Origin of the sequence: Aestuariivirga sp., from assembly GCF_047602625.1 — a bacterium.
Taxonomy (GTDB): domain Bacteria; phylum Pseudomonadota; class Alphaproteobacteria; order Rhizobiales; family Aestuariivirgaceae; genus Aestuariivirga.
Genome location: NZ_JASGGV010000002.1, coordinates 947,654 through 1,004,080, shown reverse-complemented (window position 1 = coordinate 1,004,080; position 56,427 = coordinate 947,654). Strand labels below are relative to the sequence as shown.

The 56,427-nt window shown below is 61.0% G+C and carries 54 protein-coding genes, 1 pseudogene and 1 riboswitch (2 of these 56 only partly in view); of the genes and pseudogenes, 46 read left to right on the top strand and 9 right to left on the bottom strand.

Going from position 1 to position 56,427, the window contains the following annotated elements:
• The 5 genes in view from kdpB to QM694_RS09860 are tightly spaced (at most 51 nt apart) and all read left to right on the top strand, a layout consistent with a single transcriptional unit that may run on beyond the window.
• Positions 1-1,186, top strand: partial view of a potassium-transporting ATPase subunit KdpB gene (gene kdpB, locus QM694_RS09880; protein WP_415006768.1) — the 3' portion only. 869 nt of this gene lie to the left of the window's left edge; the window shows 1,186 of its 2,055 coding nt (coding positions 870-2,055); the start codon falls outside the window, past its left edge; the stop codon is at positions 1,184-1,186.
• Positions 1,187-1,198: 12 nt separating this feature from the next.
• The gene (gene kdpC, locus QM694_RS09875; RefSeq protein ID WP_415006767.1) at positions 1,199-1,777 is read left to right on the top strand and encodes a potassium-transporting ATPase subunit KdpC; all 579 of its coding nucleotides are present in this window, start codon (positions 1,199-1,201) and stop codon (positions 1,775-1,777) included.
• Entirely contained in the window at positions 1,770-3,290 is a 1,521-nt protein-coding gene (locus QM694_RS09870; protein WP_415006766.1) for a DUF4118 domain-containing protein, read from the top strand. Before kdpC ends, QM694_RS09870 begins: the two co-directional genes overlap by 8 nt.
• 51 nt (positions 3,291-3,341) lie before the next feature.
• The gene (locus QM694_RS09865) at positions 3,342-4,424 is read left to right on the top strand and encodes an ATP-binding protein (protein ID WP_415006765.1); all 1,083 of its coding nucleotides are present in this window, start codon (positions 3,342-3,344) and stop codon (positions 4,422-4,424) included.
• Positions 4,421-5,098, top strand: coding sequence for a response regulator (locus QM694_RS09860; RefSeq protein ID WP_415006764.1), 678 nt, complete (start codon positions 4,421-4,423; stop codon positions 5,096-5,098). Before QM694_RS09865 ends, QM694_RS09860 begins: the two co-directional genes overlap by 4 nt.
• Before the next feature lie 373 nt (positions 5,099-5,471).
• Here the strand turns inward: QM694_RS09860 and terL are convergent, their stop codons facing one another.
• Positions 5,472-5,807, bottom strand: coding sequence for a phage terminase large subunit (terL, locus tag QM694_RS09855; protein ID WP_415006763.1), 336 nt, complete (start codon positions 5,805-5,807; stop codon positions 5,472-5,474).
• 56 nt (positions 5,808-5,863) lie between these two features.
• Positions 5,864-5,923, top strand: a riboswitch (Fluoride riboswitch).
• A gap of 125 nt (positions 5,924-6,048) precedes the next feature.
• On the opposite strand from terL, the gene QM694_RS09850 reads away from it, so the two are divergent.
• Positions 6,049-6,246 (top strand): hypothetical protein, encoded by a 198-nt coding sequence (locus QM694_RS09850; RefSeq protein WP_415006762.1) that lies wholly within the window; start codon positions 6,049-6,051, stop codon positions 6,244-6,246.
• 31 nt (positions 6,247-6,277) lie between these two features.
• Here the strand turns inward: QM694_RS09850 and QM694_RS09845 are convergent, their stop codons facing one another.
• The gene (locus QM694_RS09845) at positions 6,278-7,282 is read right to left on the bottom strand and encodes a hypothetical protein (RefSeq protein WP_415006761.1); all 1,005 of its coding nucleotides are present in this window, start codon (positions 7,280-7,282) and stop codon (positions 6,278-6,280) included.
• A gap of 24 nt (positions 7,283-7,306) precedes the next feature.
• On the opposite strand from QM694_RS09845, the gene QM694_RS09840 reads away from it, so the two are divergent.
• Both QM694_RS09840 and QM694_RS09835 read left to right on the top strand, forming a co-directional pair.
• Complete coding sequence (locus QM694_RS09840; protein WP_415006760.1) at positions 7,307-8,146, top strand: alpha/beta fold hydrolase; 840 nt, start codon at positions 7,307-7,309, stop codon at positions 8,144-8,146.
• A gap of 9 nt (positions 8,147-8,155) precedes the next feature.
• A complete protein-coding gene (locus QM694_RS09835) occupies positions 8,156-9,445 on the top strand; it encodes a cytochrome P450 (RefSeq protein ID WP_415006759.1) in 1,290 nt (429 codons plus the stop codon).
• A 114-nt stretch (positions 9,446-9,559) separates the two neighbouring features.
• Here QM694_RS09835 and QM694_RS09830 read toward each other — a convergent pair whose 3' ends face one another.
• Together QM694_RS09830 and QM694_RS09825 are read right to left on the bottom strand one after the other, a co-directional pair.
• Positions 9,560-9,997 carry a hypothetical protein gene (locus tag QM694_RS09830; protein WP_415006758.1) on the bottom strand — a complete coding sequence of 146 codons (438 nt, stop codon included), beginning with the start codon at positions 9,995-9,997 and terminating at the stop codon, positions 9,560-9,562.
• Positions 9,994-10,698 carry a hypothetical protein gene (locus QM694_RS09825; protein ID WP_415006757.1) on the bottom strand — a complete coding sequence of 235 codons (705 nt, stop codon included), beginning with the start codon at positions 10,696-10,698 and terminating at the stop codon, positions 9,994-9,996. The genes QM694_RS09830 and QM694_RS09825 overlap by 4 nt, the downstream gene beginning before the upstream one ends.
• Before the next feature lie 65 nt (positions 10,699-10,763).
• On the opposite strand from QM694_RS09825, the gene QM694_RS09820 reads away from it, so the two are divergent.
• The 13 genes and pseudogenes from QM694_RS09820 to QM694_RS09760 all read left to right on the top strand — a co-directional run bounded on the left by QM694_RS09820 (position 10,764) and on the right by QM694_RS09760 (position 23,448).
• Positions 10,764-11,966, top strand: coding sequence for a nucleotide disphospho-sugar-binding domain-containing protein (locus QM694_RS09820; protein WP_415006756.1), 1,203 nt, complete (start codon positions 10,764-10,766; stop codon positions 11,964-11,966).
• 12 nt (positions 11,967-11,978) lie between these two features.
• Entirely contained in the window at positions 11,979-13,229 is a 1,251-nt protein-coding gene (locus tag QM694_RS09815; protein ID WP_415006755.1) for a nucleotide sugar dehydrogenase, read from the top strand.
• 251 nt (positions 13,230-13,480) lie between these two features.
• Positions 13,481-14,356 carry a glycosyltransferase gene (locus tag QM694_RS09810; RefSeq protein WP_415006754.1) on the top strand — a complete coding sequence of 292 codons (876 nt, stop codon included), beginning with the start codon at positions 13,481-13,483 and terminating at the stop codon, positions 14,354-14,356.
• Positions 14,308-14,664: a YhjD/YihY/BrkB family envelope integrity protein gene (locus QM694_RS09805; protein ID WP_415008603.1), complete on the top strand. Its 357-nt coding sequence runs from the start codon at positions 14,308-14,310 to the stop codon at positions 14,662-14,664. Before QM694_RS09810 ends, QM694_RS09805 begins: the two co-directional genes overlap by 49 nt.
• A 420-nt stretch (positions 14,665-15,084) precedes the next feature.
• Positions 15,085-15,798 (top strand): GntR family transcriptional regulator, encoded by a 714-nt coding sequence (locus QM694_RS09800; protein WP_415006753.1) that lies wholly within the window; start codon positions 15,085-15,087, stop codon positions 15,796-15,798.
• Positions 15,795-16,850 carry an extracellular solute-binding protein gene (locus QM694_RS09795; protein WP_415006752.1) on the top strand — a complete coding sequence of 352 codons (1,056 nt, stop codon included), beginning with the start codon at positions 15,795-15,797 and terminating at the stop codon, positions 16,848-16,850. Before QM694_RS09800 ends, QM694_RS09795 begins: the two co-directional genes overlap by 4 nt.
• Before the next feature lie 71 nt (positions 16,851-16,921).
• Positions 16,922-18,136, top strand: a complete 1,215-nt coding sequence (locus QM694_RS09790) for a mandelate racemase/muconate lactonizing enzyme family protein (protein ID WP_415006751.1) — start codon at positions 16,922-16,924, stop codon at positions 18,134-18,136.
• A gap of 3 nt (positions 18,137-18,139) precedes the next feature.
• A complete protein-coding gene (locus tag QM694_RS09785; RefSeq protein ID WP_415006750.1) occupies positions 18,140-19,201 on the top strand; it encodes an ABC transporter ATP-binding protein in 1,062 nt (353 codons plus the stop codon).
• A complete protein-coding gene (locus QM694_RS09780) occupies positions 19,198-20,040 on the top strand; it encodes an ABC transporter permease (RefSeq protein ID WP_415006749.1) in 843 nt (280 codons plus the stop codon). Before QM694_RS09785 ends, QM694_RS09780 begins: the two co-directional genes overlap by 4 nt.
• Positions 20,040-20,840 (top strand): ABC transporter permease, encoded by an 801-nt coding sequence (locus QM694_RS09775; protein ID WP_415006748.1) that lies wholly within the window; start codon positions 20,040-20,042, stop codon positions 20,838-20,840. The genes QM694_RS09780 and QM694_RS09775 overlap by 1 nt, the downstream gene beginning before the upstream one ends.
• Positions 20,837-21,613 carry an SDR family NAD(P)-dependent oxidoreductase gene (locus tag QM694_RS09770; protein ID WP_415006747.1) on the top strand — a complete coding sequence of 259 codons (777 nt, stop codon included), beginning with the start codon at positions 20,837-20,839 and terminating at the stop codon, positions 21,611-21,613. The genes QM694_RS09775 and QM694_RS09770 overlap by 4 nt, the downstream gene beginning before the upstream one ends.
• A 186-nt stretch (positions 21,614-21,799) precedes the next feature.
• Positions 21,800-22,623 (top strand): annotated as a pseudogene (locus tag QM694_RS09765) (GMC family oxidoreductase N-terminal domain-containing protein); the annotation flags it as partial.
• Between the two features lie 249 nt (positions 22,624-22,872).
• On the top strand, positions 22,873-23,448 hold the full coding sequence (locus QM694_RS09760; RefSeq protein WP_415008602.1) for a GMC oxidoreductase: 576 nt from the start codon (positions 22,873-22,875) through the stop codon (positions 23,446-23,448).
• Here QM694_RS09760 and QM694_RS09755 read toward each other — a convergent pair whose 3' ends face one another.
• A complete protein-coding gene (locus tag QM694_RS09755) occupies positions 23,449-24,081 on the bottom strand; it encodes a helix-turn-helix domain-containing protein (RefSeq protein ID WP_415006746.1) in 633 nt (210 codons plus the stop codon).
• A gap of 150 nt (positions 24,082-24,231) precedes the next feature.
• Here QM694_RS09755 and QM694_RS09750 point away from each other — a divergent pair, with 150 nt between their 5' ends.
• From QM694_RS09750 to QM694_RS09735, 4 genes are all read left to right on the top strand, one after another.
• Positions 24,232-25,755: an aldehyde dehydrogenase family protein gene (locus QM694_RS09750; RefSeq protein WP_415006745.1), complete on the top strand. Its 1,524-nt coding sequence runs from the start codon at positions 24,232-24,234 to the stop codon at positions 25,753-25,755.
• 248 nt (positions 25,756-26,003) lie between these two features.
• Positions 26,004-27,065, top strand: a complete 1,062-nt coding sequence (locus QM694_RS09745; RefSeq protein WP_415006744.1) for an ABC transporter ATP-binding protein — start codon at positions 26,004-26,006, stop codon at positions 27,063-27,065.
• Positions 27,062-27,928 carry an ABC transporter permease gene (locus tag QM694_RS09740; protein WP_415006743.1) on the top strand — a complete coding sequence of 289 codons (867 nt, stop codon included), beginning with the start codon at positions 27,062-27,064 and terminating at the stop codon, positions 27,926-27,928. The genes QM694_RS09745 and QM694_RS09740 overlap by 4 nt, the downstream gene beginning before the upstream one ends.
• Entirely contained in the window at positions 27,921-28,772 is an 852-nt protein-coding gene (locus QM694_RS09735; RefSeq protein ID WP_415006742.1) for an ABC transporter permease, read from the top strand. The genes QM694_RS09740 and QM694_RS09735 overlap by 8 nt, the downstream gene beginning before the upstream one ends.
• 6 nt (positions 28,773-28,778) lie before the next feature.
• Here QM694_RS09735 and QM694_RS09730 read toward each other — a convergent pair whose 3' ends face one another.
• Positions 28,779-29,393, bottom strand: coding sequence for a helix-turn-helix domain-containing protein (locus tag QM694_RS09730; protein WP_415006741.1), 615 nt, complete (start codon positions 29,391-29,393; stop codon positions 28,779-28,781).
• A 143-nt stretch (positions 29,394-29,536) separates the two neighbouring features.
• Between QM694_RS09730 and QM694_RS09725 the strand changes: the two genes are divergently transcribed.
• From QM694_RS09725 to QM694_RS09690, 8 genes are all read left to right on the top strand, one after another.
• A complete protein-coding gene (locus QM694_RS09725; protein ID WP_415006740.1) occupies positions 29,537-30,403 on the top strand; it encodes a helix-turn-helix domain-containing protein in 867 nt (288 codons plus the stop codon).
• Positions 30,404-30,511: 108 nt separating this feature from the next.
• Positions 30,512-31,909 (top strand): acyl-CoA dehydrogenase family protein, encoded by a 1,398-nt coding sequence (locus QM694_RS09720; RefSeq protein WP_415006739.1) that lies wholly within the window; start codon positions 30,512-30,514, stop codon positions 31,907-31,909.
• 8 nt (positions 31,910-31,917) lie between these two features.
• The gene (locus QM694_RS09715; protein WP_415006738.1) at positions 31,918-32,439 is read left to right on the top strand and encodes a flavin reductase family protein; all 522 of its coding nucleotides are present in this window, start codon (positions 31,918-31,920) and stop codon (positions 32,437-32,439) included.
• Entirely contained in the window at positions 32,436-32,960 is a 525-nt protein-coding gene (locus tag QM694_RS09710; protein ID WP_415006737.1) for a 2,4'-dihydroxyacetophenone dioxygenase family protein, read from the top strand. The genes QM694_RS09715 and QM694_RS09710 overlap by 4 nt, the downstream gene beginning before the upstream one ends.
• 24 nt (positions 32,961-32,984) lie before the next feature.
• Positions 32,985-35,471, top strand: a complete 2,487-nt coding sequence (locus tag QM694_RS09705) for a GcvT family protein (protein ID WP_415006736.1) — start codon at positions 32,985-32,987, stop codon at positions 35,469-35,471.
• A 41-nt stretch (positions 35,472-35,512) separates the two neighbouring features.
• The gene (locus QM694_RS09700; protein ID WP_415006735.1) at positions 35,513-36,625 is read left to right on the top strand and encodes an ABC transporter substrate-binding protein; all 1,113 of its coding nucleotides are present in this window, start codon (positions 35,513-35,515) and stop codon (positions 36,623-36,625) included.
• A 129-nt stretch (positions 36,626-36,754) separates the two neighbouring features.
• Positions 36,755-39,115 carry a glycoside hydrolase family 3 N-terminal domain-containing protein gene (locus QM694_RS09695; RefSeq protein WP_415006734.1) on the top strand — a complete coding sequence of 787 codons (2,361 nt, stop codon included), beginning with the start codon at positions 36,755-36,757 and terminating at the stop codon, positions 39,113-39,115.
• A gap of 35 nt (positions 39,116-39,150) precedes the next feature.
• Complete coding sequence (locus tag QM694_RS09690) at positions 39,151-40,383, top strand: glucoamylase family protein (protein ID WP_415006733.1); 1,233 nt, start codon at positions 39,151-39,153, stop codon at positions 40,381-40,383.
• On the opposite strand, the gene QM694_RS09685 is transcribed toward QM694_RS09690, so the two are convergent.
• Both QM694_RS09685 and QM694_RS09680 read right to left on the bottom strand, forming a co-directional pair.
• Positions 40,290-42,062: an ABC transporter ATP-binding protein/permease gene (locus tag QM694_RS09685; RefSeq protein ID WP_415006732.1), complete on the bottom strand. Its 1,773-nt coding sequence runs from the start codon at positions 42,060-42,062 to the stop codon at positions 40,290-40,292. The genes QM694_RS09690 and QM694_RS09685 overlap by 94 nt on opposite strands.
• Positions 42,063-42,244: 182 nt before the next feature.
• Positions 42,245-42,958, bottom strand: a complete 714-nt coding sequence (locus QM694_RS09680; protein ID WP_415006731.1) for a FadR/GntR family transcriptional regulator — start codon at positions 42,956-42,958, stop codon at positions 42,245-42,247.
• 155 nt (positions 42,959-43,113) lie between these two features.
• Between QM694_RS09680 and QM694_RS09675 the strand changes: the two genes are divergently transcribed.
• The 9 genes from QM694_RS09675 to QM694_RS09635 all read left to right on the top strand — a co-directional run bounded on the left by QM694_RS09675 (position 43,114) and on the right by QM694_RS09635 (position 52,424).
• Positions 43,114-44,118: a sugar ABC transporter substrate-binding protein gene (locus tag QM694_RS09675; RefSeq protein WP_415006730.1), complete on the top strand. Its 1,005-nt coding sequence runs from the start codon at positions 43,114-43,116 to the stop codon at positions 44,116-44,118.
• Positions 44,119-44,193: 75 nt separating this feature from the next.
• The gene (locus QM694_RS09670) at positions 44,194-45,219 is read left to right on the top strand and encodes an ABC transporter permease (protein WP_415006729.1); all 1,026 of its coding nucleotides are present in this window, start codon (positions 44,194-44,196) and stop codon (positions 45,217-45,219) included.
• Positions 45,219-46,784 (top strand): sugar ABC transporter ATP-binding protein, encoded by a 1,566-nt coding sequence (locus QM694_RS09665; protein ID WP_415006728.1) that lies wholly within the window; start codon positions 45,219-45,221, stop codon positions 46,782-46,784. The genes QM694_RS09670 and QM694_RS09665 overlap by 1 nt, the downstream gene beginning before the upstream one ends.
• Complete coding sequence (locus QM694_RS09660; RefSeq protein WP_415006727.1) at positions 46,781-47,761, top strand: ABC transporter permease; 981 nt, start codon at positions 46,781-46,783, stop codon at positions 47,759-47,761. Before QM694_RS09665 ends, QM694_RS09660 begins: the two co-directional genes overlap by 4 nt.
• 13 nt (positions 47,762-47,774) lie before the next feature.
• Positions 47,775-48,542, top strand: a complete 768-nt coding sequence (locus tag QM694_RS09655) for an SDR family NAD(P)-dependent oxidoreductase (protein ID WP_415006726.1) — start codon at positions 47,775-47,777, stop codon at positions 48,540-48,542.
• A gap of 18 nt (positions 48,543-48,560) precedes the next feature.
• A complete protein-coding gene (locus QM694_RS09650; protein ID WP_415006725.1) occupies positions 48,561-49,604 on the top strand; it encodes a Gfo/Idh/MocA family protein in 1,044 nt (347 codons plus the stop codon).
• A gap of 28 nt (positions 49,605-49,632) precedes the next feature.
• The gene (locus QM694_RS09645) at positions 49,633-50,328 is read left to right on the top strand and encodes an RraA family protein (protein WP_415006724.1); all 696 of its coding nucleotides are present in this window, start codon (positions 49,633-49,635) and stop codon (positions 50,326-50,328) included.
• Positions 50,328-51,356, top strand: coding sequence for a Gfo/Idh/MocA family protein (locus QM694_RS09640; RefSeq protein WP_415006723.1), 1,029 nt, complete (start codon positions 50,328-50,330; stop codon positions 51,354-51,356). Before QM694_RS09645 ends, QM694_RS09640 begins: the two co-directional genes overlap by 1 nt.
• A 24-nt stretch (positions 51,357-51,380) precedes the next feature.
• Positions 51,381-52,424 carry an NAD(P)-dependent oxidoreductase gene (locus tag QM694_RS09635; protein WP_415006722.1) on the top strand — a complete coding sequence of 348 codons (1,044 nt, stop codon included), beginning with the start codon at positions 51,381-51,383 and terminating at the stop codon, positions 52,422-52,424.
• On the opposite strand, the gene QM694_RS09630 is transcribed toward QM694_RS09635, so the two are convergent.
• Positions 52,419-53,081, bottom strand: coding sequence for a TetR/AcrR family transcriptional regulator (locus QM694_RS09630; RefSeq protein ID WP_415006721.1), 663 nt, complete (start codon positions 53,079-53,081; stop codon positions 52,419-52,421). The genes QM694_RS09635 and QM694_RS09630 overlap by 6 nt on opposite strands.
• 109 nt (positions 53,082-53,190) lie before the next feature.
• On the opposite strand from QM694_RS09630, the gene QM694_RS09625 reads away from it, so the two are divergent.
• The 4 genes from QM694_RS09625 to QM694_RS09610 form a co-directional block, all read left to right on the top strand.
• Entirely contained in the window at positions 53,191-53,694 is a 504-nt protein-coding gene (locus QM694_RS09625; RefSeq protein WP_415006720.1) for a biotin/lipoyl-binding protein, read from the top strand.
• On the top strand, positions 53,582-54,394 hold the full coding sequence (locus QM694_RS09620) for an HlyD family secretion protein (RefSeq protein WP_415006719.1): 813 nt from the start codon (positions 53,582-53,584) through the stop codon (positions 54,392-54,394). The genes QM694_RS09625 and QM694_RS09620 overlap by 113 nt, the downstream gene beginning before the upstream one ends.
• 8 nt (positions 54,395-54,402) lie before the next feature.
• Positions 54,403-55,965 carry a DHA2 family efflux MFS transporter permease subunit gene (locus QM694_RS09615; protein ID WP_415006718.1) on the top strand — a complete coding sequence of 521 codons (1,563 nt, stop codon included), beginning with the start codon at positions 54,403-54,405 and terminating at the stop codon, positions 55,963-55,965.
• 67 nt (positions 55,966-56,032) lie between these two features.
• Positions 56,033-56,427, top strand: the 5' portion of a protein-coding gene (locus QM694_RS09610; RefSeq protein ID WP_415006717.1) for a Crp/Fnr family transcriptional regulator. Its footprint extends 370 nt past the window's final position; the window shows 395 of its 765 coding nt (coding positions 1-395); the start codon lies at positions 56,033-56,035; its stop codon lies beyond the right edge, outside the window.

The following is a 56,427-nucleotide window of genomic DNA, read 5'->3' as shown; positions in this document are numbered from 1 at the left end:
CGCCACATCGGGCCGTGCCGTGGAGGCTGCGGGCGATGTCGATACGCTTTTGCTCGACAAGACGGGCACGATCACCTTCGGCAACCGGCTGGCGAGCGCGCTGTTTCCGGTTGCGGGTGTTTCGGACAAGGAGCTTGCGGAAGCATCGCTCCTGTCATCTCTTGCGGATGAGACACCGGAAGGGCGTTCCATCGTGGCGCTGTGCAAGACGCAGTTTGGCATGAAGGAGCCGGATGGCTCGGCTGCCGCAATGACTGCCGTTCCGTTTTCCGCCATGACCCGCATTTCGGGCGTCGATATCGGCAGTCGCAAACTCCGGAAGGGCGCGATTGACGCGATCATGCGCAACACCGGGCTTGGCAAGGGCGATGCGCCCCAGGCCTTCCGCGATGCTGTCGAGCGCATCTCGCGCACCGGCGGCACGCCGCTTGGCGTATCGGACGGCAACCGGCTTCTGGGCGTGATCCATCTCAAGGATGTGGTGAAGCCCGATATCAAGCAGCGTTTCGCGACGCTGCGCGCCATAGGCATTCGCACGGTGATGGTGACCGGCGACAATCCGGTCACCGCCGCCGCCATCGCGTCGGAAGCGGGCGTTGATGATTTCATCGCCGAGGCAACCCCAGAAGACAAGCTGGGTTATATCCGCAAGGAGCAGAAGGAAGGCCATATGGTGGCGATGTGCGGGGATGGCACCAACGATGCCCCAGCTCTTGCCCAGGCCGATGTAGGCGTGGCCATGCAGTCCGGCACCCAGGCGGCGCGCGAGGCGGGTAATATGGTCGATCTCGAATCCAATCCCACCAAGCTCATCGAGATCGTGGAGATCGGCAAGCAGCTGCTGATGACGCGCGGCTCGCTGACCACCTTTTCCATCGCCAATGATGTGGCGAAGTATTTCGCCATCATCCCGGCGCTGTTCGTGGTGACGTATCCGGAACTCGGCGCGCTCAACCTGATGGGGTTGTCATCGCCGCAAAGCGCAATTCTCTCGGCGGTGATCTTTAACGCGCTAATCATCATCGCGCTCATTCCGCTCGCCCTTAAGGGCGTCGCCTACCGGCCCGTGGGCGCCTCGGCACTTCTGCGCCGCAACCTGCTGATCTATGGGCTTGGCGGCCTGATCGTTCCATTCATCGGCATCAAGGCGGTCGATCTGATCGTCGCCGCCCTGCATCTGGCTTGAGGAGAGTTTCCCATGCTTTCGCATCTGCGCCCCGCCGTCAGCATGCTGGCGATCATGACCGTGCTGACCGGCCTTGCCTATCCTCTGGCCATGATCGGTGCCGCCCAGATCATTTCGCCCGCGACTGCGAATGGCAGCATTGTCGAAGCCGATGGACAGGCCATCGGGTCAAGTCTCATCGGACAGGCCTGGACATCCGATAAATACTTCCATGGCCGTCCTTCGGCGGCCGGAAATGGCTATGACGCCCTGGCCTCGAGTGGCTCCAACCTGGGTGCAACATCCCAGAAATTGAAAGACCGCATGTCCGCCGATATTGCCGCGCTACGCCCCTTGTTTGGAACGGCCAATATTCCCGCTGACGCGATTACGGCGTCCGGTAGCGGGCTTGATCCTCATATTTCGCCCGCTTTCGCCTTGGCCCAGGTTTCGCGGGTGGCGACGGCGCGTGGGCTGCCGGAGGGCAATGTCAAATCGCTGGTTGAGGCGGCGGTTGAGCGCCCAGCAGCGGGGTTGCTCGGCGAGCCCCGCGTCAATGTTCTGTTGCTCAATATCGCTCTGGATCGGATAAACTCACCCGGCAATGGCTGAAACCGGCGACAGGCGCCCCTCTCCCGATGCGCTCCTTGATCTCGCAGCGCGGGAGCATCGGGGACGGCTCAAGATTTTTCTCGGCGCCTCGCCGGGCGTGGGCAAAACCTATGCGATGCTGGCTGGCGCTCACCGTTTGAAGGGCGAAGGCAGGGATGTGGTGGTCGGCATTGCCGAAACCCATGGCCGTTCGGAAACCAACGCGTTGTTGAAAGGGCTTGAGGCGCTTCCCCGGCGCTCTGTTTCCTACCGGGGTCATCAGCTTGAGGAATTCGATCTCGATGCAGCCCTGAAGCGCAAACCGGGGCTCATTGTTGTCGATGAACTGGCGCACAGCAATCCTGCTGATGCACGGCATCCCAAGCGGTATCAGGATGTCGAGGAACTGCTCGATGCGGGTATCGATGTATGGACCGCGCTCAATATCCAACATGTTGAGAGCCTGTCAGATGTCGTGTCATCCATTACCGGCATCGCGGTGCGGGAGGTGGTGCCGGATACGGTGCTGGAAAATGCCGATGACGTCGTGCTGGTGGATATCACCCCTGACGAATTGATACAGCGCCTGAAGGACGGCAAAATCTATCTGCCTGCGACGGCGCAACGCGCTGCGGACAATTTTCTTCAAGCCGGGAATCTCACGGCGTTGCGGGAGCTGGCGCTACGGCGCACGGCACAGCGGGTGGATGACGATATGGTGGATTACCTCCGCCAGCGCGCCATCGAAGGGCCATGGCCCACCGCTGAGCGCATCATGGTGTGCGTCGGTTCTGATGTTCTCACCGAGAAGGTGGTGCGGGCGGCGGCACGTCTTGCCAATGGACTGAACGCATCCTGGCTTGCTGTTCACCTCGCGCGTTCTGCCGAAGCTGCTGGCGATCCAGATGGCCTTAAGCGCATTGACGATAGCCTCGCCCTCGCCGCGCGTCTTGGCGCGCAAGTTCTGCGCCAGACAGCTTTTGATATTGCCGGTGAGGCGCTTCGCATCGCCCAGCGGGAGAACATTACGCAAATCGTGGTGGGCCGCTCCAAGCCGGGGTGGCTTAAGACCGCGCTCGGCCGCTCGCTGCCGGACGCCCTGTTGCGGCGATCAAGGGGACTCGCGATTCTCGTCATTTCCGACGAGACGGCATCAGTGCTTGTGCCTTGGCGGTGGCCGAAAATATACCGGCCTGGCTTGATCGCCGCGCTGGTGTCAGTGGCCACCGCCATTCCGGTGGCCGTCGGCATTAACCAGCTGCTGCCGCTGCCCAATCTTTCGATGGTCTTTCTTACGGCCGTGCTGTTTTGCGCCGTGCGGTTCGGCACGTGGAGCGCTGCCATCGCGTCGATCTTTTCTTTTCTCGCATACAATTTCTTTTTCATTCCGCCTCGTTATACCCTGACCATTGCCAGCCCGCAGGAACTCCTGTCGCTCTTTGTCTTTCTCCTTGTGGCGATTTTTACTGGGAGCCTGGCTGGCCGGGTGCGCGGCCAATCGCTCGCAGCACTTGCGCGCGTGAAACAGATTTAGTCGCTTCTCGATTTTTCCAGCAAGCTTTCTGCCACCATCAAGTCCGACGATGTGTTGTGGGTTGTCGCAACGCAGGCGGCTTCGGCTGTGGAAGGACAGTCGATTGTCCTCATGATGCGTGGCGCGGGCGATTTGCAAATCCTCGCGGCGATGCCGCCGGAGGACGATCTTGGCACGGCCGATTGGGCTGCGGCGCGCTGGGCCGTGGATCACGGTGAGGCTGCGGGCTGGAATACTGGCACGATGCCAGGCGCCCGCTTCCTCTATCTTCCCCTGCGCACGCCGCATGCAGTGATCGGCTGCATCGGCATTCGCCCCGGAACAGGCAAATTTAGTGACGAAACGCGCCGCGTTCTTGACGGGCTTGTTGGCCAAGCCTCAGTGGCGCTTGAGCGCACAAAACTCGTTTCAGAGGCAGCGGATGCCAAAACCACGGCTGAAGCAGAAAAGCTGCGCGTGACCTTACTCTCTTCGATTTCGCATGATTTCCGTACGCCGCTGGCGTCGATTGTCGGTTCGATTTCCGCGTTGCGCAGCCTCGGAACGAAGATGCCTGCGGAAGACCGGGAAGACCTTCTGGCTAATATCGAAGAAGAAGCGCAGCACCTCTCACGCTTCGTCACCAATCTTCTCGACATGACAAAACTTGAAGGCGGCGCTGTGCAGCCTCGCTATGATGCTGTTGATGTCACCGAAGTGACCGCTGCTGTGGTCAGGCGCGCGAAAGCCATCTGGCCACACCGGCTTTTCAACACACGATGGGACAGTGGCGGTGTGTCCATGCAAGGGGATGCCAGCCTGCTTGACCAGCTTCTGTTCAATCTCATCGAAAACGCCTGCAAGTATACGCCAGCCGATATGCCGGTTGACGTGAATGTCTCGCGGAACCTTGACCGCATCATCCTGACCGTTGAGGATCAGGGACCGGGCATTCCGCCGCAGGAGCTGGAACGCGTGTTTGAAAAATTCCACCGGGTTGCGCCAGGTGACGGCAGGCCGTCTGGAACGGGGCTTGGCCTCGCGATTTGTAAGGCGATTGCCGGGGCCTTGGGCGGAACCGTTCACGCGGAAAGCCCTGCAGCCGATGGCCATGGCACGCGCTTTGTGGTGAATCTTCCGGCAGAACGCCGATGAAGCAGCGCATTCTGGTTGTTGACGACGAGCCGCAGATCATTCGGTTTCTCCGGCCCGCGCTGGCGGCAGCCGGATATGATGTCATCACAGCGTCTACCGCTGCGGAGGCGAGGCATCTCGCGGCAACTCAGGCACCCGAAGTGATCCTGCTCGACCTTGGCCTGCCTGATCTTGACGGGAAGGATGTGATCCGTGATCTCAGAAGCTGGTCGCAAACGCCAATCCTCGTCCTCTCCGCCCGCGACCGTGAAGCAGAAAAGATCGAGGCGCTCGACCTGGGGGCCGACGACTATATCAACAAGCCGTTCGGTGTGGGAGAGCTTCTGGCGCGTATCCGTGCAAGCTTGCGGCACGGGAAGGGAGAACCGGCTCCAAAAATTCTTCAGAATGGCGCACTCGTTCTTGACCGCGAGCGCCATAGTGTGACCATGGCCGGAAAACCAGTGCATCTCACGCCGAAGGAGTTTGAGGTTCTGTCCCTTCTTATGCGCAACGCCGGAAAGGTGCTCACTCACCGCAACATTCTCAACACCGTCTGGGGTCCGGCGCACGGCGAGGATGTGCAATATCTTCGCGTTCTTATCGGCCAGTTGCGCCAGAAGATGGAAGCTGATCCGACAGAGCCTGTGTTTATTTTAACAGAACCGGGAATTGGATACAGGTTTTTAGATTGAGACCAATGATCTGATGGTTTTCTGGGCTATCTAAGTTTAGGAAAAACACTGATGTCGCCACCAGGCGGCACCGGCATCTGGAGATACTGGGCGGCGAAGAGCTCCGGGCCAAGAATGAGTTTCTGCTTGGCCAGGACATCCCGGCTCCGGTGGGTGAGAGTGCCGACCTTCCGCACACGCCAGAAACTTGTGCAGCAGCACACCGAAGTGGTAAACACGCTTCTGTCACATTTTTACGAAATTCGACCACGCGGCGCCCAAGGGCATTGGTTATGGTATTGCGGGTATTCCGCACTGATGCCGCTGGCCGGCCGACTACCGGCAGGATCGGCACGCTTCGTGGCACCGGGTCTGTTAGCTCCAATGGCGACGCCTACGTTTGTTCTGGCGGGTTACGATATTGATTGAGAATGTGCTCCTTGAGGGAAGGTCTGTAGGCGGAAATGTTGCCTTTTGGCTTGCGGGTCAACATTGACTGGCTGCGCGGAAGTTTCTGCCAGTTCACGAACTGCACCATACTGTCGACCTGGTCATCGTGGCGTCCTGCCGGAAAATGCCGGCACTCGTGCGCGAACGCGTCGAGCCAGGGAGCGGTTTTGGGGAGCGGGAATTTGCCGGTTTCAAGCTCGGCGGTAGCGGCCTCCGCACGTATGGCCTTGTCGAGCCTGGCAATGATCTTGACGATCTTGCCGCGGTAGCCGTCGGTCACTGCGCCATGATTGCCCGTTTGGGCGGTTGCGGCAGGCCTCGGCAAGGGATAGGTTTAAGGCTGATGGGTATGGAGTGCCCCGAAACCGCCGCAAGGCCGATGACTCCAACCGCGCGGAGATGGCCGCGGTAGGAGTCGCGATTCAAAATTCCCGATTCCCTTCCACGGGGCAGGGAGGGTTTATACACGCGCCGGGGAGTTTGCCAAAGCCCAGCCCTACAGGAAACAGCAATTCGCGACTTTGGATGAATTGCATGCCGCAGTTCCCACCAGCAAGCCAGGCATCTATCTCAAGCCCATCTATGCGGTGCGGGCGCCGCTGGCCGACTTCGACTATACGGAAGCATCCGACGAGGTAACGGCGTTTTTCAAGGAGCTGCTGTCGCGGTCGGCACAATGGGTACTCGAGCTTTGCGCCCGTCATCGCCGCCATCACTGATGGGGAAGCTCCTTGAACGCCAGCTTGTCCTCTATGAAGCCGCCAAAAGCTGAGATATCAGCGCTTCCGCAGCGGCCTTCCATGCGCCGAACTGTGCGATTCGTTTTTCCCGCGTGAGACCCACCTTGCGGGCCAGTTCGCCCCGTGGAGAGGAGAAATGCCAGACCTTTCCGCCTCCGTTGATCTCGAGGGCATAAAGTTTCTGCGTCACAAGGTCTTCAAGAATATCGACCCCCTGCAGCGGGATAGTGGGATAGGCAGAGGCAATTTGTGTGGCGAATTCCAGGATGCGCGGATCGGCGGTGAGTTCCCTGAGTTCCGAAACGCCGAACTTTTTCTTCAGATCAGGGTGCTTGGTTTCGACGATCGCGCTTTCAATCACAGAATCATCGGATGACAGCGGCGGCCTCACGATGGGGCAGCGGAACTTCATGGAATAAAGCGGCCTGCCGAACAGCATAAGAACCCGCCAGTGCGCCGGCGTATCCCCCGTATCAATGAATGACTGCACTAGCATGGGCCCTTCGACACCGGTCAGCGCATGAACGGCGGCCGGAGAAGAGAGGCTGCCAAGCCTCCGTGTACGGATGAGCTTCAGCCCGAGACCTGTGCTGGTCTGCGACAGCGGCAGGGGCTTGAGCACCACGAACTCTCCCCATTTTTCTTCATCATAGCGAGCACCCGGCTCAAACCGGGCAGTCTCAGGTGTCGGGATTTCAAGCGCCCGGAAGCGGGCGAACTGCTCGAGTTTGGGAATAGCCCGCGCCGCCCGGATGGCGCCGCGCGCCGGGATGAAACGGCCAAGGTCAGTGCCGATCCCGACCGTCAGAGTGGGAAGTGCGCGACGGGCGGGCGGTATTGCCTCCCATGTGTCACGCGGAGTCACGATATTGATAGCCGTTTCGGGTGAAAGACGGCTCACCTCGCGGGCAATCTCGAGGAAGTCCTCGAACTGCGTGTCGCCCGGCGAAAACACGATAATGAGCAGCCGTTTGGCGGCCACCTGTCTGCCAGGCTGTGCAAGCGGCAACGTCATGAGGCTCGCGGTCTCACGGATTTCATGTCAGCTTGCGTCATCATGACGGAAAAGAGCGAGTGCATCTTCTTCACGTACAACGGGTTTCGCCTCCATGCGCACTCTTTCGGGTCGGGCTCGCCGGTGGTTCTTCTTCACGGCTTTCCCGAATATTGGGCGATATGGAGAGGCCAGATCAATGGCCTGGTAAACGATTACCGCGTCATCGCACTGGATTTGCCCGGCTTCAATCTCAGCACAGCGCCCTCTCGCCCAAATCGCATGCGGTCCGAGGACATTTCCGAAGCTCTGCTGGCGCTGATTACCCACCTTGGCATTGGGCAGTTCAGCCTAATCGGCCATGACATTGGAGGCCTCTTGGCCTTGGCGTGCGCGGCGCGCGATCCGGCGCGAATCGCGCGGCTGGCGCTTGTCTCATCACCGCACCCCGCCGATTTCATTTCGCTCCGCGCGGGAAGGCCCCCCGATACCCCGAAGGACTACGCGGACCGCATATTGGCGCATGATGACACGGGTCTCTTCAAGCCAGAACGCCTGTCTTTCTGGATACAAAACTCAAACGAAAAGTCCGCGCTCCAGGCGGCCATGACGAGTTCGGATTGCGATGCTATCGGCGCGCTCTACCGTGACAATCTCGCTTTCGATGATCTCGCGCGCTGGGCCAGCCTTCCCGCGCCAGCATGCTCCGTCCGCGCAATCTATGGCGACAGCGATCCGTTCCTTCCCGTCACTATGCTGGAAGGGCCATATCTGCGGTCGCTTCCGAACGTCACCACGAGAAAACTTGCGGGCGGCGGGCATTTTTTGCACTCTTCGCATCCCGAATGGCTTGGCAGGGAAATCCGCGAATGGCTCGCGTTGTAAATTCCGCTTATGTCTGAGAGCAAAGCTGCGAAGGATGATGGAGCGTCCGCGGCCCGCCGCCGCGCGGCCACCGTTTCGGGCTGCCCTTTCGACCTAAAGAGCCCGGACCTCCAGTCAGGCCCAGAGCGCTTTCAGGCTTTCGCGGAGCTCCGCCGGGACGATCCCGTTTACTGGAATCCCGAATCCGATTCCTCAGGCTTCTGGGCCATCACCCGCTATAATGACGTGGTTGCGGTCGTGCAGGACGCGGAGACCTTTTCGGCCGATGTCCACAACGGCGGCATGCGCATCTTCAATATCCAGGACGTGACAGTCTCACCCCGCGCCCATCTCCTGTCGCTCGATCCGCCGCGCCATACACAGTTCCGCAAAGTCCTGCAGCCGCTGTTTGCTCCCGGCGCAGTCCGCGCTTTCGCACCCGGTATCGCCGCCCGCGCCCAGCGCCTGGTATCCGCCATTGCGGCAAAAGGGAAAGCGGATTTCGTGGCGGATATCGCCATCCCCATGACGCTCGGCCTGCTTGTCGATCTGCTGGATGTGCCGGAAGAGGACGCAGAAAGGCTTTTGCACTGGTCAAATGTTTTCGTAGGTGACGACGATCCCGACTATCAGGCCACTCTCGATATCCGCCAGAAAGCGGTGCTCGACATGGATGCCTATGTTCTGTCGCTTCTGGAGGCCCGAAAGACGGGTGCGGGAGGCGATTTCATTTCGCTGCTGGCGCGTGTCCGCGTGGATGGCGAACCTCTGGATTTCGATGCCTTCACGGTGAATTTCGGCGCCTTCGTGATCGCCGGAAATGAAACGACACGCCATGCGCTGAGCGCCGCCATGCTGGCTCTCAATGATTTTCCGGCCGAGAAGCAGCGCCTAATCGAACAGCCGGAACTCATTCCGGCGGCTGCCAAGGAATTGATCCGCTGGGCCACGCCGCTCATGCATGTGCGGCGCACGGCGATGCGTGATACCGAGCTTGGCGGGCAGCGCATTGCCAAGGGCGACAAGGTGGTGGTGTGGTACAGTTCCGCCAACCGCGACAGGGCGCAATGGCCGGATGCGGACAGGCTGGACGTGTGCCGCTTTGGCCGTGCTTCCGTGCCGCAGCATCTGGGTTTCGGCGCCGGGGTTCATCATTGTCTCGGCTGGCGCTATGCCGAATGGCAGATGGAATGCGTCCTGCGCGAATTGCTGTGGGTGCTCCCGGATGTTCACGTGGCGGCAGCGCCGCGCATTTTGCGCTCCAATTTCATCGCCGGAATCAAATCCCTGCCCATCGCCTTCACGCCGCGCCAGGCCTAGCGCGGGAAGAGACCGATGCGGCCCGATGCCGTTCCTTCGAGATCGTACCCAAGTTCGAGAATCTGGCCTTTGCGCCGTCCAAGCCTCAGCTCCAGCATTGCCCCTTGGACCGCCTCACGAGGCGCCGCACCATTCGCCTGAAGATAGATCAGATACCATTGCGTGCCGGGAAACAGTTTCTCGCCGCCGATGCGGGTTGCGGCTGACGATCTGGTCCCACACCGTGCCCCTTCCCTGCAAGCGGCAGGTCAGCCGGTTATCGGCCAGCACCACGTCCCTTACCATTGCCTCTTCGTCAATATCCGGCAGCCGTTCCAGGCTGGCGCGGACCGTATCGGCGATAAAACTCCATGTCCGCACGCAGTCCGGCATCCGCGCCGTGAGGGTGGCCGATGCATTAGCAGCGCGCGCCTCGGCCCACACGCCGGGTTCGCGCATCAGGTGACGGAAGGTAAAATGAAGATGCGTGGCCCGTGGCAGAACCGGCGCTTCGGCAATCATGTCAGCGGCGCGAATATAAGCGCGCGCTCCCCTGACATAGTTGACATTCATAGCGCTGAGGCTCCTGTGATGCGCAATGTTTCGGGAAGAAGCGGCAGAAAGTCAAAATATCTCTCCCCCGAACCCCCGCGATTCATCGCAACGATAACCTGCCCTTGCGAAAACAATTCCTGCTGTGCGGCAAAATCATCTTGCGCGACAGCCATGCGCGGCGCGCCATGATTGACGGAAGGCTGAAACAGCCCGCCATAGCCAATATAGTTCATGGCGGTTTCGTCGCGCGAAAACCCCACCAGAATTGCGCCCGCGCGCAGGATGTTGGCGATGGATGGAAGATTGCCGATGGCTGCAAGCCCCAGCACATGGCAGGCGTTACGTGCCTTAAGCTCCTCACCGCGCGTCGCCATCAGCCTTGCCATCAGCAGGCGGCCTTCATGCGAAGGATGCACCACGGTTCCCATGCCGAGGTAAATGCTGCCGCCTGCCCTATGGATCAGATCCAGGAAAGGCTGCGGATCATAGGGTATGACGGATGATCTCCGGCACAGGGAATAGGCGGCGAGCGCCGTTCCCCACCACGCCCCCACTGCCACGAGCGAATCCGGATCGGCGAACAGCGCAGCAAACTCTTCAGGCCTCCGGAAGGCCAGATGGCCTTCGGGCGTCCGGCCATGCACAAAGGCATAGAGCGCCGTTACCGCCGTGGCGTCACCTTCGTCAAGAACGCCGATGCGATAACCCTCTGCCTGCACATTCTCTCCTTCGCACCCAAGCGGCGCGGCTGACGCTTTCCATCATAAGCTGATATGACCGCCACATGACCATCCTGATTTCCGCTTGGGGAAGCACAGGCGAGCATGCGGCCCCTGCCGCGCTCTGCGCAACATTGATCGGTGGGGGCGTGACCATCCATGTGCTGGCCAGCGCAGCCCACCGTGATCTCTATCCCGTCGCTGACCCATATTTCCATGCCCTCCCCGCGATCGACCTGTCCAAGGGCCTGCCGCCCCGCCTGCATATCACCGGCGAAGTAGTGCGCCAGTGGATTGATCCGCTTACGGATGAACAGTTTGGCAGGGCACGGCGCATTATCAAGCGGCATGGCATCACCAGCGTTATGTCAAGCTGGATCACGCCCGGCGTCATTGCCGCCGCGCAGGCCGAGGGCGTTCCGGTTGTGCCGCTTCACCTTTATCCGCTGCCGGTGATGGCGGAAGATGATTTGCCGATATTCACACGCTGGCCGCGGCTTACTGGCCGCTGCCGCTCATCAGCACCGCTCAAGCAGTCGGTGTTGCATTATTTCCGTTCGCTGGCGCCCCGGTTGATGGGCTTGAGAGCCTCCCTTGGATTACCGGACGACGGCGGGTTGCTGCCTGGCGCAGGAGGCACGGGCCTTGCACTGTTTCCGAACATCCTGATGCGCACGTCTACGCCTCATCAATTCGTCACATTGCCCATGCCCGGCATCACGCCGCTGCCCTCGGTGGTGACGGATTTTCTTGAACGTGGGCCACCGCCCGTTCTCATTTTCCTCGGATCGCTCACCCGCTTTCACCACGCAGCCATGGAGATCGCGATGACAGAGGTGATGGCGCTTGGCAAACGCTGCATCGCCGTATGGGGTGATGCGCGGCCCATCCGCCTGACAAGACCCGGATGCCTCGAATTCGGGCACTTTCCGATCACCGGCCTTCTGCCTCATGCGGAGGCTGTCATTCATCACGGCGGCATCAACACGGTGGCGGCAATCCTGCGGGCCGGAAAACCGTCGCTGGTTCTCCCGCTCATGGGTGATCAGTTGGATAATGCGAGCCGCCTGGCTGATCTGGGAAGCGCCACCCATCTCCATCCTCGGCACATCTCAGGCGCACGCATCCGCTCCGCGCTCGGCCGCGCGCTGGAACCCGCCATGGCGAACAAGGCGCAAATGATTGCCCACCTCAGCCCTCCGCCTCTTGATGCGGAGTCACAATCCTGCCTGGCGCGTGCGCTTGCCCAGGGCAAAACAAGGCTGTAGGCCTAACCTTGCATGAACATCGGCGTCATCGGCTTTGGTCATATTGGCAATGTCGTCACGGCCTGTCTGCTTGAAGACGGCCACAGGCTTTTGTGCATGGACAGCAATCCTGCCACCATGGCCGCCATTGCGCGTGGGGAAACCACCATCAGCGAGCGCGGCGTGGCCGAGCGGTTGCGCGCCGGACACGACGCCGGGCGGTTGAAACCTGCCCTGTCCCCTCAGGATCTTTCGGCCACAGACCTGATCTTCTGCTGCGCCGGCTCGCCGCCCACAGCATCTGGCGGCTTCGATGCGAGCCACATCATCGCCGCCGCCCGGACGTGCGGAGAAGCAGTGCGGTTGCGCGCCCGTCACTTGCCGCCGTTGCTGCTCGTCTTCCGGTCCACCATGCTGCCCGGCACCACGGAGACCACGCTGGCTCCGGTTTTGAAAGAGGTGACCGGCGAACTGCAGGGCCTCCGGTATGAGCTGGCCGTTAATCCGGAATTTCTCCGCGAGGGAAGCGCCATCGCTGACTACCGCGCGCCCTCCCGCATCGTGATCGGTGAACGCAGGCCAGGCTGTGCCGACCGCTTGGCGGAACTTTATCGCGGCACTCAGGCAACGCTCTTCCGTACCTCTTTTGCCGCTGCGGAGATGGTCAAATACGCTGACAATGCCTTCCACGCGCTCAAGGCCAGTTTCGCCAATGAAATCGGCCGCTACTGTATCGAGTGCGGCATTGCTCCTTCCGAGGTCATGGAGATATTTCAGGCCGAGCGCACACTGAATGTCTCGGCAGCCTATCTGAGGCCCGGTGCGCCCTTCGGCGGTCCCTGCTTGCCGAAGGATGTTGCGGCGCTGGCCGCAGGCTTTGCGGCGCGAGGTATAGAGGCGCCGGTGATTGCCAATATTCTCAGGAGCAATGCCGCGCATGAGGATTATCTCTGTGCGCTGGTGGCGAAACATGCGCGCCCGCCAGCGCGGCTGCTTCTGGCCGGCCTTGCCTTCAAACCTGGCACCGCGGATCTGGCGGAAAGCCCCGCAGTCCGTATCGCACTGCGGCTCTTGAAAGAAGGCTATGCATTGTCAATTTACGATCCGGCGATGATGGGCGCCGTGCATACCCGAGTCCCCTTGCCGGAACAGTTGCAGCCGCTTCTCCACACCACCGTTCCAGCCGCATCCGGGATCGACATGGTGATCGCCATGCAGCCCAGCCCGGTGATCGCTGCCTTTGCAGAAGCCGGAATTCCGGTTCTGGACTTTCACAGGCTCTGACCATGGGCAAACGCATTCTGGTGACCGACTTCCGCGTGCCCGCTCCCGATCAAGACAGCGGCTCCAACAGCACCCTGGCCTATCTCAGCATCCTGTCGCGGGCAGGCCATCAGATCACCTTCATACCCCGGCGCATGGAACCCGATCCGCGCTATGTCGCAGGCCTCACGGCGCTGGGCATCAGCACTGTCCACGCCCCGGAGTTTCCAACATTGGAAGATGCCGTCACGGCGCTGGCGCCGGGCATGGATATGGCGCTTCTCTATCGCGCGGGCGTTTCGGCGCGTGCCTTTGACATCATTCGCGCTGTATCTCCATCAACACGCATTATCTTCCATCCCGTGGATTTGCATTTCCTGCGCACGGCGCGGCAAGCAGAAATCACTGGTGACCCGGTTCTCGCGCAATCCGCAGAAGAGATGCGCGTGCAGGAACTATCCCTGCTCAAGCGCGCCGATGCGCGGATCGTGGTGAGCGCGGCGGAACAGGCGGTGTTGCAGACAGCGCTTCCAGGCCTGCCCGTCACGCTTATTCCCATCATGCGTCCCATCCCGCCGGAACGCCCGGCGCCCGGTTTCCTCAATCGCCGCGACATAGCCTTTGTCGGCGCGTTCGCGCACAAACCCAATGCCGATGGCATCATCTGGTTTGTCCGGGAAGTATGGCCAATTCTCACTGCGCGGGGTTTCAAGGGCCGGCTGCTGATCGCCGGCGCCTTCATCACGCCAGAGATTTCAGCGCTGGCTCGCGCGAACATCGTGGTTCGCGGGCATGTGCCAGACCTTCCCACCTTTCTGGACGGGGTCCGTCTCTCAATCGCGCCGCTGCGTTATGGGGCTGGTGTTAAGGGCAAGATCGTTTCGAGCCTCAGCCTCAGGCTGCCGGTAGTGGCAACCGCAATCGCCGCCGAGGGCATGGCGCTCCGCCACGGCGAGGATGTGCTGATCGGTGAAACGGTGGAAGGCATGGCAGAGCAGATTCTCAAGGCCTATTCTGATCAGGCGCTCTGGCAACACCTGGCGGCAAATGGCTACGAGACATTTCTCCGCCAGTTTTCTGAAACAGCCGGCGAAAGGAAATTGCTGCACTTGCTGGCCGATCTTCAGCATCGCCAAATTTTAGAATAGACCAGTGTCCTCGCCGATGCGACGGAATCTCGGCAGAGTGGCTGGGCGCTTCCGTCACGGCTTCCATGTTTGTACTCGGCAAATTCCTGATCGGCCTCTATGTCGGGAAAAGCGGTGTGGTATCGAGGTTTTGGGCGGTCGGCACCGTCGTTACCCTTTTGGTATGGGTTTATTATTTGGCGCAGATTTTTCTGCTCGGCGCTGAGTTCACCCGGATCTATGCGAACGAGCGCGCCGCCGCCGAAGGCAATCGTTGCTGCCGAAAGTCCGAGCGATGGCAGGCACCGGCAAGAGCGGCGATGTGCTAGGTGAAGCAGCAGTGTACAGCCGCTCAGGCTGGACGCGCAATATGGTCGGCTCGCCCATTTTGGTCGGTTTAGGTCCGGGCTTTACTCGACGCCGCGAAAGATACCTTCAAGGTCCATGGCATCCTGATTGCCGAGGGTGAAGCCTTCGCCGAGATGACGCGAAAGGCGGTCGATTGTCTACTAAGCGGAAACCAAGGGAATTCTTCATTGAACGGCCGCGCAGTGAAGCTGCCGTTGAGCTTCTGCGGCAAGTATACTGCCAAAACGCGAATGTGCGGACAGGCTCTGGGCCAGCGCTAGGCGTAGCCGGGCAGTTGGGCTTTGCACAGAAACGATTTCCAATTTCCCTAGCTTTTTTCTCGCAACATCGGCTTTACAAATCTTCCCATTTTTCGTATCCTGTATACAGGAGACTTTATTGTGATTGCTCACTCCGCCGATGAAATTCATCAATTGCTCCCCTTATCTGGCGCGACGCTCGCCGAACAGGTCGCTGACCGGATTGTCGATGCCATTGCGGCGCGGACTCTTTCTTCGGGCGCGCGGCTGGTTGAAACAGAGTTGGCGGAAGCATTGGGCGTCAGCCGTGTTCCGGTGCGTGAGGCGATCCGAATTCTGACCAGCCAGGGCATTGTTGCAGCGTCTCCGCGGCGCGGTGCGCGGGTGGCCGATTTCGACGCCGCGTGGGCGCGCCAGTTGCATGATGCGCGGGTGGCCATCGAAAGGCTGGGCGCGCACATAGCCGCTGGGCTCATCCGCTCCGATGCCGCTGCGCGTGCCAAACTTGAGTCGCGCATCGCCGGCATAGAACAGGCGCGGGGAAACTGGCTGTCCGTGAACCGTGCCGATATCGCCTTTCACACGGCGATGTTTGAACTGGCGGCCAGCCCGCTAATGCTCACGCTCTGGCATGCAATCTCGCGCCACGTGCTCATCATGTTTTCGATCGAGACCTATCGCGATGTGAATTTCGACCGCGTGGTGAATGAGCACCGGGTTTATGTCGATACGCTTTTGACCGGCAGCGTGCAGGAGATCGACGAGGAAATCGACCGCCATGTGGCGGGCTTGCGGACATTTGCAGGAACGGCGGAACAGGAAGTCATAACAACAGAACGGAGGACAGCGTCATGAAACGCAAGACTGGAATAGCCAAAGGAATTTCACGGCGGGGCGTCATCGCCGGCGGCGTGGGGGCGCTCGCGGCGCCTTTCATCATCGGCAGGGCGGAAGCCAAAGCCGATACGCTACGCATTCTCACTTGGGAGGGCTATGCGGAGCCCGATTGGGTGAAACCTTTTGAAGAGGCGCAAGGGGTGAAAACCTCTGTTGTCTACACGGGCTCGGTGGACGAGATGTTCGCCAAGATGCAGGGCTCGAAGGGCGCCGATTTCGATGTGGTGGCCTTCGATACCTCGAGCTTCAAACGCTACATCGACGGCGGGCTGATCCAGCCGATTGACCTGGGCAAGGTTCCGAACGCGGCCAATCTTGCGCCCGCGTTCCAGAAGGTGGCGCCCATCATGCGGGACGACAAGCATTATGGGCTGCCCTTCGCATGGGGATCGCTGCCGCTCGTCTATGACAAGGCGCAGTTTTCCGCAGCACCCGATAGCTGGAACGTGATGTGGGATCCCGCCAACGCGCAGAAGCTGATCGCCCTTGACGATGCCAACAACTCGATCGTGCTGGCCGCTATGGTTCTTGGCCTCAAGGATCCCTTCAATCTCTCGGATGCCGAGTTCGATGCGGTGAAAGCCAAGCTGATCGAGCAGAAGAAGTTGTTGCTCAGCTATTACGCGGGCTTCGATGACGGCGTGAACATCTTTGCGCAATCCGGCATCAAGGCCATGTTCTCGATGGGCGAGCCGCAGGTGCCAAGTCTCAAGGCAAAGGGCGTTGACGCCGCCTTCGTGATCCCCAAAGAGGGCGCAATCGGCTGGCTGGACTGCTGGGTGCTTTCGGCGGGCGCACGCGACACTGATCTGGCGCTTGCCTGGTTTAATGCCTGTCTCGACAAGAAGGTGGGAGCCTATCTCTCGGACAAGAAGGCCTATGGCAACACCACCGATGAAGAGGCCAACACACGCAACGGCTTTACCTATGCCGACAAGCTGACCTTCCTCCAGACGCCGGAAAACTTCGACAAGCGCGTTGCCGTGTGGAACGAAGTCAAGGCGGCCTGACCTTCAACAGAACCCATCGGGCGGAGAGGAGACTCTCCGCTCCCCCCGTTTCTATTTAGAGATGCATCCGCATGTTCCGGACGATTTCGCCTGTCCTCGATGGTCCAGCGCCCAAGCTCAAGATCACCAATGTCGAATGCCATGCGCTGCTGGCGCCGGATTTCAATCCGGGCTTCACCTCCTCGGCGCAGGACAGTTTTCTGGTGGTGATCTCAACGGATGGCGGCGTCACCGGGGTTGGCGAAACCGATGCCAATCCGTGGATGGCCAAGGCCTGCGTCGAAGCGCATGGCACGCACACCATGGGGCTTTCGATCCGTGATATGCTGATCGGCGAAAACCCGTTCGACATCGGCCGCATCTGGGAAAAACTTTACATCGGCACGGCCATGAACGGCCGCCGCGGCATGGTGATCCACGCCATGGGCGCTGTTGAAATGGCGCTGTGGGATTTATGCGGAAAGGCCGTAGGCAAGCCGGTGCACGCGCTGCTGGGCGGGGCGACGCGGCAATCGATTACGCCCTATGCGTCGCTTCAGCCGGCGGGCGGCAGCTTCGAAGCCTATCGCGACGCCCTGGTGCAGTCGGCGCTGAACGCCAAGGCGCTGGGCTTCAAGGCGGTGAAGAGCGAAGTGACGATGAACGGCCCCTATGCCCATGATGGCATGAAGCAGGGTTATGACCGGCATACGGATGTGGTGGCGGCGGTGCGCAAGGCGCTCGGCCCCGACATCGCGCTGATGGTCGACGTGCAATATATGTGGTCCGATGCGGAGACCTGCCTATCGGTCGTGAAGGACTGGGCGGAATTCGATCTGTTCTTCCTCGAGACGCCAATCTGGTCCGACAACATCGCCGATATCGCAAAGGTTTCAGAACGGGCGCCGATGAAGATTGCCTTCGGTGAATGGCTCGCCACGCGCTTCGAGTTTGCGGAACTGATGGATCACGGCAAGGTGCAGGTGGCGCAGCCCGATGTGGGCCGTGTCGGCGGCATCGGCGAGGCAAAGATCGTCTGCGACATGGCGAAGGAGCGCGGGCTCACCATCGTGCCGCATTGCTGGAAAACCGGCATTTCCATTTCGGCTACGGCCCATCTCGCCTTCGTCACCGATCATTGTGCCTTCATTGAATATCTCCCGCCGCAGCTTTGCCATGAACGCCTGCGCCGCGAACTGGCGCAGGAGGAACTGATCCTGAAGGACGGAACCATCGCGCTTCCCTCCAAGCCTGGCCTTGGCGTCGAAGTGGACTGGGATGTCGTGCGCCGCTACACGGTGGCCTGAGAGATGGGGCTCACGTTCGACGCCATATCGAAGTCCTATGGCGCGAACCGCGTGCTGGAGCCGGTGACGCTTGATGTGGCGGATGGGCAATTCCTGACCATTCTTGGGCCCTCCGGATCAGGTAAGACCACCATGCTGCGCATTGCGGCGGGATTCACCCAGCCGACAACTGGCAGGCTTCGCTTCAATGGGCAGGATATTACAGACGTGCCCACCAACCGGCGGCCGTTCAATACGGTGTTTCAGGACTACGCATTGTTTCCGCACATGAGCGTTGAAGCCAATGTGGGTTATGGCCTGATGGTGCGCGGCGAATCCCGGGAAACCATCCGCCGGAAGGTGACGGACACGCTGGGCATCGTGGGACTGGGCGCGCTGCTTGACAGATTGCCCGCGCAGCTTTCCGGCGGCCAGCGGCAGCGCGTGGCACTGGCGCGCGCCTTGGTGTGTGAGCCCCGCCTCGTGCTGCTCGATGAGCCGCTGGCGGCGCTTGACGCGGAGCTTCGCCGCCAGATGCAACTGTTCCTGAAGGACCTGCAGCGCCGCATCGCCACCACCTTTCTCTTCGTGACGCATGATCAGGAAGAGGCGATCACCATGTCCGACCGTATCGTGGTGATGTCAAAGGGCAAAGTGGAACAGGCGGGAACGCCCGGCGACATTTATTACGCGCCCGCCACGGCTTTCGTGGCGCGGTTCTTTGGCGACAATAATCTGATTTCAGGCACGGTGCGGAACGGCGTGGCGGAAACGGCGCTGGGCCGCCTGCCTGTTTCATCCGCGCTTGGCCTTGAAGGCCCGGCACTACTGGCGATCCGGCCTGAGCGCATTTCGCTCGGGCCCAGGGAGGGGGCAATGCCGATGGCTGCCAAGGTTGAAGACGTGATTTTCGTTGGCGCCATGACTCATCTGAAGCTGCGCCCCGATGGCGCAACGGGCAGCGAGACATTGCTTGTCAAAATTCCCAGCGATCCGCAGCGCGCGCAGATCGTAACCGGCCAGTCGGTCACCGCTTTCATTGCGCCGCAGGATATCGCCGCCGTTCCGCCGGAGGCGCAAGCATGATGCGGCTGCCGTCACGGCTGGCGGTTTTTCTGCTCGTCATGGCGGGACCCTTGCTGCTCGTCGTGTTTCCCATCGCCACATTTCTCGTCATGTCGTTCTGGCGCGTCGAGAGCCAGCAGATCGTCCCCGACGCGACGCTTGCGAATTATGCCGCCTTCTTCGGCAACTGGACCTATCTCAAAACCTTCTTGCTGACGCTTCTGCTCTGCGCAGAGGTGACCGCCATTGGCATCGCCGTGGGTTATCCGATAGCCTATTTCATCTGGCGGCGGCGCGGGCGCACACGCTATGTGTTGCTGCTGCTGTTCATCGTTCCGCTGTTCATGAGCTACATCGTCAAGATTTATACGATGCGCTCGATCCTCGGTCTCAACGGCTTTCTCAACCAGGTCCTGGTGGGGGCTGGCATCCTGAAGCAACCGAGCCTGCTGTTCCTGTATAATCAGACGGCCATCCTCATCACCATGGCGGTGATTTTTCTGCCTTTCGTGATCCTGCCGGTGTTCCTGTCGCTGGAACGCATTCCCCCGCAGCTCATGCTTGCCTCCGCCGATCTGGGCGCCGGCATGGGCACCACCTTCCGGCGCATCATCGTGCCGCTGTCAGCACCGGGAACCATTGCCGGAGCACTCTTTGCTTTTGTGCTGGCGCTGGGTGATTTCATCACGCCGCAGATGGTGGGCGGCCCCTCGGGCTTCACCTTTGGCCGGGTGATCTGGTCGCAGTTCGGCCTGGCGTATAATTGGCCTTTCGGGGCCGCCATGGGAACGGTGCTGCTCATCGTGGCGCTGCTGATGATCGTCACTGGCGGCATCCTCGCCGGAAAGCAGAGGCTCTGATGCGCTCTGCCGGAGAACGCGCTGCCGATCTTGCCTGCGGTGCCGTGGCCGTTCTGGCTTTCATCGTGCTCTATGCGCCGTTGGGGATCGGCGCGCTTTTTTCCATCGTCCCGGTTGACCGGCAGGGCATTCACTGGAGCGATGCCACATTGAGCTGGTACGGAAGTTTCCTGCAAAACCCTTCCATCGTTTCGGCAATCGAGACGACGCTTCTCGTTGGCATCGCCGCCGTGATGATTGCGGCGGCGCTGGCTGTCGTGCTGGCGCTCTATGTGGAATGGGAGGGTGCCATGTTCCGCCGCGCGGTGGAACTCATTGTCTATCTGCCGTTTCTGCTGCCGCCGATCGTCACCGGACTGTCGCTGCTGATCTTCTTCTTCAATGCCGGCATTGCGCGCGGCTACATCACTATCATCATCGGCCATACGGTTTTCGTGCTGGCGGTGCTGTTCCGCCTGGTGCAGACGAGGCTGCAGTCCATTCCGCCATCGCTGTTTGAAGCCTCCTCCGATCTGGGCGCTTCGCGCTGGCAGACATTCCGCCATGTCCTGTGGCCGCAACTGCAATCCGCCGTGGCGACGGGCGCCATTCTGGCGTTCACCCTGTCGTTCGATGAAACATTGATTTCCGTATTCCTGGCGGGCGACGCTACGACATTGCCATTGCGGTTGTGGGCGATGATGCGCGTCGGCTTCACGCCGGAAATCAACGCGCTGGTGACGGTGGTGCTCGCCATGTCGATTGCATTGACGGTGGCGATTGCTCTCCGTCTCAAACCTGAAGACCAGAGGGAAGAATGACTGATAAGAGACTGAAGGATCGCGTGGCGCTGGTGACGGGCGGGGCGCAAGGGATCGGCAAGGCGATTGCCGCAAGGTTCGCGGCTGAAGGCGCAACCGTGATCATCGCCGATATTGACGAGGCCACCGCATCAGCAACGGCAGCCGAGATTGGTGCTGCGGCGGCGCTCCATGCCGATGTCGCCAGCGATGCGTCCGTGGCGGCGTTGGCGGATGAAGTGAAGGCCCGCTTCGGGCGCTGCGAGATTCTCGTCAATAACGCGGCGATCCTCGACATGACGGGGATCTCCACCATGACCATGGCGCATTACCGGCACGTGCTCGACATCAATCAGGATGGCGCGGTGCGGATGACGCTTGCCATGCTGCCGCTCATCAAGCAATCGGGGCAGGGGCGGCGCATCGTCAATATCGCCTCCATCATGGGGGTGAGGGGCCAGCGCGATTCCATTCCCTATTCCGCCGCCAAGGGCGCAATCGTCAATTTCACGCGGGCGCTCGCTGCTGACGTCGGAGCGGATGGCATCACGGTGAACGCGCTCGCCCCAGGCTTCATCAACACGCGCATGGCGCTTCTGCCCGATGGCACGGGCCATGAGCATGACACCGACTGGTTCAAGGACATCTATCTCAAATATGGCCGCATCCTGCTGGGCCACGCGGGGACGCCGGAGGATATAGCAGGCCCCGCGTTTTTCCTCTGTTCCGACGATGCCCGCTATGTGACAGGGCAAATCCTGCTTGTGGATGGCGGTGTTTCGGCGACGTTCTAGGCCAGGCAGCGATTGAGAGCGCTTTCAAGCGATAGACGGTCGAGGTTGCGTCCGATGCTAGGCAAGAGGTGACTTGATGAAGCTTGCAAAGGCCGTGAAATCGAAGGGGATGTCGAAGCTGAAACTCTCCGAACCGATCGCCGCATCGTGCGGCGACGCTGGCACGGGCTCGCAGAACCGGACCTCATGAAGAGCCCCAGGTTCATCATTGTTGGCGCGGGTACGGCGGGCTGTGTGCTGGCCAATCGTCTGTCGGAAGATCCCGGGAACGAAGTCCTGCTGATCGAAGCCGGAGGCTGGGCTAGCGGGTGGAAAACCGATATGCCCGCCGCCCTTGCCTATCCCATGCAGGATGCGCGGCTGAACTGGGGATACAGAACCGAGCCGCAGCCGCACTTGGATGGCCGTCAGATCCATTGGCCGCGCGGGCGTGGCGTTGGCGGTTCAAGCCTCATCAACGGCATGGTTTTTATCCGCGGCCATGCGCTGGATTATGACCGGTGGAAAAGCGAAGGGGCGGACGCCTGGGCTGGCGCAATGTGCTGCCCTATTTTCGCAAATCTCAAAGCCACGTGTCTGGCACGGATGATTATCGTGGCGGTGATGGCCCGGTTACGATTTCTTCGCCGCCGCTCACCAATCCGCTTTACAGGGCGTGGATCGAGGCTGGGCAGCAGGCGGGATATGCCGCCAGCGACGATCTGAATGGCTTTCGCCAGGAAGCCTTCGGTCCGCTCGATCTCACCGCCAAGGAAGGCAGGCGTTGGAGTGCCGACAAGGCCTATCTCAAACCCGCGCGCGCCCGGCCCAATCTCGGCATCATCTCGGGTACACTGGTGCTGGGCGTCATCCTGCGCGGCACGAAGGCCGTAGGCGTTTCGGTTTTCGCCAATGGTTCGGTGAGAGACTTCGAAACCGATGGTGAAGTGATCCTCTGTGCAGGGGCCATCAATTCCCCGCAGCTTCTGCAGCTTTCGGGGATCGGTCGCGCCGATGATCTTCAGGCAGTGGGCGTCAGGCCGCTCCATGATCTTCCCGGCGTCGGGCAGAATTTGCAGGATCATCTCTGCGTCTATGTGCAGCACGCCTGCCTCACGCAGGATTCGCTGGCGTGGGTGTTGAAGCAGCCCGCGAAGACGCTGGTGGGCCTGCGCTGGTTCCTGGCCCATGACGGCATCGGCGCCAGCAACCAGTTTGAAGCGGGCGCGTTCATCCGCAGCGCGGCAGGCGTGCAGCATCCCGACCTGCAATATCATTTTATGCCGCTGGCGGTGGGCTATGAACATCGCGGTGGCGATCTTGCCCCAAGTTTTCAGGTTGATGTCGATGCGCTGCGCCCTGAAAGCCGGGGCTGGGTGAAACTCCGTTCCGCCGATCCGTCTGCAGCCCCGGTGATCAATCCCAACTATCTCATGGAGGAAAGGGATCGCGTCACGCTGCGCGAGGCGGTGCGGCTGACGCGGGAGATTTTCGCGCAGAAGGCGTTTGATCCATTTCGGTCTGAGGAACTGGCGCCCGGCGCGCATTGCGTGTCGGACGAGGAAATCGACGCTTATGTCCAGCAAACCGCCGAAAGTGCCTATCATCCCTCCTGCACCTGCCGGATGGGCGCTGACGACAGAGCGGTGGTCGATTCTCATTGCCGTGTGCGCGGAATAGAAGCCCTCAGGGTGGTGGATGCGTCCATCATGCCCTCCGTCGTCAGCGGCAATCTGAATGGCCCGGTGTTCATGATCGCCGAGCGTGCCGCCGATCTGATCCTTGGCCGCCCGGTGCTGCCGCCCGAGTCACCGCCCGTGTTTATGTCTCCATCATGGCAAACCGCGCAGCGCTGATCAGAACAGCGGCGGCGTGCAGGCGCAGACAACTGTGGCAATCGTCCGCCCCGCATTCCTGAGGCGATAGGGGCGGTTGGCGAAGAGCTGGTAGCCGCCGCCGGCGGTGATCCGATTCTTCTTGCCGTCGATCTCCACTTCAATCGTGCCTTCGATCACGATGGCTGCTGTCTCGCCGTCAAAACTGATGGGCTCGGCGCCGGTGCTTGCGCCGGGCTTGTAGCGTTCAATGAAAAGCTGCAGCTTCTTGTCGCGGCGCTCGCTGCCCAGCACACGCAAATCCGCGGCCCCGCGCGTCACCACGGCGAGATCGCCAGCCTCATAGAACAGCGCATTCTGGTCGGTCACCGGAATGGCGAAGAAATCGGCGATCGAAATGGGAATGGCGGTGAGAATGCGGTGCAGGGATGCAAGCGACGGCGCGTGCGTGTCCTGCTCGATCAACGAGATGGTGGCGTTGGTCACGCCCGAACGCTTGGCAAGCTCGCGCTGCGAAAGCCCTTCGCGGACGCGCACGGCTTTCAGCCGCGCGCCAACCGCCAGATCGCTCGCCTCACTGTGCGAACTGGCGCGCGCGCGGGGTGCCCTGCCTTTTGTTTTGGAGGTTTTCGGGCTGGATTTCTTCACGCGCATCGCAGTCTCCTGTGTGCCGCCATCCAGCGCAGGGCAACTAGAGGCTGTCAAGCGCATGCGGCGGCGTTTCCCTTGTGTGTTAAAAATTTTTGTGTCAACGTCCGAAAAAATGAACAGGGCGGGATGGCCCGCAACAGGCCGGAGGCGCGCATGTCTGCTCAGAATGATTTCTCAAAGCTGTCGGGGAAGATTTTCATCGGCGGCGAAATGGTGGCCAGCAAGACCACCCAGCATCTCGACGTGATTGAGCCCGCCACCGAAGATCGGCTAGGAAGCATCGCCGACGCCACGGACGCGGAAGTCGATCAGGCCATTGATCTCGCCAACGCGGCGCGCAAGGTGTGGAACGCGATCGATACGCGCAGCCGCGCCGTGACTCTGCATGATATCGCGGCGCTGATCCGTCGCGACAAGGCGAAATATGCCGAGCTTCTCACCCGCGAAGAAGGCAAGCCCTTCAAGGAATCCGTGGACGAAGTGTCGTGGTGCGCCACCGCCATCGATTACTATGCCGAACTCGCCCGCACCGAGACGGGGCGCATCGCCGGCACCACGGTTCCAGGCCAATTCCATTTCAGCATCAAGGAACCGCTGGGTACCATCGTCATCGTGCTGCCGTTCAACTATCCGCTGGTGCTGCTGTGCTGGGAGGCTTCGGCGGCGCTGGCGGCGGGCAATGCGGTGATCGTCAAGCCGCATGAGCAGACGAGCATCACCACGCTGAAGTTCATGGAGATTTTCAGCGCATTGCCGCCCGGCCTCATGCAGGTTGTCACCGGAGGCGCGCGCGTGGGCCAGCGCCTGATTGCCAGCCCCAAGACGCATGGCGTTGCCTATACGGGATCGGTGCCGGTTGGCCAAGCCGTGGCGCGCACCTGTGCCGAAAGCTTCAAGCCCTGCCTGATCGAAGCCTCCGGCAATGATCCCTTCATCGTCATGCCGTCCGCGCCGATGGAGATCGCGGCGCGGGGCGCCGCCTTCGCCGCCTATCTGAACTGCGGGCAGGTGTGCACCTCCGCCGAGCGGTTTTATGTGCATGACGCCATTCACGACGAATTCGTCGAGCGGCTGTCGGCGGAGGCGAAGAAGCTTCGCGTCGGCAATGGCCTCGGCCAGGTCGACATGGGGCCGATGGCTACGCGCAAGCAGCGCGAACGCTTCGAGGCGATGATCGCCACGGCGCGCAAGCAGGGCGCCAAGGTGAAGGCGGGCGGCGGACGCCCCGCAAGCCTCAATCGCGGCTGGTTCGTCGAGCCGACGGTGCTCACCGATGTGACGCCCGATATGGAAATCCTGAACGAGGAGCCGTTCGGCCCGGTGGCGCCGATCTGCCGGGTCAAGAGCTTCGATGAAGCTGTTGAACTTGCCAATCGCTCGCGCTTCGGCCTCGGCGGCAATCTCTATTCGCGCGACAGTACGGAAATTTTCCGCGCCGTGCGGGAGATCGAATCCGGCATTCTGTGGATCAACGCGCCGCTCCTCGACAATGACGCGCTGGCCTTCGGCGGGCGGAAGCTTTCAGGCACCGGGCGGCAGCTTGGGCCGGAAGGCCTGGCGCAATTCCAGAACACCAAGTTCGTGATGATCGATCCCGATGCATCGAACCAGGATTTCTGGTGGTTCCCCTATCCCGATGCGGAAAGCTATCAGGCCGCCAAGGCGAAAGAGTGGTAATCTCAGGCGCTTATAGAAACGCCTCTGATAGAAAGATTTTTGCGCTGGCGATGCAGGGACGGCGTGACGATCCTCCCGGCACATTCTAGACCTGCCCGGCTGCATTTTTTGTCAGGCAGAGCAACATCGCGAGAGACGGGGATCGGCAATCCGACCATTGTGACCCCTTCGCATTTTCGATATTTCTAACGCTGAAGAGCAGCGCATCTGGGCCGCAACGGGTGATGCAATCAAGAACGACCGACACAATGAAGCCGTCTGACGCAACGTCCCCCGCGCTCTCGCTTTCGGATATCCGCCGCACCTACGGCTCTGTCGTCGCCGTCGACAATGTGTCGCTCGACATGGCGCGCGGCGAGTTCCTGACCCTGCTGGGCCCGTCGGGCTCGGGGAAAACCTCGACCTTGAGGCTGATCGGCGGCTTTGAAAAGCTGGACGGCGGCTCGATCAAGATCATGGGCAAACGGGTGGATCATCTGCCACCCTATCAGCGTGACACGGCCACCATTTTCCAGTCCGGCGCGCTGTTCCCGCACAAGACGGTCGCTGAAAACGTCGCCTACGGCCTCAGGATGCGCAGCGTGCCGAAGGCCGAGGCCGACGAGCGCATCAGGCGCGTTCTCGACATCGTGCGCCTCACCGGCTTTGAAGCGCGCCATCCCGCCCAGCTGTCCGGCGGACAGAAGCAGCGCGTGGCGCTGGCGCGCTCGCTGGTGGTGCGGCCCGCGATCCTGTTGTTCGACGAACCCCTGTCGGCGCTTGACCTGTCGCTGCGGCTGCAACTCCGCGCCGAGATCAAGCGGCTGCATGACGAACTCAAATTCAGCGCCATCTATGTGACGCATGACCAGGGCGAGGCCATGGCGATGTCGAGCCGGGTGGCGGTGATGAACCGCGGGGAGATCGAGCAGATCGACCGCCCGGAGGTGATCTTTCAGCAGCCGGCCAACGAATTTGTCTATACGTTTATCGGCGAAAGTTGCTGCATGCCGGTCAGGGCGTCGGGGGGCCAGCTTCTCGACAAGTCCGATGCCCCGGTGAGCCTGAAGCTCGCCCGGCCGCTCACCGACGGGCTATGGCGGTTGTATGTGCGGCCATCGCGCTTCCGCCTCGGCGGCGAGGCTGCGGGACTTGCCAATCAGCTTTCAGCCATTGTGCATTTCGTGGAGTTCCTCGGCGATACGACACGCTATCATTTGCGCGATGGCGGGCTGGAACTGTTTGCGGACCATTCCGGCCATGCCGATCTGAAGCCGGGTGACAAGGTGGCCGTGGGCTGGCGCAGCGAAGACATGCAGGCCTGGGCATGAGCGCATCTCCCGCGCCAAAATCCTATGCGCCCTGGCTTCTGATGCTGCCGGCGCTCGTCATGGTGGTGGTCTTCTTCGGCATCCCCATGGCCTATATGCTGCGCATGAGTTTCAACCTGCATGTGGACGAGAAGTTCTATGTGCCGGGCTTCACCTTCGAGCATTATGCGCAGCTCTTCGCCAATCCGCTGTTCACGGCCGCCATCTGGACGACGATCAAACTTGCCTTTGCGGCGGCACTTGCCACGGTGGTGATCGGTTATTGTTTCGCGCTGATCGCCTGGCTGAAGCCGCCGCGCTGGCGGTTCCTGCTGGTTGGCTTGGCGCTGTGCCCGCTCCTGATTTCGGAAGTCGCCATCATCTTCGGCTGGTGGATGTTCTTTCCCAAGAACGGACTGTTGAGTTATGCGCTGGTGTCGTCCGGCCTCATCACCAGCAAGTTCAGCCTGATGTATACGGAGTTCGCGGCCTTCGTCGGGCTCATTTACATCACGCTGCCCTATTGCTTTTTCATCATGCTGTCGGTGTTTGACGGCATCGACAAGCGCACGCTTGAGGCCAGCGCCGATCTGGGGGCGGGGCCGTTCCAGACATTCGTGGAAGTTCTTCTGCCGCTCAGCCGCGCAGGCCTTGCGGTGGCTTTCTCGCAAGCCTTCATCTGGGCCATCGGCACCTATGCCACGCCTTCAGCGCTCGGCCCCGACACGCTGTGGACGGTTGGCTATCTTATCCAGGACCAGATGCTGAACAAGCACAACTGGCCGATGGCGTCTGCCTTTTCGATGATCCTCGTGGCCGGTGTGGCGGTGGTGATGGCCGTCACGCGCTCATTCATGGCCAAACGCCAGGCCGTCCATGTCTGATGCGGCTTTGAAGATTTCCCCGGACAAGCGCGCCGAGCCGCTTCTCTTCAGCGTGCTGGGCGGCGCGTTTCTGGTGTTCATGACGGCCTATATCCTCGTGCCCATCGTGGTCACGCTAATCATGTCCTTCAATGACGAGGCGATGATCCGCTTTCCCATCCTCAGCTGGTCTTTGCGCTGGTACGATGATTTTCTCGGCAGCCCGCAATGGACGGATGCGCTGTTCAACAGCGTGGTGATCGCGGCGGGAACGGCGCTCATATCAACCACAACCGGCGTCATGGCGGCCTGGGCCTTTGAGCGCTACCAGTTCCCGTTCCGCGAGGCGCTCTATCTGCTGCTCATGCTGCCGCTGTTCATGCCGGGCGTGGTGCTGGGCCTCGGCATCGCCATGTCGGTGGGGCCAGTGCAGATCGGCGGCTATCCGATCTATGGCAGCCGCATTCTGGTGATGCTCGCCCATTCGCTGTGGGCCATGCCGCTGGTGTTCATGCTGATGGAAGCGACCTTCCGGATGATCGACAACCGCATTGTCGAGGCCTCCTATGATCTGGGCGGCAAGCCGGTGCAGACCTTCTTTGAGATCGTCGTTCCCATGGTCTCCACCGGGCTGATTTCATCGGCGCTGTTCGCCTTCGTCATCTCGCTCAATGAGTTCGTGATGGCGCTGTTCCTCACCGACCGCGATACGCAGACGCTGCCGGTGCTGATGTGGCTAAGCCTCAGATCGGCGGGAACACCGCGGCTTGCGGTGGCGTCGGTCATTCTCGCCATCACCGTTTTCGCCTGCCTCGCCATCATCTTGGTGTGGTATGTGCGTCAGCTCAGGAAGACGGCGCGCTGAAAAAGCTCAGTAGCTGGGCGGAGTGATCGCCCAGATGACCACCGCTTCCTTCTCGCCGGTGTTGCAATAGCGGTGCGGCACCGAGCTTTCAAAGCCGAAGCTGTCGCCTTCTTCCAGCACCATGCGCTTGTCGCCCACCCAAAGCTCCAGCGCGCCGCTGATGACGATTCCGGCTTCCTCGCCATTGTGCGTATAGGGATCGGACCCGCTCGACGCGCCGGGCGGAAAGCGCGACATCAGCAACTCGAGGCTGCCCCTGAGATGCGGCGACAGCAATTCGTCGGTGATGCCGCTGGCGAAATGCACGATCCGCCGGTTGGGCGCGCGCACGAAGAATTCATGTTCGCCCGGCTCGGCGGCGTCGGTGGCGTGGAAGAACCAGCCGATGGTGACGCCCAGCGCCGTGGCGATATCATGCAGGGCTTTCACGTTCGGAGAAGCGAGGCCGCGTTCAATCTCGCTGAGGTAGCCCACGGACACGCCGATCCGCTCCGACAGCGTCTTGATCGTGAGCCGCCGGGCCTTGCGGAGCTCGCGGATCTCGCTGCCGATCCGCTCGGCCTGCAACTCCGTCGCGTTCACCGTTTCCCGGCCGGGTGGGCGTGGCGCTTCCTTCAGCACGTCTCTCTCCATTGACGTTTGGGCACATAATGTTCCGGCAATGTGAAATTTCCAACCGAAATTTTCACTATTGCGATGAAACCGGGTTTGAACCAAAGTATACGCAAAAGATGGTGGCCTGAGCCGCCGCGGGAGGAGATGACGTGCTCACCGACTGGATTGCGGCACTGGAAGGCCAGTCCATGCGCAAACGCAGCTTTGCGCAATGGCAATCCCTGTCCGTGGGGTGCCATCGCTTTCGCGGCCTGCCCGATTACGTGGCGGCCCCTGAAATTGGCTATCATTATATTTCCGTCACGCTGGGTGGCCCGGTGGAAGTTGAGGGTATCCTGTCGGGCGGCCGCGTGTCCGGCGCGGTGAACCCGGGCCAGGTCATCATCATGGCGGCGCATCAGCACAATGTCTGGCGCTGGAATGCGCCAACCGAGGAAGCCCACATCTTTCTCGATCCGCTCATGCTGCAGCGGGTGGCGGATGAGGCAGGTTTTGGCCAGCCAGAGCTGCTGAACCGCTGCGCGGTGGATGATGATTATATCCGCTCCATCGTGCTGGGTTTGATGGAGGATCTCGATCACAATGATCCCTCCGCGCGGGTGATGGCGGAATCGGGCGCGCATTATCTGGCGCACCAGCTGCTCCGCCGCCACTGCGCAAAAACACCGGCCCCGCCGAAGCCCTGCGGATTGGCGCCCGCGCAGGTGCGGAAGCTCGACAAGTTTGTAAGCGAAAATCTCGGTGAATCTGTGGGGCTTGAGGACATGGCGGCCGTTGTCGGCCTGAGCCCCTATCACTTCGCCCGCAGCTTCAAGAAAGCAACGGGGGTGACTCCCCACGGCTGGCTGACGCGAAAGCGCATGGAGCGCGCCAGGCATCTTCTGGAGCGCACCTCCCTTTCAATCCTGCAAATCGCCGGCGAAGTCGGATTTGAAAGCCAAAGCCACTTCGGACATGTCTTCCGCAAATGGTCGGGCGTCACGCCGCGCGGTCTCCGCCAGGTCAACAGGCAATAGGCCGTTGAAGATGCGCAGGAACGCGGCAGCTTCAGCAGGGTTTCGAGAGACCGGTCTTGCCTGTCTTCGTCACAGTCGTCCTTCCACAGGAAACGGGAAGGAGATCAGATGACCAGGACTTGGGGTGGTGAAAACTGGTTCGGCCTTGGCGAGGAGTTCGATCCGCAATGGTTCCTCAGCGCCGAACAGAAGGAATTGCAGAAAGAACTGATCGCGCTCTGCCATGATGTTCTGCGGCCGAATGCCATCGAATCGGATCGCAACGGCACCTATCCGCGGCAGAACGTCGAGGCGCTGGCAAAGCTCGGCCTGCTGGGGGCGCTGGCGCCGAAAAAATATGGCTGCCGGGGCGAAAATAACGTCGGCATCGTGATGATCGCAGAGACCATTGCGCGCTATGGCTGCCCGTCCACGGCGCTGATTTACATGATGCACATGGTGGCGCTTGCGGGGTTGGTGTACCGGGCGAGCAGCAATGCGGAAATCCAGAAGCTGCTGCCGCGCATCGACAGGGAAGCGCTGATCGGCACGGCCTCCTACACCGATCCCGAAACCGGCGGCCATTTCTGGTATCCCAAGACCTCCGGTGCCAAGCGCGTGGATGGCGGCTGGCACGTTTTCAAGAAGGCGGCATGGACAACCTCCAGCGGCTATGCCGACTGGTATGTGACGCAGACGACAAGCCCCAATTTCAAGGGCGACTATTCCGATCTTTCGGTTTTCCTGTTCTACAAGGATGAAGTGAAGGGATCGCCCGGAAAATGGGATGCCATGGGCATGCATGGCAACCAGTCGGGCCCGGTGGAGATCGACGGCGTCATTCCCGAAAACCGCATGGTCGGCCCCTCCGGTGATGGCGCGCGCTCCAATGACGAAGCCATCGATCCGCTCGCCATGCTCATGTATGCGGGGTCTTACAATGGGCTGGCGCTGGGGTGCATTGACGTGGCGAAGCGCCATGTCACGCGCAAGGCGCATGTGCAATTCGGCCGCCGCGTCGCCGATTATCCCACCACGCAGGACAGTTTTGGCCGCGCGGTGATGGAAGTCGAGGCGTCGCGCCTTGCTGCTTATTCGCTGGCAAAGGCGATTGACGACGCCACCGAAAACGGAAGCTGGGAAATCTACGAACGCGATCCCGGCGCGACACCGCGCGCTAAATTTGCCCACTGGTGCTTCCAGCTCAAATATCTGTCGACCAAGGCCGCGTCCGAACTCTCCGACAGGATGCTGCAGGCCTGCGGCGGGCGCGGCTACATGCGCGATCTCGATCTTGAGCGGCTGGTGCGTGATTCAAAGGCGGGATGGGTCATGGGCCCTTCCAATGAGGTGACAAGCCAGCTTGTCGGCAAATGGGCACTGTTCGGCGCCGATTCCATCGACTGGTGGAACCAGCGCGTCGATGAGCCGGTGCTGATGAACGAGCTTGGCAAGCTCGATGACGAGGGCAAGCAAAAGATCATCGACAGGCTTTCGGCTGAACTGCGCCCCAAGGCGGCGGAGTGATCATGGGCATGTCTGCTCCTCTCAAAACATTTGATGCGCAGGAATTGCGAAGCGCCTTCAGCCATTTTCCGACCGGCGTGTGCGTCGTCACCGGCCTGCAGGCGGATAACATGCCATTTGGCCTGACGGTGAGTTCGTTCCAGACGCTCAGCCTCGATCCGGCGCTGGTGCTGTTCAGCGTGCAGCGTGGCGCGGCGAGCCTTGGTTTTCTGGCCCATCGCGCGGCCTTCGCCGTCAACATCCTGCGGGAAAGCCATGGCTGGATGGCACGGCAGTTCGCGTCCCGCTGCCCAGACCGTTTCGCCAACGTGGCATGGGCGGCGAGCGGCAATGGCAATCCGCTCCTCACCGAAGCTCTGGCGCATTTCGAGTGCGTGGTGTGGAACACCTATGAGGGCGGCGATCATGTGATCGTCATCGGCCATGTGCAACACGCCGCCGCGCATGAAGATGGCACGCCGCTCATTTTTCATCGCGGCGCGTTTCTGCAGCGCGCAACACCTGAAATCCGGCATGGAGGCATGTCATGACCTATATTCAACCCATCAAGTCCCAATATGTCACCTTCGATCCGCCGCTGACGCCCGAACTCGGCATGCGCCCGGAACTGGTGGTGAACCCCGTCCACGACGAACGCATCTGGGTGGAGCTTGAGCCGAATGTCTGGTTCCGCCCATTGTTCTTCGACATGAACAGCGGCGGCCATGGCGAAGTGCTGCGCGTGAAGCGGGGCGGCATTCTCTCGAGGCACAAGCATTCAACGCCGGTGCATGGCTACGTGCTCAAAGGCGAGTGGCGCTATCTCGAACACAGTTGGAAAGCCAAAGAAGGCGGCTATGTGATGGAGCCGCCGGGTGAAATCCACACGCTCACCGTCGACAGTGACGATGAGATGCAAACCGTGTTCTTCATCCAGGGGCCGACGCTCTATCTTGATGAGAAGGACAATGTGGTGCTGATCGAGGACAATTTCTATCTCATCGAAACGGCGCAGAAACACTATGAAAAGGTCGGGCTGGGCAAGGATTTCGTGCACCAGTTCATCCGTTGACGGAATAATGGGGACTAGCAGGGAATGACGGAACGGGCATCTGAAACGAAACTTGGAACGCCGCCAGATCAGCCGGATCGCGCCGATACGGTGATCGTCGGCGGCGGCGTGGCCGGCTGTTCTGTCGCCTATCACCTCACCAAGCTCGGCATCACCGATGTGGTTCTGTGCGAGAGAAAGCAGCTGACCTGCGGCACCACATGGCACGCGGCGGGGCTGGTCACCCAGCTCCGCGCTACCCGGCGGATGACGGAGCTTGCCAAATACACGGGCGAACTGTTTGCCACGCTGGAGGACGAGACGGGGCAGGCGACCGGCTTCAAGAAGCGCGGCTCTCTCCGTGTCGCCAATACACCGGCGCGGTTCGAGGAACTGAGCCGCGGCGCATCGATGGGCCGCAATTTTGGCCTGGCGGTGGAGCAGGTGACGCCTGACGACATCAAGCGCATGTGGGGACCGATCGACACCGAGGGCCTTGTCGGCGGTTACTGGTTCCCGAATGACGGCACGGTCAATCCCGCCGATGTGACGATGGCCTATGCGAAAGGCGCCCGCATGCGGGGCGCCCGCATTCTCGAACACACGCCCGTCAAGCGCATCATCGTCGAAGGCGGAAAGGCGGTTGGTGTCGAGACGGACAAGGGCATCATTCACGCCCGCCGCGTCGTCATCTGCGGCGGCATGTGGTCCCGCGATCTCGCCGCCAAGATCGGCGTCACGCTGCCGCTGCATGCGGCAGAGCATTTCTACATCGTGACCGAGCCTATCAAGAACCTGCCGAAAGATTTGCCGGTCCTGTTTCTCGGCGATGAGTGTTCCTACTATAAGGAAGATGCGGGCAAGCTGCTGCTGGGGTGTTTTGAGCCTGTTGCGAAGCCTTGGGGACACAACGGCATCCCCGAGGATTTCTGCTTCGATTCGCTTCCCGATGATTTCGATCACTTCGCACCCATTCTGGAAATGGCCATCAAGCGCGTGCCGGCCATTGGTGAGGCAGGCATTCAGCTGTTCTTCAACGGGCCTGAGAGCTTCACTCCCGATGACCGCTATCTGATCGGCGAGACCAGCGAGGTGGATGGGCTTTACTGCGCCTGCGGATTCAATTCCGTGGGCATTCTCTCTTCCGGCGGCGTCGGCAAAGCGCTGTCGGAATGGATTGCCGAAGGGCGCCCGCCGATGGAGCTTGCGGATGTGGACGTGCGCCGCATGCAGCCGTTCCAGAACAACAAATCCTATCTTTACGACCGCAGCACGGAAACGCTCGGCCTGCTGTTCGACATGCACTGGCCATACCGCCAGTTTGCGACCGCGCGCAACGTGCGCCGCAGCCCCTTCCACGACCGGCTTCTGAAAGAGGGCGCGGTGATGACCGAGGCGGCGGGATTCGAGCGCCCGGGATTCTTCGCCACCGGCGGCACAACGCCCGACTTCGGCTATTCCTACGGCCGGCAGAACTGGTTCGGCGTCTGCGGTGAAGAGTGCCGCGCCGCTGCGGACAGCGTTGTCATGTTCGACCAGAGCTGCTTCACGAAATTTTCGGTGAGCGGGCGCGATGCCTGCGCGGCGCTGAACCGCCTGTGCGCCAATGACATCGATGTCGCCGTTGGCAAGGTTGTCTACACGCAATGGCTGAACGTGAAAGGCGGCATCGAGGCCGACGTGACCGTGACGCGGCTGTCCGAAACCGCCTTCATGGTGGTGTCGATCGCCACCTCGCAGCAGCGCGATCTGGCGTGGATGCGGCGCAATTTCCTCGCCGATGCGCATGTCTTCGTGCATGACATGACATCGGGCCTGCCGATGCTCTCGATCATGGGGCCAAAGTCGCGGGCACTTCTGCAGAAATTGTCGCCCGCTGATTTTTCCAATGCGGCATTCCCCTTCGGCACGAGCCAGGAAATCGATCTCGGCTATGCGCGGGTGCGGGCCAGCCGCCTGACCTTCGTGGGCGAACTCGGCTGGGAAATTTATGTCCCGGCGGAATTCTCAGCCGATGTGTTCGACAGGATTTGCGCGGCGGGCAAGGAATTCGGCCTCCGTCATGCCGGCTATTTCGCGCTCAATTCGCTGCGCATGGAAAAGGGTTACCGTCACTGGGGCCATGACATCGGCGAGGAGGATACGCCCTATGAAGGCGGCATCGGATTTGCGGTGGCACTTGCCAAGACGGGCGGTTTCATCGGGCGCGATGCGCTTCTCCGCCAGAAGGAAAGCGGCGGCCCCACGCGCCGTATGGCCCTGCTGCGGATGACAGCGCCCGATGCGCCGATGCTTTATCACCATGAGCCGATCTGGCGCGGCAGCGAGCTGATCGGCTCCGTGACCTCTGGCGCTTACGGCCACCGCGTCGGCGCATCGCTCGGCATGGCCTATCTCGATGTTCCCGCCGCCATGACGAATGATGAACTCGCCAGCCTCAAGCTTGAAGTGGAGGTGGCGTGGAAGCGCTATCCCGTGCAGGCGCAGTTCAAGCCCTGGTATGATCCGGCGGGTTTGCGCATCAAGGGATGAATTCGGTTTCGGCACAATAATAAAACATCAGGAGGAAAGACATGAAGAAGCTAGACCGCCGTACATTTGTGAAACTGGGCGCCGCAGGCATCGCGGCGCCGGCCATCATTGGCCGCGCCTCATCCGTGTCCGCTCAGGATGCCTTCAAGGGCGAAGGGCTGATCGTGGTGTCGTGGTCCGGCAACTATGAGCTGAAATTCAAGGACGCCGTGGTCGATGCCTTCAATGCCAAGTATGGCACGAAGGTTGAGACTGTTGGCGGCTGGGACCAGATGGTGCCGCAGATCAAGGCCGCGCCCGCCGACAATCCGCCGTTCGACATCACCGTCTCGGATGAATATACGGCGCTCACCGGCCTTGCCGAAAATCTATTCGTCAAAACGGATCGTTCCAAGATGCCGGGTTTCGCGCATGTCTATCCCTGGTTCGATGAGAACCGCCCGGCCGGCAAGGATTATGGTGTGCCGTTCGGCGGCGGCACCATCTGGATGCTGGCCAACAAGTCGGCGGGCATTCCTGTCAACACCTGGACGAGCCTGTGGGATCCCAAAGCCCAAGGCAAGATCACGCTTGATGCCACGGTGTTCGCCTGGGATCTCTGCATCCCCGCCATTCTCGACAAGGGCAAGCCTGGCATCGAGGAGCTCTATGGCAAGCCCGAAGAGGTGCGGAAGCTTTACGATGAGCTCGACAAGCTGAAGGTGGCGCGCTGGTATGCCGATGGCGCGGAACTCGCCAACCTGATGTTCCAGGAAGACGCGGAAGTGGCCATGGCCTATTCCACCGACGTCTATGACTTCCTCACCAAGCACGGCGACCAGTTCGACGCCGCCGTGCCGGCGGAGGGAACCGCCACCTATTGCGACTGGTACATCAAGGTGCGCGGCACGCATCATTCCGATCTGGCCGATTTGTTCCAGTCCTATCTCCTGGAACAGGAGACGCAGCAGAACTTCCTGAACGTGTCGTCTGCCTTCATGTCACGCGACGATCTGAAAGCCCCTGCCCATTTCCCGGGCTATCCCAAGTCCAATGACGACTATCACAAGATGTTCAACGTGCTGACCATGGAAGGCTGGGCCAAGTTCGTGGAGAACTGGGACCAGTATGACCAGTGGATCAAGCAGACGATCACCAAGACGACGCAGGGATGACAGCCCTGAGCGGATGCGATGGCCGGATGATTCATTCATCCGGCCATTTTTCATGATGCTCTTGCCTTTCCGCCCGTGCCGTAGCAGTTGAACCGCGCGATATGTGCCTGATCTGGCGCGGGAGAGAGCATGAGCCAACAGGCTGATATGAAAGATTTTCTGGACCGCCTTTTGGCCGGAATGACGCTGGAACAGAAAATCGGCCAGCTCAACTATCCCAATGCCACGGCGGTTGATACGACGGGCGTTGGAAAGTCCGCCGATGCACCGGAACTGATCCGGCGCGGCCAGCTCTGTGGCATTTCCGCGGGCGCGGGACAGGCTGACAGGCGGGAATTGCAGCGAATCGCTGTGGAAGAAGGGCCGAACGGCATTCCGCTGCTGATCGGCAAGGATTGCATCCAGCGCTATCATACCGGCGGCCCCATTCCGCTTGCGCTTGCCTGTTCGTGGGACATGGATCTGATCCACCGCGTCAACCGGATGACGGCCACCGAGGCGCGCGCTGATGGGATCAACATCAACTGGGCGCCGATGCTCGATATCTGTTACGACGCGCGCTGGGGCCGCATGGCAGAGGGAAATGGCGAGCTGCCTTTTCTTGGTGCACGGATCGCCGAAACAATTGTGCGGGCCTATCAGGGCGAAGACAATGACATGGCGCGCCCTGACCGGTTCATGGCGACGCTGAAACATTTCTGCGGATACGGCCTCGCCATGGCGGGCCGCGATTATTCCGCTGTCGAGGCGAGCGTCTCCACCCTCTATCGCATCATGGAGCCGTTCCGCGCCGGGATCGAAGCAGGTGCTGGCGCGATCATGGTGTCGTTCAATACGATCAACGACATGCCAGCCACCGCGCATGTCGAGCTGCTGCAAAAGGTGCTGCGCGGGCGCTTTGGGTTCCGCGGCTTGATCGTCACGGATTTTGCAGCCATCGATCCCGAACTCGTGAACCACGGCATTGCCGAGGATAGCCGCCAGGCGGCCTATCTCGCCTTCAAGGCGGGCGTGAATGTCGATCTGGTCAGCGAGGCCTTCCTGCATCACCTGGCTGATCTGGTAGCGGAGGGCGCCACCAATCCTGAGCGGTTCCGCCAGGCCTATGGCGCCTATGCGCTCGGCCCCATTACCGAAGCCGATGTCACCCAGCGGTGCCATGAGGTGCTGGAGGCCAAATACCGCCTGGGCCTGTTTGAAAATCCCTATCTGGGGCTCGAGCCTGAGCGCCTCTCCGCCGTGACCTACACGGCGCAGAATATCGCGCTGGTGCGGGAGGCGGTGGCGCGTTCCTGCGTGCTGCTCAAGAACGATGGCGTGCTGCCCCTCAAGCGTGAGGGCACACTGGCGGTGATCGGGCCCATTGCCGATGACCGGATTGACATGCAGGGCACATGGGCCATCGATGTTGATCCCGCGCACAGCGTGACGCTTGTGGAGGGTATACGGAATGTTGCGGGATCAACGGTTCAGGTGATCCATGCAAAGGGGTGCAACATCATCGATGATCCGAGCCTTGCCTGCCGCCTGAACATGCACAATGCAAATCAGCCATCGGTGGTGATCGGCAATCCGGCGCATCTGATGGCGGAGGCTTTGGATGCCGCCGCCGATGCCGACGTCATCCTGCTCTGCCTTGGTGAGGCAAAGGAACATGCAGGTGAATCTTCGACGCGGATTGACGTGCAGATTCCGCTCGACCAGCGGCCTCTGTTTGATGCCATCGCCAGTTACGCAGCGGCTGCGGGAAAGCCTTTGGTGCTTATCGCCATGGCCGGGCGCCCGCTTGCATTGTCCCATGAACTCGAAGCGGTGAATGCGCTCATCTTCACGGGGCATCCCGGTAATGAGGCCGGCCATGGCCTGGCCGATGTCATCTTCGGCGACCGCGCGCCGGTTGGGCGGCTGGCCTTCGCATTGCCGCGCCATACCGGGCAATTGCCGTTCCGGACCGAAGCATTGCCGACGGGCCGGCCAATCACCGGCATCGGCGTGAGCCTCGATTGCGACACCGCGCTTGATGCAGCTGGCCATCATGTGTTCCGTAAATTCACCACCGCCTGCATCCTCGAAACGCCATCCACGCCATTGTTTCCCGCAGGCTTCGGGCTTGGCTACACGCAGTTCGCATATGACGCGCCTGAAATTTCTGCCACGGCGCTGCAGGGTGACGATGCGGTGTTGACGATGAAGATCGCAGTCCGCAACACGGGCGAGCGCGCAGGTGAGGACGTGGTGCAGCTTTACCTGCACGATAAAGCCGGAAAAATCTCGCGGCCCGCGCTGCAGCTTTGCGGGTTTGAGCGGCTGAAGCTGGCGCCTGGCGAAACGCATCACGTCGAGTTCCGCATTGGAACGGATACGCTGCGGTTCTGGCATGGCGCAACGCTGGCCAATGCCGTTCATGACTGGGAGCCGGGAGAGTTCGTGTTCCTGATCGGACCCGACTCAGACCGCCTTCAATCGGCGGGCGTGCGCTGGTACAAGTAAGGAATAGGAACATCAAGAGTTTTGCTTATACCGGCGTGGACGCCAGCCTGACCGACACGGCGCTGCTCGACATCGTGCAGCGCCAGACCGTTCGCTATTTCTGGGACTACGGCCACCCCTCCAGCGGTATGGCGCGCGAAAGGGTGGGCGGCCATGCCAATTACGATTTGGCTGAAACGGTGACGACCGGCGGCACGGGATTCGGCATCATGGCGATGATCGCCGCCGCCGAGCGCGGCTGGATCAGGAAAGCCGCGCTTGCCAAACGCCTTCAACGCATCTGTTCGTTCCTCATCGCCTCGCCGCGCTATCAGGGCGCTTTTCCACACTGGATGAACGGCACCACCGGCGCAACCATAGCCTTCTCGCCCAATGATGATGGTGGCGACATTGTGGAAACCTCATTCCTGACGATGGGGCTGCTTGCCGCGCGGCAGTATTTTTACACCAGCCATCCCGCCCTTGCGCGCACCATTGACGGCATCTGGCGGGGCGTGAACTGGGCAGGCTTCTGCCCCGTGCCGGAAAAGATGATGTGGCACTGGCGGCCCGGAAACGACAACTGGGCGCAGGGTCTTCCGATCACCGGCTGGCATGAGGCGCTCATCACCTTCGTGCTCGCCGCGTCATCGCCCACGCATCCCATCGATGAGTCGGCCTATCGGACCGGCTGGAAAACCAGCAAGACGTTTTACAACGGTAAGGAATTTTACGGCGTGCGCCTGCCGCTCGGACCGGATTTGGGCGGGCCGCTGTTCTTCAGCCAGTATAGTTTCCTGGGGCTCGATCCGTGCGGCCTTTCGGATAGCTCCGCCGATTATTGGGAGCAGAACGTCAACCAAACGCTGATCAATCACGCGCATTGCGTAGCAAACCCCGGCAAGTTCCGTGGCTATGGCCCAGCCTGGGGTTTGACAGCCTGCGACAAGCAGGGCGGTTACGACGCCTTTTCGCCGGCCAACGATGCCGGGACGATCGCGCCCACCGCAGCACTGTCCGCCATGCCCTATGCGCCGGAGCTGTCGATGGCAGCGCTTCGCCATTACTGGTCAGACTATGGCGGCAGGCTTTGGGGCCGCTTTGGATTTTATGACGCCTTCAACGAAACCACGGGCTGGGTTGCGGAGAGCAATCTTGCCATCGATCAGGGGCCGATCGTGGCGATGATCGAGAATTATCGCAGCGGTTTGTTGTGGCGCTTGTTCATGTCCGCGCCAGAAGTCGGGGAGGGCCTCGCGCGCCTCGGTTTCTCCCGCGCCACGGTCTGATTGGCGGGCTGATCTGCGGAGCTGACAGCCGGCACAAGCGAGAGATGTCTGGTGATCCTCAGGCCCTTGGGCTCTTCACTGCCGATGACGATCATGCCCATCGCGGCAAGAGGGCCATTCAGCAGTTCGGTGACGGCCGGAAGCATGTGCGGGTCGATGCGGTCCAGCACGTCTTCGATCACCGCCCAGTCCGGATGATGCAGCACAAGCCGGGCGAAGCTGAGCATCTGCTTGTCGTTCTCGGACAGTTGCCGGTCCCAGCGGTCGTAACGGTCAAGCGAAGGGATCAGCCGCTCAAGCCCCACGTCTGTGAGAGCGGTGCGGATGTCCTTGTCTGGATATGCGTCTCCCGGCTTTGGATAGCTCACGCAGGCTCGCAGCGTGCCGGGCGGCACATAGGCACGCTGCGGCACGAACATGATGCTGCCGCCCGGTGGTTTTTCGATGTGCCCGGAAAACCACGGCCATAGACCTGCAAGAGTGCGGAAGAGCAATGTCTTGCCCGCGCCCTGCTGCGACGTGACGGCGGCACGCTCGCCCTTGGCGAGGCGAACCTCTGGCGGCGAAACCGTGATACTGCCCGATGAAGAGGTGATGGACACGCCGCTCAGTCCGATGCTCCCGTCCCGCGTCTCGGTAACGGACAGGTGCGGATTGTGCTGCGCATCATCCATCGCCCGCAAGGCTTCGCGGAAGCTCGCCACGCGCAGCAGCGTGGCGCGCCAATCGGCAATCGAGGAAAAATTGTCCACGAACCAGCGGAGCGATGACTGCACCTGATTGAAGGCGCCGACGATCATCATCAATTCGCCAAAGCTCATCTTGCCATGAAAGTAGCTGGGCGCGGCCACCAGAATGGGAGCGACGATGGTGAACCAGCCATAACCGGCCGTCACCCAGGTTAGCCGCGTGGTGGCATTAACGATGTGATGCATCACCGCAGTCAGGCCAGTGAAGACAGTGCGGATTCGTGTGTCTTCCGCTGCCTCGCCGCCGAACAGGGCGATGCTTTCCATGTCTTCATTGGCGCGCACCAGCGAAAAGCGGAAATCGGCCTCCTGCGCATAACGGTCGGTATCAAGACGGACGAGCGGCCGGCCGACCATCCAGCTTACGAATGAGGCGATCCCAGCATAGAAGAGCGCGCACCACACCATGAAGCCGGGCGGCGCCCAGGTGAAACTGCCGATCCGCACCGACATGCCCGACGACAATTGCCAGAGGACCTCAATAAAGGAGCCGAGCAGCAATGTGGATTGCAGGAGCCCGATGCCGAGGTTGGTTGTCAGTTCCGTCAATTGCTGGGCATCGGCGGCAATGCGTTGGTCGGGGTTCTGGCCAATGGTCCCGGCGTTGGAAAGCGCAAAGGCGCGCTGGGGCTTCAGCCATTCGCTCAGAAGGTCGTGAACGAGGCCCTTCCGCAACACGAGTTTGGCCATTTCACGCAGCCACGCTTGCGCGACGTTGAGCGCGAGAAGAAAGGCAGCCAACTTGGCAAAGACGCCAAGCTGCTCCAGAAACCCGTCCATATTGCGCTTGGTAATCGCATCATAAAATGGCTGGTTCCAGGCGTTCAGCTTGATCTGGAACCATGCCGTGGCGCCCACCACTGCAATGATGGCGGCCGCCAGAAGAAACAGCGCATTGCGTTCCCGCGCGTTCCAGAACGCTTCACTCATGGCGCGAAGCTGGACATAGATTGAAGGGAGTGGAATCTCCGGAGCGCTTGCAGCGGGTGCTTCGCCTGCCTCGCGATTTGTGTTCTGCACGCCTGACCCTAACCTGCCGCAATCATCGCCACAGTGATCCTGTAACGGGTTTCAGAAGGCGAACCAAGGTCTGCGCTGCGGAGCCAGGATTCTCAATTCTCTGTCATGCGCTGGGTTGCACCCCGCAGATGCAAAAGCATGGCGTGTCCCGCCGCGCCAGCGTCGCGCGCTTCAATGGCCTCGAGGATTTTCTGGTGTTCCTGCACGGTAATGGATTTGATGTCGGGATTGTTGCTCTCCGACCGTGCTGTGACGATGGCCGCGCGCAGGGCGCCGCCGAGAAAAGCCATGAAATCGGCATAGAATGAGTTGCCGGTGGCCTTGGCGATTGCGTGATGAAAATCAAGGTCTGCCTGCAGGCCCTCCTCGCTCCAGTCGCTCGATTCGATCATGCGTTGCAGGGCGCTGCCGATGTGTTCCAGGTCCTCCGTTGTGTGGCGTACCGCAGCGAGTTGTGCTGACGCCATTTCGAGGGGCTGCCGCAGTTCCAGCAGGTCGATCACCTGCTGATGGCCGAGTACGGCCTCATGCAGCTTGAATGATTTTCTGAGCGATGGCGGGATGACGGATACGCCGCTACCTTGCCGCGACTCGACGAGTCCATCCGATTTCAGGCGTGAGATGGCTTCGCGAACCACTGTCCGGCTGACGTGAAACTGGCGGCTCAGGGTCTGCTCGGTGGGGAGTTTTGTGCCGGAAGGAATCGTTCCGTCACGGATCAGCACAACCAGATGCTGTGCGATCTCCTCGGCGGCGGGTGTTTTCGCCGCGGCGTGCGCTGGCGGGTCTGCTTCACCCTTTGTCATAAGCGCATGCTTGGCACGCAGGAAAAAATTTGTCTAACAAATTTACCCTTTCAGACTTGTCCAACAACTTTTCTCGCCGTAAGAAAGTGCCATACGCCGAATTTTTCGGCCAACGGCCCGCCAAGAAGGCCGTCAAACTCTGGGAGGATGATCTGATGAAACTGACACGCCGTCAATTTACCGTCGGTGCCTTGCTGGCCGCCGGAACGATGGGCATGCCCATCATGGTGAAGGCCGAAGGCACCAAGACGGTTGCCCTTTTGTTCGACAGCCTGGTGTCGCCGTTCTGGGTTTCCGGCATCGAAATCATGCGCGCCAAGGCCAAGGAAAATGGCTGGCAGACGCTGGAAAACATTTCTGACTTTGACGACAACAAGCAGTTCGAGCAGGTGAAAGCCATGATCGGCCGCAAGGTCGACGGCATCCTGATCATCCAGACCGATTCGAAGGCGGTGATCCCGGCCATCCGCGCTGCCAATGCTGCCGGAATTCCGATGGTGCACTTCAACCGCCCGCCGGCCGAGAGCGATGCCTATTCAGTGGCGATCCAGGCCGACAACCGCAAGATCATGGCCAACACGGTGCAGTTCCTTGTCGATGAAGCGAAGAAAATGGGCGGCAAGTACAAGGCCTGCCTGCTGATCGGCGATCTCGGCGACGTGAACGCCATCCAGCGCCGCGATGGCTTCTTCGACGTGGTGGACAAGAATGCAGACATCATCGAGGTGGTGGCACGCGTGTCCACGGAATGGAATGCCGACAAGGCCTTCGCCGAACTCACCAATGCGATCCAGGCCAATCCCGACATCAACTTCCTCGTCACCTCGTCGGATTTCATGCACCCGCAGATCGAACAGGTGCTGCAGACGGCTGACAAGTGGCATAAGCGCGGCGAGGAAGGCCATGTGCTGTTCGCTGGCTTCGATGGTGATGAAGGCGCCTATGCCCGCCTGAAGGATGGCTATCTCGACGCTTGCGGCGTGCAGAACCTGTTCCTCGAAGTTGACATGGCCTTCCAGGCCTTCAAGGACATGTGGGATGGCAAGAAGCCGGACAAGCTTCTGCTCGATCCGGGCTTCGTGATCACCCAGGCCAACCTCGCTGAAAAGCAGAACGAAATGTGGGGCTACACCGTCTGGAAGAAGCAGAATCCGGGCTGATCTGATCCTCTGCGCCGCCATGGCAGTGAGCCATGGCGGCGTTGCCGTCCCGCTTGTTCTGCGAGTGCATGTCCCATGACATCTGCCGGCTCCACGATTGCCACACGGCCGCGCGTACAGTCCGCGTGGAAGCGCCTGCTCCTGTCCGAATATCTGGTTCTCATCCTCACCGTGATCTATTTCGCGGTGATGCTGCTGATCGTGCCGGAAATCGCCACGGCCGATACGCTGCTTGATATTCTGAGCGCAATGATGCCGCTGCTGGTCGTCGCCATCGGGCAGACCTTCGTGCTGATCGCCGCGGGGATTGATCTTTCCGCTCCCTCGATCATTGCCATGGCCAGCGTGGTCGGGGCATCGGTGATGACAGGCGACAATGGCTATGCCAGCGGCACGGGCCTTGAAATACCGGCGGGCATTCTTGCGTTCATCGCGGTCGGCACCGCGATCGGCGTCTTCAACGGCCTGTGCACCACACGATTCAACATGCCGTCCTTCATCGTGACGCTGACGACGATGATGTTCTTTTCCGGCGCTGCCATCTGGTACACGGCTGTTCATACGGATGCGAGCAGCATCGGCAATTTGCCGCCGGCCTTCGTTGCCATCGGGCAGGGCCGCGTATTTGGCCTGCCCATTTCCCTCGCTGTCGTGCTTGTGGTCGGCGGGGTAGCGCATTTCATCTTGAGCCGCACGGTCTATGGCCGATGGCTTTATTCGGTGGGCCTCAATCCCAAAGCGGCGGCGGTGTCCGGCGTGCCGGTGCGGCGGGTAATCTTCTGGGCCTTCGTGATTTCCGGCATCTGCGCCGCGATCTCCTCCATTCTCTATACGGGCCGCCTTGAAACCGGAACGCCGGTGCTGGGGCAGAGAATCCTTCTCGACGTTGTGGGCGCCGCCGTCATCGGCGGCGTCAGCCTGTTCGGCGGCAAGGGCAAGATTCTCTGGACGATCTTCGGCGTTCTCTTCCTTGCGGTCATCGACAAGAGCCTGCAGCTTATGGGCCTTCCCATCGCGTCCGTCTTCGCCATCAAGGGCAGCATCATCCTTGCCGCCGCGATCATCGACGCGCAGCGCCACCGCCTGCTGGTGCGCGGATGATGGCTGGACCCGCAACCAGCCAGGCGCCCGCCGCCACGGAGCGCCCGCTGCTCGCCATTGATGGATTGTGCAAAAGTTTCTTCGGCGTCGAAGTCCTGCACAAGGTCAGCTTCTCGGTCCGCGCAGGGCGCGTGCTGGGGCTGGTGGGCGAAAACGGCTCCGGCAAGTCAACGACGATGAACATCATCGGCGGCGTGCACCAGAAGGATGCCGGCAGTATCCAGTTCGAGGGCGCTGATTACCGTCCGAAAGGCCCGCGTGATGCGGCGAGGCAAGGCATCGCCTTCATCCATCAGGAATTGAACCTGTTCCGCAATCTGAGCATCGCGGAAAACCTCTTCATCACCGAATTTCCAAAACTCGTGCCCGGCCTGCCGTTCATTGACAAGGCGGCGGCGAACAAGCGGGCGGCGGAACTGCTGGCGGCCGTCGATCTCGACCTTTCTCCCTCGACACTGGTCAACAGGCTGTCGCAAGGCGAGCGCCAGCTTGTGGAGATCGCCAAGGCGCTGGGCGCCAAGGCAAAGGTCATCATCTTTGATGAACCGACGACGTCGCTCACCACGCGCGAGACAGACCGCCTGTTCGACATCATCAACCGTCTGCGCTCGCAGGGCATCGCCATCATCTACATCAGCCACATCCTCAACGACGTGATGCGGCTCTGCGACGACATCGTGGTGCTGCGCGACGGCCATGTGGTGGGAAGCGCGCTCAAATCCGAGATGACCATCGAGCGCATGATCTCGCTGATGGTTGGCCGCAATATCGACCAGCTCTTCCCGCCGCGGGCGGATAATCTGGTGCGTGATGAAGCCGTCCTCGAAGTTTCCGGCATCAGCCAGCCGGGCATCGTGAAAGACATCACCTTCTCGCTCCAGGCGGGCGAGGTGCTGGGCATTTCGGGACTGATGGGCGCTGGGCGTTCCGAACTGGCGCGCATCCTGTTCGGCATCGATCCGTTCAGCGCCGGACAGATCAAGGTGGCGGGAGAGACGCTTGAATCGCCCACGCCGAGCGTGTGCATGGATCACGGCATGGCGTTTCTCACCGAGGACCGACGCGTCGAAGGGCTGATGATGGAAGCGCCGATCGAGACCAACATCGGCCTCTCGTCGCTGCGGAACTATGCCGGAGGGCTGGCAGGCGTCATCGACGGTTCGCGCCTCAATGCCGATGTAAAGAAAATGAGCACTTCGGTGCAGATCAGCGCCAAGGACATCGCGCGCACGCTTGTTAAAAACCTCTCGGGCGGCAATCAGCAGAAGGCGGTCATCGGAAAATGGCTGCTGCGTGAGCCCAGGGTCTTCATCCTCGATGAACCAACGCGCGGCATCGACGTGGGTGCAAAAAATGAAGTCTACAAGATCATCAATTCGCTCGCCGCTGCGGGCGCCGGCATCCTTATGATCTCGTCCGAAATCGAGGAACTGGCCGGCATGTGCGACCGCATCATGGTGATGGCGCACGGCGAAATCCGCGCCACCTTCGCGCGCGGCGGCTTCAAACGCGAGGAAATCCTGCGCGCCGCCATGTGGGATGGCCTCCGGAGTTCCGCGTCATGACCGGGCTGCGCGGAAAGATCACCCTTCTGGTGTTGCAGAACGCACCGCTGATCCTGTTCGCGGTGCTGATCATCGTCTTCGGCACGATGTCCGGCCGGTTTCTGACGCCGGTCAATTTCATCAACATCATCAATCAGGCCAGCCATATCGCCATCATTGCCATCGGCATGACCTTCGTGCTGCTGATCGCCGGCATCGATCTGTCGGTGGGCGCAAACATGTATCTGAGTGCGGCGGTCCTCGGCGTGTTTCTTGCCGGTATGCCGCCGCTGATCGCCTTTCCGGTGGTTGCCGTGCTGGGGCTTGCATTCGGCGCGGTGAATGCCTTCATCATCACGCAGCTTCGCGTGGCAGCCTTCATTACAACGCTATCGACGCTGTTCGTGGGGCGCGGCATCGCGCTTTATTTTTCCGGCAACAAGATGGTGCCCTTCAGTGCCAGCGTGAAGACTTTTGGCCGCACCGCCTATCTCGGCATTCCCTCGGCCATCTGGGTGTTCGCGGCGGTGCTCATCATCGCGCTGATCGTGCTGAAGCTCACAACCTTCGGCCGCCAGATCTATGCCATCGGCGCTGACCCTGAAGCGGCTGCGAAGGCCGGCATCAATGTCAAGCGCGTGGTGTTCGCCGTCTATTGCATCTGCGGTGTCTGCGCGGCGGTGGGTGGCCTTGTGTCGGGAAGTCAGGTTGCAGTGGCTTCCTCCACCTTCGGGTTCCAGAAGGAATTTCCAGTGATTGCCGCGGCGGTGCTCGGCGGAACCAGCCTGTTCGGCGGGCGGGGCGGCGTTCTAGGCACAGTGTTCGGCGCCGTCCTGATCCAGACGGTCGAAAACGGCCTGGTGATGATCAACGCCAATCCTTACGTCTATCCGCTGGTCATCAGCGTCATCATCTTCATCGCCGTTTTCACCGACAGTTCGCGCACCGCCGTGCTGGAACGTCTGGAGCGGCGGAAAATCAGGATTGAGCCGGAATGAGCGGCGTTCTGCCATGACAGGGCTTTTCGATCTCAAGGGCCGCGTTGCGCTGGTCACGGGCGGCAATGGCGGCATTGGCCTTGGCATCGCCAAGGGCTTTGCGGCGGCGGGGGCCGCTGTTGTCATCGCAGGCCGCAATGCGGAGAAGAATGCTGCCGCACGTGCGGAGATTGAAGCGCTGGGCGGCAAGGCGCTCGCCCTTGAGGCGGATATCGCCGACGAGGCATCCGTTGCGGACATGGTGAAGGATGCGCTCGCCGCATTCGGCCGGCTCGACATTCTCGCCGCCAATGCGGGGGTCAATATCCGCAAGCCTCCGGAGGATTATTCGCTGGCGGAATGGCACAGCATTCTCGACACCAATCTGACCGGCACATTCCTCTGCGCCAGGGCCGTGTTCCCGGCGATGAAGCCTGCGGGTGGCGGCAAGATCATCACCATCGGCTCCATGGCGTCGATCTTCGGCGGCGGCATCATCGGGCCATACGCAGCCAGCAAGGGCGGCGTGGTGCAGCTCACACGCTCGCTCGCCGTCGCATGGGCGCAGTACAATATCCAAGTGAATGCCATCCTGCCCGGTTTCATCGACACGCCGCTGACGCGCGGCGGACGCCAGTCCTCTCCGGACATGTTCGCCAAGGTCACCGAGCGCACGCCGGCCCGCCGCTGGGGCCAGCCGGAAGATCTGGCGGGGGCCGCCGTGTTTCTGGCCAGCCGCGCGTCGGATTTCATCACCGGGGTCGCGATACCGGTGGATGGCGGATATTCGGTTCATCTCTAGAGATGCGAGGACACGATCATGACCAGCAACGCTTTGAAGCCCATCCGCGTCGGACTGATCGGCTGCGGGTTTTACGCGCAGAACCATCTCAATTCTTGGCGCGAATTGTCGGCACAGGGCGCTGAGCTCGTCGCGGTCTGCGACCGTGATGAAGCCAAGGCCCGTGCGGCTGGCGAGAAATTCGGCGCGCAATGGTTCACCGACCCCAAGAAGATGCTCGACACGGTGTCGCTCGATCTGGTCGACATCACCACACGCATGGATACGCACCGCGAATTGGCGGCGCTCACCGCGGAACGCAAAATTCCCACCGTTGTGCAAAAGCCTTTCGCACCCGTCTGGGAGGAGTGCGTGGCGATTGTCGAGAAAGCCAAGTCCCATGGCGCGTGGCTTGCCGTGCATGAGAATTTCCGTTTCGCCAGCGCCATGTTGCGGGTGAAGCAGGTGATCGAGTCCGGCACCATCGGCGAACCGACATGGGGCCGCATCACCTTCCGTACCGGCTATGACGTCTACAAGGGCCAACCCTATTTCTATGACGAGGAGCGGCTGGCCATCCTCGATGTCGGCATTCACGTTCTCGATTTGGCGCGCGTGTTTCTGGGCGAAGTGGAGCGCGTGTCCTGCGAGACGCAGCGCCGCAACCCGAAAGTGCGCGCCGAGGATACGGCCACGATGATGCTCCGCCACACCTCGGGCGCTGTGTCGCTGGTCGAATGCACCTATGCAGCCAAGCGCACGGATGATGCGTTCCCCGAAACGCTTCTGGAAATCGAGGGCACGGACGGCTCGATCATCATGAAGAAGGGCGAGCTGATGGCGGTCAGAACGCAAGGCCTGTCTTTCGAGGAGCATGTGGGAACGCCGCTTCTGGCCTGGACGACCAGGCCCTGGCACGTCTCGCAGGAAGCGGCGCGCAACACCTGCCGCCACATGCTCGAATCGGTGCGGGCCGGCCGTCCTGCCGACACGTCGGGCGAAGACAATCTCAAGACCTACGCTCTCGTCGAGGCGGCCTATGAATCCGCCGCCACGCACAAGAGCGTGCGCCCCAGGGCGTAATCCCCTCACTTATCACAGGAAAACCGATATGAGCACATTTCCCTTCACCGCCGCCGACCTTGAGGTTTTGAAGCAGTGGGATACGCCGACCATCTGCAACGGTCTTGAACTCATCGTACCAGAGCGCCGCGCCGTTGGCTTCACCGCCGAGCCGATGGTGGCGGTGGACCGCAAGTTCCCGCCGATCGTCGGCCTCGCGCGCACCGGCCTCGTGCGCGCCAAGGAGTCGCCGCGCGGGCCGATCCCGGCGCGCGAAGACTGGTATGATTATGTCTCGCCCTCCGGCATTCCGACCATTGCCGTCATTCAGGATATTGATGACCGCCCGGGGTTTGGCGCCTTCTGGGGCGAAGTGCAGACGACAATCCACAAGGCTCTGGGCGTTGCCGGATGCGTCACCAATGGCTCGTTCCGTGATCTCGACATGCTGGCGCCGGGCTTCCAGATCATCGGTGGCCGCATCGGGCCGAGCCACGCGCATATCCACATGGTGCAGATGAAGTGCGACGCCAATATCTTCGGCATGCTGGTTCACCATGACGATGTGATCCACGCGGATTTCCATGGCGCCGCCGTCATTCCCGCCGATGCGGTGAAGAAGCTTCCCGCAGCGATCGATCTGGTGTCGCGGCGCGAGAAGGTGATCCTCGACATGGCAAAGACCAAGGGATTCAACAGCCACATGCTGCGCGATGCGCTGCGCCGTTCCGGTGAAATCCACTGATGGCAGAGAAGCTGAGGGCAGGGGTCATCGGCTGCGGCTTCTTCGCCGAGAATCATCTCGCGGCTTGGAAGCATATCTTCGGCGTCGACCTTGTTGCGGTGTGCGATCTCGATGCCGAAAAGGCTAAGTCGGCGGCAAGCCGTTATGGCGTACCGGAAGCGTTTTCCTCCGCCGTCGAGATGCTCGATAGCGCCAAGCTGGATTTTGTGGACATCGCCACAACCATGCGAAGCCACAAGGCGCTGGTGAGCCTCGCGGTGGAGCGGCGCATTCCCACCATCGTGCAGAAGCCCTTGGCGCCCGATCTTGCCGAATGCCTCAGCATCATCGGCATGTGCGAAAAAGCCGCTATTCCCTTCATGGTGCATGAGAATACGCGTTTCCTCAATCCGGTGCGCAAGGTGAAAGACATTCTTTCATCGGGAAAAATCGGAGACGTTACTTTTGGCCGCGTGGCCTTCCGAACCGGGCACAATATTTATGGCAAGCAGCCCTATCTCGCGCAGGAGGATCATTTCGTGATCCTCGATCTGGGCGTTCACATGCTGGACGTGGCGCGCTTCCTGTTCGGCGAAGCGGGGCGGCTTTATTGCCAGAGCCAGAGCATCAAGCCCGGCATTCGCGGCGAGGACATGGCCACCATCATGCTCGATCACCAGAGCGGCATGACGAGCGTGGTCGAGTGTTCCTACGCCAGCCCCATCGATCCCGATCCGTTTCCGGAATTGACGCTACAGATCGAAGGCATGCGCGGCAGCCTCAAGCTGGACGCCGGTTACCGGCTGTCTGTCTATGCCGATGGCAAGGCCGAGGCGCTTGATGTGTCGCCCACACTCTATCCGTGGTCCACGAAGCCGTGGCATGGAACGCAGGAAAGCGTGCTCCGCATCCAACAGCATTGGGTGGATTGCCTGCGTGCCGGAACGCCGGTTGAAACATCGGGCGCGGACAGCCGCAAGACCTATGCGCTTGTCTTCGGCGCTTATGACTCGGCATGCACCGGCAAGGCCGTCACACCCGCATACTAACCTGAATCATCTGGAGACCATCGCATGACGTTATCTCCCATCAGGATCGGAGTGACCGCCGATCTGTTCGATTCCACAGGCCGCCCGCTGTTTGGAACAGCGCCGTTCAAGCTTTTTGCCGATGCGGGCCTCGCATGGGAGAAGCTGCCGCCGTGCAACCCCGTCTCGCCGGAATATCTGGCTGATTACGACGCGCTGTTTTTGGGCGGCGCGAAGGTCAGGGAAGAAGACCTGAAACTCGACAAGGGCCGCTTGCGCGTTCTGGCGCGCAATGGCGTGGGCTTCGATGCGCTGGATATTCCGGCACTCACGCGCCGCGGCATTCTTGTCACCAACACGCCGGTCGCCGTCCGTCATTCCGTCGCCACCATCGCGCTGGCCTTTCTCCTCTCTCTCAGCCTGCGCTTGCCGCTGAAGTCACGCTTGCCGCGCGAGGGCCGCTGGGCGGAACGTGGCGATTATCCGGGCATCGGGCTTCCGGGCCGTACCATCGGCCTCATCGGTTTCGGCGGCATCGGGCAGGAGTTCGTGCGCCTCCTCAAGCCCTTCAACCTGCGCGTGGTGGTGGCCGATCCCTTCACCACTGACGCCGTCTGCGCGCAGCATGGCTGTGAGCGCATGGACCTTGATGCCCTGCTGGCCACGTCGGATTTTGTCGTGGTCGCCTGCCTTCTCGATGCGCGCACGCGGCATCTCCTCAATGCTGAGCGCCTGAAGCTGATGAAGCCTTCGGCCTTCGTCATCAATGTCGCGCGCGGGCCCATCATCGACGAGGCGGCGCTCATTCACGCGCTGCAATCCGGCATCATCGCCGGGGCTGCGCTTGACGTTGTGGAGAAGGAACCGCCCGATCCCGGCAATCCGCTGTTCACCATGGAGAATGTGATCGTGACGCCCCATTCCCTGTGCTGGACGGACACGTTCATGGATGAATGCGTGCGCACGGCGATCAAAAGCGTCATCGATGTGGTTCAAGGCAGATTGCCGGAATTCGTCGTCAACCGCGATGCGATTGGCCAGGCGCGCGTCAATGGCTGGCTCAAAACTGCTGCGGCAACGGCATCATAAACCGCGAGGGTTTTTATCCGTCGCATAGGCCGCGAAGAAAACCCGGACGGCGGACTGGGCCACATGCTCCAGCCTTTCGGGAGACGTGTCCACCGCGCAGCCATAGAGCAGGGGCTTCACGATGCTGCTGAGGCAGAGGTCCTGAAACTGCATCGCCGCGAGGTCCACGTCATCAATCTTGAATTCGCCTGCCTCCACGCGGGCGCGCAGGAAGTTTGCGAGGATCGTCGCGCCATAACGGGGGCCGGCTTCGTAAAAGGCACGGCCGATGCCGGGAAACTTGGCTGACGCCGCGATGACGGTGCGGGCGTAAGACATGGACGGCTTCATGCACATGAGGCCTGAGAGGTTACGGGCAATGTCGGTCAGAACCTCCCGGGCGGGGCGTGTATCGCCGATATAGCGGCTGAAGGTCTGTTCCACCGCCTGCCGCTTGTCGTCCGAGACCAGCGCCTCGAAGAGTTTTTCCTTGGAGGGGAAGTAGGCATAGACGGTGGCCTTGGAGACGCCCGCCGCCCGCACGATGTCGTTCATGCTGGCGCCGTCAAACCCCTGGGCGAGGAAGGTCGCGCGGGCGCCATCGAGAATCTGGCGGCGTTTTTCTGAATCATGTTCAGGCGTTGCTGGTTCGCGCGCCAGAAGGGCGGTGGCAGGCATTTTCTGATCCCATTGGAACTGAACTGTACGGTTTAGTCTTGACATAACGCAGAAACGGTCATAATTCAAGCGCCGAACTAAACCGTTCAGTTCATTTATGGAAAGTGCCATGAAAAGTTCCGCCGCCATCCGCGAAGTTCCCGCCGCCGAACCGGCAAGCGAGGCGAATGCGCCCGTGCCGTTCGAGGCCAAGGCGCGGCAGGAAAATCCGCAAGCCCCAAAGCCTGAGGCAGAGGCGGTGTCGGCACCATCGCCCAAGCCATCCCGCAAGTTCCCGGTGCGCAAGGCGATTTTCGGGATGATCCTTGTGGCGGCACTGGCGGGCGCGGCTTGGTATGGGCATGAATGGTATACGGTTGGCCGCTTTGTCGTGTCTACGGATGACGCTTACGTCAAGGGAGACACCTCTGCGCTGGGTGCCAAGGTGGCAGGCTATGTCGCCGCAATCCCCGTCGCTGACAACAGCGCGGTGAAGGCCGGGGACGTGCTCCTGACGCTTGATGACGGCGATTACAAACTCGCCATGGATTTCGGCCAGGGCGAAGATCGACTTACAGAAGGCCACGATCGACGTGATCACCCGCCAGATCGACGGGCAGCAGGCGCAGATTGATTCCGCGCAAGCCCAATATGACATGGCCTCGGCGCAGGCCGAGAATGCCGACCTCGTGCTGCAGCGGCAGCAGCAGCTTGGCGCCAAATCGGTGGCGAGCCAGCAAACCGTGGACGACGCCGTCACCAAGGCCAAATACAACCATGCCGCCGTGGCGCAGGCACAGGCGGCAATCGCCGCCGCGAAAAACCAGCTTACGGTTCTGCAGGCGCAGAAGATCGGCGCAGAAGCCTCGCTCAAGGAATTGCAGGTCGATGAAGCGCAGGCCGAGCGGAATTATTCCTTCACCGTCATCAAGGCGCCCTTCGATGGCATCGTGGCCAATCGCGCCGTGGAGCCTGGCCAGTATGTGGCGCCCGGCCAGCGGCTGATGGCGCTGGTGCCGAACGTCAATTACATCGAGGCCAATTTCAAGGAAACGCAGATTGCCAACCTCAAGCCGGGGCAGATGGTGGATGTCTCCGTCGATGCGCTGGACGGCGAGACGCTGAAGGGCGTGGTGGAAAGTATTTCGCCTGCCTCGGGGGCTGAGTTCTCACTGCTGCCGCCAGAGAACGCCACCGGCAATTTCACCAAGATCACGCAGCGCATTCCGGTGCGCATCCGCATGCCTGCCTTTGCGATGGAGAAGCTGCGGCCCGGCCTCTCCGTCACCGTGTCCGTCAACACGCATTACAATCCCGGCACCGCCACGAACTGAACCCCGCCATGAACTCGCCCGGACCTTCAACCGCCCTGAACATGCGCCATGTGGTGGCGTTCGTGGCGATGGTGTTCGGCATGTTCATGGCGATCCTCGACATCCAGATCGTGTCGGCATCGCTCTCGGAAATCCAGGCGGGCCTTTCCGCAAGCCCGGATGAAATTGCCTGGGTGCAAACGAGCTATCTGATCGCCGAGGTGATCATGATCCCGCTGTCGGGCACGCTGTCGCGCATTCTCTCGACCCGCGTGCTTTATACGATTTCGGCGGGAGGCTTCACGCTGATGAGCTTTCTCTGCGCGCAGGCCGATTCGATCAGCAGCATGATCGTCTTCCGGGCGCTGCAGGGCTTTATTGGCGGGGCGATGATCCCCACCGTCTTCGCCACCTCGTTCCTGATCTTCCCGCGCGAGAAGCAGCCGGTCATCACGCCGATCATCGGGCTTGTCGCCACGCTGGCGCCCACTATCGGGCCGACGGTTGGCGGCTATCTGACGGACCTGTTCTCCTGGCACTGGCTGTTCCTCGTCAATATCGTGCCGGGCATCGTCGTGACCGTCGCCGCATGGTTCCTGATCGATTTCGACAAGCCGGACTGGTCGCTGGTTAAGAACTTCGACTGGTTCGGCCTCATCTTCATGGGCGTGATGCTGGGCTCGCTCGAATATATCCTCGAGGAAGGCCCGCGCGATGACTGGCTGGACAGCACCGTCATATCCACGCTGATCGTCATCTGCATTGCCTCGGCGCTTGCCTTCGCATGGCGCATCGCGAGCGCCAAGCAACCCATCGTGGATTTCTCGGCCTTCGCCAACCGCAATTTCTCAGCGGGGTCGCTGTTTTCATTCTCGCTGGGCGTCGGCCTCTATGGCCTGACCTTCCTTTATCCCGTCTATCTCGCCCGGGTGCGCGGCTATTCCTCGCTGATGATCGGCGACACGATGTTCGTAACGGGCATCGCCATGTTCCTCACCGCGCCCATCGCTGGCCGGCTGATGACAAAGATCGATCCCCGGCTAATGATGGCGACGGGCTTTGCCGGCTTTGCCGTGGGCACATGGATCGCCTCCGCCGTCACCAAGGACTGGAGCTTCAACGAACTGCTGATCCCGCAGATCCTGCGCGGCGTGTCGCTGATGATGTGCATGATCCCCATCACCAACATGTCGCTCGGCACGCTGCCGCCCGCCAAGCTGCGCGGCGCATCCGGCCTGTTCAATCTCACCCGAAACCTTGGCGGCGCGGTGGGGCTGGCGATCATCAACACGGTGATCAACCACCGTACGGATTTCCATTATGAGCGGCTGGCCGAGCATGTGACATGGAGCAACCCGGCGGCGCTTGAAACGCTGGACGGCTTGACCAAATCGCTTTCCACGCTGGGATCGGACGCCTCCTCGGCGGCGCTGGCCAAACTCTCACAGATGGTGCAGCGCGAGGCCTTGGTGATGGCGATCGGCGACGTGTTCGTTCTCCTCACGGTTCTCTTCGCCGCCATCGCGATCCTGACGCCACTGATGCGAAAACCCCGCCCTGCGCCCGCCGGAGCGGGGGCAGGCGGCCACTGATCCTGAAGCCCTCCCTGCGGCTTTGCGGCAGGGTTGCCTTGCCCCACGGCTCGACTAAATTGGGGGCATGGAAAACGGCAAACGGCTTGGCGCAGCGCAGGGAACGCAGCGGCAGGATATTCACAATTCCGGCATACCTGTGGTCTGTGCCTCCTGCGAGGCGCGCCACAGGGGAATCTGTGGCGCGTTATCTCCGGCCCAGCTTTCCGAACTCAGCAAGCATACGGCGAAGGGCGTGATTTCGCCGGAGGCCAAGCTTGCCCTCGAAGATGATCCTGCAGACCATTATTCCAATATTCTGAAGGGTGTGGTGAAGCTCTCCAAGCTCATGGCGGATGGGCGGCAGCAGATCGTTGGGCTGCAATTCGCGTCCGATCTGGTGGGAAAGCTGTTTGGGGAGCGCAATGATTTTGCCGCCGAAGCGGCAACGGAAGTGCAAGTTTGCACCTTTCCACGCAGCGC

What these genes read in the sequence shown, in the direction of transcription:
- kdpC (WP_415006767.1), top strand. Translation starts at nt 1,199, where the DNA reads ATGCTTTCGCATCTGCGCCCCGCCGTCAGCATGCTGGCGATCATGACC.
- QM694_RS09870 (WP_415006766.1), top strand. Translation starts at nt 1,770, where the DNA reads ATGGCTGAAACCGGCGACAGGCGCCCCTCTCCCGATGCGCTCCTTGAT.
- QM694_RS09860 (WP_415006764.1), top strand. Translation starts at nt 4,421, where the DNA reads ATGAAGCAGCGCATTCTGGTTGTTGACGACGAGCCGCAGATCATTCGG.
- QM694_RS09845 (WP_415006761.1), bottom strand. Translation starts at nt 7,282, where the DNA reads ATGACGTTGCCGCTTGCACAGCCTGGCAGACAGGTGGCCGCCAAACGG.
- QM694_RS09840 (WP_415006760.1), top strand. Translation starts at nt 7,307, where the DNA reads ATGTCAGCTTGCGTCATCATGACGGAAAAGAGCGAGTGCATCTTCTTC.
- QM694_RS09835 (WP_415006759.1), top strand. Translation starts at nt 8,156, where the DNA reads ATGTCTGAGAGCAAAGCTGCGAAGGATGATGGAGCGTCCGCGGCCCGC.
- QM694_RS09830 (WP_415006758.1), bottom strand. Translation starts at nt 9,997, where the DNA reads ATGAATGTCAACTATGTCAGGGGAGCGCGCGCTTATATTCGCGCCGCT.
- QM694_RS09820 (WP_415006756.1), top strand. Translation starts at nt 10,764, where the DNA reads ATGACCATCCTGATTTCCGCTTGGGGAAGCACAGGCGAGCATGCGGCC.
- QM694_RS09815 (WP_415006755.1), top strand. Translation starts at nt 11,979, where the DNA reads ATGAACATCGGCGTCATCGGCTTTGGTCATATTGGCAATGTCGTCACG.
- QM694_RS09810 (WP_415006754.1), top strand. Translation starts at nt 13,481, where the DNA reads ATGGCGCTTCTCTATCGCGCGGGCGTTTCGGCGCGTGCCTTTGACATC.
- QM694_RS09795 (WP_415006752.1), top strand. Translation starts at nt 15,795, where the DNA reads ATGAAACGCAAGACTGGAATAGCCAAAGGAATTTCACGGCGGGGCGTC.
- QM694_RS09790 (WP_415006751.1), top strand. Translation starts at nt 16,922, where the DNA reads ATGTTCCGGACGATTTCGCCTGTCCTCGATGGTCCAGCGCCCAAGCTC.
- QM694_RS09785 (WP_415006750.1), top strand. Translation starts at nt 18,140, where the DNA reads ATGGGGCTCACGTTCGACGCCATATCGAAGTCCTATGGCGCGAACCGC.
- QM694_RS09780 (WP_415006749.1), top strand. Translation starts at nt 19,198, where the DNA reads ATGATGCGGCTGCCGTCACGGCTGGCGGTTTTTCTGCTCGTCATGGCG.
- QM694_RS09775 (WP_415006748.1), top strand. Translation starts at nt 20,040, where the DNA reads ATGCGCTCTGCCGGAGAACGCGCTGCCGATCTTGCCTGCGGTGCCGTG.
- QM694_RS09770 (WP_415006747.1), top strand. Translation starts at nt 20,837, where the DNA reads ATGACTGATAAGAGACTGAAGGATCGCGTGGCGCTGGTGACGGGCGGG.
- QM694_RS09760 (WP_415008602.1), top strand. Translation starts at nt 22,873, where the DNA reads ATGCCGCTGGCGGTGGGCTATGAACATCGCGGTGGCGATCTTGCCCCA.
- QM694_RS09755 (WP_415006746.1), bottom strand. Translation starts at nt 24,081, where the DNA reads ATGCGCGTGAAGAAATCCAGCCCGAAAACCTCCAAAACAAAAGGCAGG.
- QM694_RS09750 (WP_415006745.1), top strand. Translation starts at nt 24,232, where the DNA reads ATGTCTGCTCAGAATGATTTCTCAAAGCTGTCGGGGAAGATTTTCATC.
- QM694_RS09745 (WP_415006744.1), top strand. Translation starts at nt 26,004, where the DNA reads ATGAAGCCGTCTGACGCAACGTCCCCCGCGCTCTCGCTTTCGGATATC.
- QM694_RS09740 (WP_415006743.1), top strand. Translation starts at nt 27,062, where the DNA reads ATGAGCGCATCTCCCGCGCCAAAATCCTATGCGCCCTGGCTTCTGATG.
- QM694_RS09735 (WP_415006742.1), top strand. Translation starts at nt 27,921, where the DNA reads ATGTCTGATGCGGCTTTGAAGATTTCCCCGGACAAGCGCGCCGAGCCG.
- QM694_RS09720 (WP_415006739.1), top strand. Translation starts at nt 30,512, where the DNA reads ATGACCAGGACTTGGGGTGGTGAAAACTGGTTCGGCCTTGGCGAGGAG.
- QM694_RS09715 (WP_415006738.1), top strand. Translation starts at nt 31,918, where the DNA reads ATGTCTGCTCCTCTCAAAACATTTGATGCGCAGGAATTGCGAAGCGCC.
- QM694_RS09710 (WP_415006737.1), top strand. Translation starts at nt 32,436, where the DNA reads ATGACCTATATTCAACCCATCAAGTCCCAATATGTCACCTTCGATCCG.
- QM694_RS09705 (WP_415006736.1), top strand. Translation starts at nt 32,985, where the DNA reads ATGACGGAACGGGCATCTGAAACGAAACTTGGAACGCCGCCAGATCAG.
- QM694_RS09700 (WP_415006735.1), top strand. Translation starts at nt 35,513, where the DNA reads ATGAAGAAGCTAGACCGCCGTACATTTGTGAAACTGGGCGCCGCAGGC.
- QM694_RS09695 (WP_415006734.1), top strand. Translation starts at nt 36,755, where the DNA reads ATGAGCCAACAGGCTGATATGAAAGATTTTCTGGACCGCCTTTTGGCC.
- QM694_RS09685 (WP_415006732.1), bottom strand. Translation starts at nt 42,062, where the DNA reads ATGAGTGAAGCGTTCTGGAACGCGCGGGAACGCAATGCGCTGTTTCTT.
- QM694_RS09680 (WP_415006731.1), bottom strand. Translation starts at nt 42,958, where the DNA reads ATGACAAAGGGTGAAGCAGACCCGCCAGCGCACGCCGCGGCGAAAACA.
- QM694_RS09675 (WP_415006730.1), top strand. Translation starts at nt 43,114, where the DNA reads ATGAAACTGACACGCCGTCAATTTACCGTCGGTGCCTTGCTGGCCGCC.
- QM694_RS09670 (WP_415006729.1), top strand. Translation starts at nt 44,194, where the DNA reads ATGACATCTGCCGGCTCCACGATTGCCACACGGCCGCGCGTACAGTCC.
- QM694_RS09665 (WP_415006728.1), top strand. Translation starts at nt 45,219, where the DNA reads ATGGCTGGACCCGCAACCAGCCAGGCGCCCGCCGCCACGGAGCGCCCG.
- QM694_RS09660 (WP_415006727.1), top strand. Translation starts at nt 46,781, where the DNA reads ATGACCGGGCTGCGCGGAAAGATCACCCTTCTGGTGTTGCAGAACGCA.
- QM694_RS09655 (WP_415006726.1), top strand. Translation starts at nt 47,775, where the DNA reads ATGACAGGGCTTTTCGATCTCAAGGGCCGCGTTGCGCTGGTCACGGGC.
- QM694_RS09650 (WP_415006725.1), top strand. Translation starts at nt 48,561, where the DNA reads ATGACCAGCAACGCTTTGAAGCCCATCCGCGTCGGACTGATCGGCTGC.
- QM694_RS09645 (WP_415006724.1), top strand. Translation starts at nt 49,633, where the DNA reads ATGAGCACATTTCCCTTCACCGCCGCCGACCTTGAGGTTTTGAAGCAG.
- QM694_RS09640 (WP_415006723.1), top strand. Translation starts at nt 50,328, where the DNA reads ATGGCAGAGAAGCTGAGGGCAGGGGTCATCGGCTGCGGCTTCTTCGCC.
- QM694_RS09635 (WP_415006722.1), top strand. Translation starts at nt 51,381, where the DNA reads ATGACGTTATCTCCCATCAGGATCGGAGTGACCGCCGATCTGTTCGAT.
- QM694_RS09630 (WP_415006721.1), bottom strand. Translation starts at nt 53,081, where the DNA reads ATGCCTGCCACCGCCCTTCTGGCGCGCGAACCAGCAACGCCTGAACAT.
- QM694_RS09625 (WP_415006720.1), top strand. Translation starts at nt 53,191, where the DNA reads ATGAAAAGTTCCGCCGCCATCCGCGAAGTTCCCGCCGCCGAACCGGCA.
- QM694_RS09620 (WP_415006719.1), top strand. Translation starts at nt 53,582, where the DNA reads ATGACGGCGATTACAAACTCGCCATGGATTTCGGCCAGGGCGAAGATC.
- QM694_RS09615 (WP_415006718.1), top strand. Translation starts at nt 54,403, where the DNA reads ATGAACTCGCCCGGACCTTCAACCGCCCTGAACATGCGCCATGTGGTG.